Origin of the sequence: Xenorhabdus japonica (genome assembly GCF_900115195.1) — a bacterium.
Lineage (GTDB): Bacteria > Pseudomonadota > Gammaproteobacteria > Enterobacterales > Enterobacteriaceae > Xenorhabdus > Xenorhabdus japonica.
The window spans coordinates 1-57,671 of the sequence record NZ_FOVO01000021.1 but is presented as its reverse complement, the minus strand read 5'-3'; the positions used below and the strand labels follow the sequence as shown (position 1 = coordinate 57,671).

At 42.3% G+C, this 57,671-nt stretch carries 49 protein-coding genes and 2 pseudogenes (1 of these 51 running past the window's edge); 18 read left to right on the top strand and 33 right to left on the bottom strand.

The window, feature by feature from the left end:
- From aceE to BM135_RS09765, 4 genes are all read right to left on the bottom strand, one after another.
- A protein-coding gene (gene aceE, locus BM135_RS09780; RefSeq protein ID WP_092519562.1) for a pyruvate dehydrogenase (acetyl-transferring), homodimeric type crosses the window boundary here: on the bottom strand, positions 1-1,438 show its 5' portion. 1,226 nt of this gene lie to the left of the window's left edge; only the first 1,438 of its 2,664 coding nucleotides appear in the window; its start codon is at positions 1,436-1,438; its stop codon lies beyond the left edge, outside the window.
- A gap of 243 nt (positions 1,439-1,681) precedes the next feature.
- Positions 1,682-2,446, bottom strand: coding sequence for a pyruvate dehydrogenase complex transcriptional repressor PdhR (gene pdhR, locus BM135_RS09775; RefSeq protein WP_092519561.1), 765 nt, complete (start codon positions 2,444-2,446; stop codon positions 1,682-1,684).
- 559 nt (positions 2,447-3,005) lie between these two features.
- Positions 3,006-3,860 carry a beta-lactamase regulator AmpE gene (ampE, locus tag BM135_RS09770; protein WP_092519560.1) on the bottom strand — a complete coding sequence of 285 codons (855 nt, stop codon included), beginning with the start codon at positions 3,858-3,860 and terminating at the stop codon, positions 3,006-3,008.
- Between the two features lie 5 nt (positions 3,861-3,865).
- Positions 3,866-4,237 (bottom strand): peptidoglycan recognition protein family protein, encoded by a 372-nt coding sequence (locus tag BM135_RS09765; RefSeq protein WP_092519559.1) that lies wholly within the window; start codon positions 4,235-4,237, stop codon positions 3,866-3,868.
- A 122-nt stretch (positions 4,238-4,359) separates the two neighbouring features.
- Here BM135_RS09765 and ppdD point away from each other — a divergent pair, with 122 nt between their 5' ends.
- The 6 genes from ppdD to yacG all read left to right on the top strand — a co-directional run bounded on the left by ppdD (position 4,360) and on the right by yacG (position 9,666).
- The gene (gene ppdD, locus BM135_RS09760; RefSeq protein WP_281244127.1) at positions 4,360-4,923 is read left to right on the top strand and encodes a prepilin peptidase-dependent pilin; all 564 of its coding nucleotides are present in this window, start codon (positions 4,360-4,362) and stop codon (positions 4,921-4,923) included.
- Positions 4,924-5,087: 164 nt separating this feature from the next.
- Positions 5,088-6,575, top strand: a complete 1,488-nt coding sequence (gene gspE / locus BM135_RS09755; RefSeq protein WP_092519558.1) for a type II secretion system protein GspE — start codon at positions 5,088-5,090, stop codon at positions 6,573-6,575.
- The gene (gene hofC / locus BM135_RS09750; RefSeq protein ID WP_092519557.1) at positions 6,572-7,771 is read left to right on the top strand and encodes a protein transport protein HofC; all 1,200 of its coding nucleotides are present in this window, start codon (positions 6,572-6,574) and stop codon (positions 7,769-7,771) included. The genes gspE and hofC overlap by 4 nt, the downstream gene beginning before the upstream one ends.
- Positions 7,772-7,920: 149 nt before the next feature.
- On the top strand, positions 7,921-8,544 hold the full coding sequence (gene coaE / locus BM135_RS09745) for a dephospho-CoA kinase (RefSeq protein WP_092519556.1): 624 nt from the start codon (positions 7,921-7,923) through the stop codon (positions 8,542-8,544).
- Positions 8,537-9,295 carry a cell division protein ZapD gene (gene zapD, locus BM135_RS09740; RefSeq protein WP_092519555.1) on the top strand — a complete coding sequence of 253 codons (759 nt, stop codon included), beginning with the start codon at positions 8,537-8,539 and terminating at the stop codon, positions 9,293-9,295. Before coaE ends, zapD begins: the two co-directional genes overlap by 8 nt.
- Positions 9,296-9,462: 167 nt before the next feature.
- Positions 9,463-9,666, top strand: a complete 204-nt coding sequence (gene yacG, locus BM135_RS09735; protein ID WP_092519554.1) for a DNA gyrase inhibitor YacG — start codon at positions 9,463-9,465, stop codon at positions 9,664-9,666.
- A 162-nt stretch (positions 9,667-9,828) separates the two neighbouring features.
- Here yacG and mutT read toward each other — a convergent pair whose 3' ends face one another.
- Positions 9,829-10,233 (bottom strand): 8-oxo-dGTP diphosphatase MutT, encoded by a 405-nt coding sequence (mutT, locus tag BM135_RS09730; RefSeq protein WP_092519553.1) that lies wholly within the window; start codon positions 10,231-10,233, stop codon positions 9,829-9,831.
- A gap of 240 nt (positions 10,234-10,473) precedes the next feature.
- Here mutT and BM135_RS09725 point away from each other — a divergent pair, with 240 nt between their 5' ends.
- Complete coding sequence (locus tag BM135_RS09725; RefSeq protein ID WP_092519552.1) at positions 10,474-12,075, top strand: ATP-binding cassette domain-containing protein; 1,602 nt, start codon at positions 10,474-10,476, stop codon at positions 12,073-12,075.
- A 155-nt stretch (positions 12,076-12,230) separates the two neighbouring features.
- Here the strand turns inward: BM135_RS09725 and secA are convergent, their stop codons facing one another.
- Both secA and secM read right to left on the bottom strand, forming a co-directional pair.
- Positions 12,231-14,939 carry a preprotein translocase subunit SecA gene (gene secA, locus BM135_RS09720; RefSeq protein WP_092519551.1) on the bottom strand — a complete coding sequence of 903 codons (2,709 nt, stop codon included), beginning with the start codon at positions 14,937-14,939 and terminating at the stop codon, positions 12,231-12,233.
- A 94-nt stretch (positions 14,940-15,033) separates the two neighbouring features.
- The gene (secM, locus tag BM135_RS09715) at positions 15,034-15,588 is read right to left on the bottom strand and encodes a secA translation cis-regulator SecM (protein WP_092519550.1); all 555 of its coding nucleotides are present in this window, start codon (positions 15,586-15,588) and stop codon (positions 15,034-15,036) included.
- 38 nt (positions 15,589-15,626) lie between these two features.
- On the opposite strand from secM, the gene BM135_RS09710 reads away from it, so the two are divergent.
- Positions 15,627-16,163, top strand: a complete 537-nt coding sequence (locus tag BM135_RS09710; RefSeq protein WP_092519549.1) for a DUF721 domain-containing protein — start codon at positions 15,627-15,629, stop codon at positions 16,161-16,163.
- Positions 16,164-16,293: 130 nt separating this feature from the next.
- On the opposite strand, the gene lpxC is transcribed toward BM135_RS09710, so the two are convergent.
- The 21 genes and pseudogenes from lpxC to leuO all read right to left on the bottom strand — a co-directional run bounded on the left by lpxC (position 16,294) and on the right by leuO (position 41,387).
- Entirely contained in the window at positions 16,294-17,211 is a 918-nt protein-coding gene (gene lpxC / locus BM135_RS09705) for a UDP-3-O-acyl-N-acetylglucosamine deacetylase (protein WP_092519548.1), read from the bottom strand.
- A gap of 99 nt (positions 17,212-17,310) precedes the next feature.
- Positions 17,311-18,474, bottom strand: a complete 1,164-nt coding sequence (ftsZ, locus tag BM135_RS09700) for a cell division protein FtsZ (RefSeq protein WP_092519547.1) — start codon at positions 18,472-18,474, stop codon at positions 17,311-17,313.
- A gap of 66 nt (positions 18,475-18,540) precedes the next feature.
- A complete protein-coding gene (gene ftsA, locus BM135_RS09695) occupies positions 18,541-19,797 on the bottom strand; it encodes a cell division protein FtsA (RefSeq protein WP_092519546.1) in 1,257 nt (418 codons plus the stop codon).
- 32 nt (positions 19,798-19,829) lie between these two features.
- The gene (gene ftsQ, locus BM135_RS09690; RefSeq protein WP_092519545.1) at positions 19,830-20,645 is read right to left on the bottom strand and encodes a cell division protein FtsQ; all 816 of its coding nucleotides are present in this window, start codon (positions 20,643-20,645) and stop codon (positions 19,830-19,832) included.
- Position 20,646: 1 nt separating this feature from the next.
- Positions 20,647-21,567 carry a D-alanine--D-alanine ligase gene (locus BM135_RS09685; RefSeq protein ID WP_092519544.1) on the bottom strand — a complete coding sequence of 307 codons (921 nt, stop codon included), beginning with the start codon at positions 21,565-21,567 and terminating at the stop codon, positions 20,647-20,649.
- Positions 21,560-23,035, bottom strand: a complete 1,476-nt coding sequence (gene murC / locus BM135_RS09680; protein ID WP_092519543.1) for a UDP-N-acetylmuramate--L-alanine ligase — start codon at positions 23,033-23,035, stop codon at positions 21,560-21,562. The genes BM135_RS09685 and murC overlap by 8 nt, the downstream gene beginning before the upstream one ends.
- Before the next feature lie 36 nt (positions 23,036-23,071).
- Positions 23,072-24,157, bottom strand: a complete 1,086-nt coding sequence (murG, locus tag BM135_RS09675; RefSeq protein WP_092519542.1) for an undecaprenyldiphospho-muramoylpentapeptide beta-N-acetylglucosaminyltransferase — start codon at positions 24,155-24,157, stop codon at positions 23,072-23,074.
- Entirely contained in the window at positions 24,154-25,347 is a 1,194-nt protein-coding gene (gene ftsW / locus BM135_RS09670) for a cell division protein FtsW (protein ID WP_092519541.1), read from the bottom strand. Before ftsW ends, murG begins: the two co-directional genes overlap by 4 nt.
- A complete protein-coding gene (murD, locus tag BM135_RS09665; RefSeq protein WP_092519540.1) occupies positions 25,347-26,657 on the bottom strand; it encodes a UDP-N-acetylmuramoyl-L-alanine--D-glutamate ligase in 1,311 nt (436 codons plus the stop codon). The genes ftsW and murD overlap by 1 nt, the downstream gene beginning before the upstream one ends.
- 2 nt (positions 26,658-26,659) lie before the next feature.
- Entirely contained in the window at positions 26,660-27,745 is a 1,086-nt protein-coding gene (mraY, locus tag BM135_RS09660) for a phospho-N-acetylmuramoyl-pentapeptide-transferase (protein WP_092519539.1), read from the bottom strand.
- Complete coding sequence (gene murF, locus BM135_RS09655; protein ID WP_092519538.1) at positions 27,739-29,121, bottom strand: UDP-N-acetylmuramoyl-tripeptide--D-alanyl-D-alanine ligase; 1,383 nt, start codon at positions 29,119-29,121, stop codon at positions 27,739-27,741. Before murF ends, mraY begins: the two co-directional genes overlap by 7 nt.
- A complete protein-coding gene (gene murE / locus BM135_RS09650; RefSeq protein WP_092519537.1) occupies positions 29,118-30,605 on the bottom strand; it encodes a UDP-N-acetylmuramoyl-L-alanyl-D-glutamate--2,6-diaminopimelate ligase in 1,488 nt (495 codons plus the stop codon). The genes murF and murE overlap by 4 nt, the downstream gene beginning before the upstream one ends.
- A pseudogene (gene ftsI / locus BM135_RS09645) lies at positions 30,592-32,374 on the bottom strand (peptidoglycan glycosyltransferase FtsI). The gene murE and the pseudogene ftsI overlap by 14 nt, the downstream one beginning before the upstream one ends.
- A 27-nt stretch (positions 32,375-32,401) precedes the next feature.
- Positions 32,402-32,722, bottom strand: coding sequence for a cell division protein FtsL (ftsL, locus tag BM135_RS09640; protein WP_175486065.1), 321 nt, complete (start codon positions 32,720-32,722; stop codon positions 32,402-32,404).
- A complete protein-coding gene (gene rsmH / locus BM135_RS09635; protein WP_092519534.1) occupies positions 32,719-33,663 on the bottom strand; it encodes a 16S rRNA (cytosine(1402)-N(4))-methyltransferase RsmH in 945 nt (314 codons plus the stop codon). The genes ftsL and rsmH overlap by 4 nt, the downstream gene beginning before the upstream one ends.
- A gap of 2 nt (positions 33,664-33,665) precedes the next feature.
- On the bottom strand, positions 33,666-34,124 hold the full coding sequence (gene mraZ / locus BM135_RS09630) for a division/cell wall cluster transcriptional repressor MraZ (protein ID WP_092519533.1): 459 nt from the start codon (positions 34,122-34,124) through the stop codon (positions 33,666-33,668).
- Positions 34,125-34,773: 649 nt separating this feature from the next.
- Positions 34,774-35,781 carry a catabolite repressor/activator gene (gene cra / locus BM135_RS09625; RefSeq protein WP_092519532.1) on the bottom strand — a complete coding sequence of 336 codons (1,008 nt, stop codon included), beginning with the start codon at positions 35,779-35,781 and terminating at the stop codon, positions 34,774-34,776.
- A gap of 88 nt (positions 35,782-35,869) precedes the next feature.
- Positions 35,870-36,361 (bottom strand): acetolactate synthase small subunit, encoded by a 492-nt coding sequence (gene ilvN, locus BM135_RS09620; RefSeq protein ID WP_175486062.1) that lies wholly within the window; start codon positions 36,359-36,361, stop codon positions 35,870-35,872.
- Positions 36,362-36,363: 2 nt separating this feature from the next.
- The gene (gene ilvI, locus BM135_RS09615) at positions 36,364-38,091 is read right to left on the bottom strand and encodes an acetolactate synthase 3 large subunit (RefSeq protein ID WP_092519531.1); all 1,728 of its coding nucleotides are present in this window, start codon (positions 38,089-38,091) and stop codon (positions 36,364-36,366) included.
- A gap of 240 nt (positions 38,092-38,331) precedes the next feature.
- Positions 38,332-40,131, bottom strand: a complete 1,800-nt coding sequence (locus BM135_RS09610; protein ID WP_422646115.1) for an AMP-dependent synthetase/ligase — start codon at positions 40,129-40,131, stop codon at positions 38,332-38,334.
- A gap of 308 nt (positions 40,132-40,439) precedes the next feature.
- Complete coding sequence (gene leuO / locus BM135_RS09605) at positions 40,440-41,387, bottom strand: transcriptional regulator LeuO (protein WP_092519529.1); 948 nt, start codon at positions 41,385-41,387, stop codon at positions 40,440-40,442.
- A gap of 1,035 nt (positions 41,388-42,422) precedes the next feature.
- On the opposite strand from leuO, the gene leuA reads away from it, so the two are divergent.
- The 4 genes from leuA to mutH all read left to right on the top strand — a co-directional run bounded on the left by leuA (position 42,423) and on the right by mutH (position 46,753).
- Positions 42,423-44,012 carry a 2-isopropylmalate synthase gene (gene leuA, locus BM135_RS09600; protein ID WP_092519528.1) on the top strand — a complete coding sequence of 530 codons (1,590 nt, stop codon included), beginning with the start codon at positions 42,423-42,425 and terminating at the stop codon, positions 44,010-44,012.
- Positions 44,013-44,014: 2 nt separating this feature from the next.
- The gene (leuB, locus tag BM135_RS09595; protein ID WP_092519527.1) at positions 44,015-45,169 is read left to right on the top strand and encodes a 3-isopropylmalate dehydrogenase; all 1,155 of its coding nucleotides are present in this window, start codon (positions 44,015-44,017) and stop codon (positions 45,167-45,169) included.
- Positions 45,170-45,289: 120 nt separating this feature from the next.
- The gene (locus tag BM135_RS17965; protein ID WP_139204097.1) at positions 45,290-45,415 is read left to right on the top strand and encodes an SgrR family transcriptional regulator; all 126 of its coding nucleotides are present in this window, start codon (positions 45,290-45,292) and stop codon (positions 45,413-45,415) included.
- Between the two features lie 657 nt (positions 45,416-46,072).
- Complete coding sequence (gene mutH, locus BM135_RS09590) at positions 46,073-46,753, top strand: DNA mismatch repair endonuclease MutH (RefSeq protein WP_092519526.1); 681 nt, start codon at positions 46,073-46,075, stop codon at positions 46,751-46,753.
- 96 nt (positions 46,754-46,849) lie between these two features.
- Here mutH and BM135_RS09585 read toward each other — a convergent pair whose 3' ends face one another.
- From BM135_RS09585 to BM135_RS09570, 4 genes are all read right to left on the bottom strand, one after another.
- Entirely contained in the window at positions 46,850-47,248 is a 399-nt protein-coding gene (locus BM135_RS09585; protein WP_092519525.1) for a hypothetical protein, read from the bottom strand.
- 227 nt (positions 47,249-47,475) lie between these two features.
- Positions 47,476-47,982, bottom strand: coding sequence for a peptide deformylase (def, locus tag BM135_RS09580; RefSeq protein ID WP_092519524.1), 507 nt, complete (start codon positions 47,980-47,982; stop codon positions 47,476-47,478).
- Positions 47,983-48,381: 399 nt separating this feature from the next.
- Positions 48,382-49,581 (bottom strand): trans-sulfuration enzyme family protein, encoded by a 1,200-nt coding sequence (locus BM135_RS09575; RefSeq protein WP_092519523.1) that lies wholly within the window; start codon positions 49,579-49,581, stop codon positions 48,382-48,384.
- 20 nt (positions 49,582-49,601) lie between these two features.
- Positions 49,602-50,972, bottom strand: a complete 1,371-nt coding sequence (locus tag BM135_RS09570) for a pyridoxal-phosphate dependent enzyme (protein ID WP_092519522.1) — start codon at positions 50,970-50,972, stop codon at positions 49,602-49,604.
- A 472-nt stretch (positions 50,973-51,444) separates the two neighbouring features.
- Between BM135_RS09570 and BM135_RS09565 the strand changes: the two genes are divergently transcribed.
- Together BM135_RS09565 and BM135_RS09560 are read left to right on the top strand one after the other, a co-directional pair.
- Positions 51,445-52,305, top strand: a complete 861-nt coding sequence (locus BM135_RS09565) for a lipase family protein (RefSeq protein ID WP_092519521.1) — start codon at positions 51,445-51,447, stop codon at positions 52,303-52,305.
- A gap of 110 nt (positions 52,306-52,415) precedes the next feature.
- Positions 52,416-52,898: a membrane-associated Zn-dependent protease 1 gene (locus BM135_RS09560; protein ID WP_092519520.1), complete on the top strand. Its 483-nt coding sequence runs from the start codon at positions 52,416-52,418 to the stop codon at positions 52,896-52,898.
- Between the two features lie 262 nt (positions 52,899-53,160).
- Here BM135_RS09560 and galE read toward each other — a convergent pair whose 3' ends face one another.
- Positions 53,161-54,180, bottom strand: a complete 1,020-nt coding sequence (galE, locus tag BM135_RS09555; protein ID WP_092519519.1) for a UDP-glucose 4-epimerase GalE — start codon at positions 54,178-54,180, stop codon at positions 53,161-53,163.
- A gap of 146 nt (positions 54,181-54,326) precedes the next feature.
- Between galE and BM135_RS09550 the strand changes: the two genes are divergently transcribed.
- The 4 genes and pseudogenes from BM135_RS09550 to BM135_RS09530 form a co-directional block, all read left to right on the top strand.
- Complete coding sequence (locus BM135_RS09550; RefSeq protein WP_245737360.1) at positions 54,327-55,070, top strand: 4'-phosphopantetheinyl transferase family protein; 744 nt, start codon at positions 54,327-54,329, stop codon at positions 55,068-55,070.
- A 664-nt stretch (positions 55,071-55,734) separates the two neighbouring features.
- Complete coding sequence (locus BM135_RS09545) at positions 55,735-56,265, top strand: fimbrial protein (protein ID WP_175486060.1); 531 nt, start codon at positions 55,735-55,737, stop codon at positions 56,263-56,265.
- Positions 56,266-56,361: 96 nt separating this feature from the next.
- Complete coding sequence (locus tag BM135_RS09540; protein ID WP_092519517.1) at positions 56,362-56,928, top strand: fimbrial protein; 567 nt, start codon at positions 56,362-56,364, stop codon at positions 56,926-56,928.
- A 253-nt stretch (positions 56,929-57,181) separates the two neighbouring features.
- Positions 57,182-57,565: pseudogene (locus BM135_RS09530) on the top strand (FimD/PapC N-terminal domain-containing protein); the annotation flags it as partial.
- Positions 57,566-57,671 lie beyond the last annotated feature (106 nt).

Here is a 57,671-nt window from a genome sequence, read left to right as displayed (position 1 = left end):
CCAGAGCTGGGATTTCCAGTTTGTCGTCGAAGTTAACGCGACGGCTTGGCAGGTAACCACCCAGTGCATTACGACGCTCATGCAGGTATTTGGATTCTTCAGAGTCTTTATCGAAAGTCACGTATGGCAGGCTTTCGATCTGCTCATCAGATACAGGTACATTGAAACGATCACGGAATTGACGAACGCCTTCCATGTTCATTTTCTTGACCTGGTGAGCAATGTTTTTACCTTCAGCGGTATCACCCATACCGTAACCTTTGATGGTCTGAGCCAAGATTACAGTTGGTTTACCCGTAGTTTCCTGCGCTTTTTTCAGTGCAGCGTAAACTTTCTTCGGATCATGACCACCACGGTTCAGAGCCCAAATTTCGTCATCAGTCATGTCTTTGACCAATGCCGCAGTTTCTGGGTAACGACCGAAGAAGTGTTCACGAACATAAGCGCCATCTTTGGACTTAAATGTCTGATAGTCACCGTCCAGCGTTTCGTTCATCAGATGAACCAGTTTACCGCTGGTGTCTTTACGCAACAGTTCATCCCAACGCTCACCCCACAGGACTTTCAGTACCTGCCAGCCAGCGCCGTCGAAGATACCTTCCAGTTCGTTAACGATTTTGCCGTTACCGATTACTGGGCCGTCCAGACGCTGCAAGTTACAGTTTATGATGAATACCAAGTTATCCAGTTTTTCACGGGTTGCGATAGTGATCGCACCTTTAGATTCTGGTTCATCCATTTCACCGTCGCCCAAGAAAGCGTAAACAGTTTGTTTAGAGGTATCTTTCAGACCACGATTTTCCAGATATTTTAGGAACTTCGCCTGATAAATAGCGGAGATTGGTCCCAGTCCCATTGAAACAGTTGGGAACTGCCAGAAATCAGGCATCAGTTTTGGATGCGGGTAAGAAGACAAACCGTTACCACCGATTTCCTGACGGAAATTATTCATCTGTTCTTCAGTCAGACGACCTTCAAGGAATGCACGTGCATAAACGCCCGGAGAAATGTGGCCCTGGAAGTATACCAAGTCACCGCCATCATTCTCGCTGCGAGCACGGAAGAAGTGGTTAAAACAAACGTCATAAACAGTAGCGGAAGACTGGAATGAAGCCATATGACCACCCAGTTCCAGATCTTTTTTGGATGCACGCAGAACGGTCATCACTGCATTCCAGCGAATAGCAGAGCGGATACGGCGCTCCAAATTCAGGTTGCCGGGGTAAGCAGGCTCATCCTCAACAGGAATAGTGTTGATGTAATCACGGCTTGCAATACCTGCAGCAACGTTAACGCCACCTTTACGAGCTTCACTCAAAACCTGATCAATCAGGAACTGAGCACGCTCAACACCTTCTTCACGGATGACCGATTCGATCGCCTGTAACCAATCGCGAGTTTCGATCGGATCCACGTCATTTTTCAAAATATCTGACATGGTGTATTCCTTATCTGTTATCTATTTCTAATGATTGTTGGAGCCTATCTTCTGGTCATACCCTTTGACTAAACTGCCTGTTATGACCGGAAGATAGGCCCTGCTATATGTTGCCGCTAAAACTCTTGGATAAAGAGTTGAGGAACTGTACAAACGCAGCAGTCAGGATCTGTACAGCCAAGTTTAGAACCCACCCCATTTGGGAATTTGATTTGTCTATAACGCGCCCCAAAGGACAGGCTCTTATTCCTGATGTTGCTGGAGCCGCCTCAATGAACGCTCACGACGAGTATATTCACGAGTCAGATCCAATAAAACTTCTTCAATAAAGGCCAAATGGCGATGGGAAGCCTCTCGGGCTTTTTCCGGTTCCCTCGCCATAATAGAGCGAAAAATCTCAGCTCTATGGTCACTAACAGCTGCCAACATTTCTTTACGGGTATAGATGACTTCAAAATTGCGCCTGATATTTTGTTCTAACATAGGGATCATACAGCGCAACAAATGTAGCAATACCACATTATGGGCAGCTTCCGTGACAACAAGCTGATATTGCAGGACAGCATCAGATTCCGCATTCACATCGCCACTTTGTTGTGCTTCTTGAATAGCAAGATGACTTTGCTCAATGCGTTTGAAATCCTCATCAGTTCCCCTCAGGGCTGCATAATAAGCAGCAATTCCCTCTAAAGCATGGCGTGCTTCAAGGAGATCGAACTGGGATTCTTGATTCTCTGCAATAAGTTGGGCAAGCGGGTCGCTGAAACTTTGCCACAGATTGTTCTGCACGAAAGTTCCTCCCCCTTGACGACGGAAAAGAAAGCCTTTGGCTTCCAGTTTTTGAATGGCTTCACGCAATGAAGGACGTGATACTTCAAACTGCTTTGCCAGCTCACGTTCAGGTAGCAGCTTTTCTCCCGGACGTAGCGAGCCTTCGAGAATCAGCTGTTCAAGACGCTGCTCAATCACATCCGATAACTTTGGTTGGCGAATTTTGCTATAGGCCATATCTGCTGTAAGCCATTCAATAAGTAAATGTTGCTTCGGGCTATGCCCAACTCAACTAAGCCTTAGTGACTAAACATTAGTAACTAAACCCTAGCTAACGGGGCAAAGTAAATTGGTAATACCAATTTAGAATACAGGGTCTTAAAGTAACAAAGTATTCACTAGCTGTCTATAAAGACCTTGAGCTAAATCATAAAAAGCTGCAAATTTTAACAAATTATTTTAAATTTTATTAGAAAATTATAACTAAAAGGGATTTTAAGAAGGGAAAAATTGATTGAACTTAACATTTATGAAATGCATAAATAGGCAAAATTTATCGCAATACCCCAGAAATATGAATAAACAATCAATTAAATAGAATTTAAATTAAAAAAAGCAAGCAAAACTTCCCGAATGAAGTCTATAAATCATCCAACCTCATCCTTGTCGTTATGGCAGGTATCTTTCGTCAAATTGGCCTATAATCCGGTAGATCATGATGATAAGGCAACGCATCCCTAATTTAAAAGGTAGGAGACAGGTGATTGCTAACACCAGTCCCCCTCCTCTTCTATTGTTAAACCAGTGCTCCGTAGATCGTTAACAATGCAACAATAATCACAATAGTAAAAGTCGCCTTTTTTGCCAACGTTACAGCAGCAACAGGCGTTTCTACAGGATTAAGGTGAGGCTCTTTACTTAATGCAAATTGCGCCAATTGACTGATCACTTTGTATTGCGATGACCGAAAATCAGTAAGTGACGCAATCCAGGCTGGTAAAGCTTTCTCTCCATGTCCCAGCAAAGCATAGGCAACACCAGCCAAACGTGTAGGGAGCCAATCCAACCAATGCAATATGCCATCAACTCCCGATTGTGCTCTCTGTACTGTCGTTACATGTTGTGCCAACCAGCTTTGGTAAGCTCTGAGGCAACCATATCCCATCAAAATGGCAGGCCCAAATTTACCCAATACAGCCAACCAAAAAATAGGAGCGAGATAATAACGGAAATTTATCCAAATCAATGAATTCTGTATCTCACGCAACCGTTCTTCTTTTGTGGTATCAGGCAATGCTCCCTGAATCATCGTCAAGCGAGCAAGATATTTATTCTGTTGCTCAGGATCATCTTGGCGCACAGCCTGAAGATAGCCACGGTAGTCATGACGTAACCCACCTGCACCAATACATAGCAGACTGATTATGATACCCAATACAATCGCAGGAATACCAAAAGCCACAGAGCTGGAAATAGCAATAAACATCCAAGTTAATAGGGCAACCAGAAAGGTCATCCCCAAACTACTCCACAGTGAATGTGATCTTAGCCTGGCAAAAAATGGAGCTAAATAACTTTCCAGCTGCCAACGATCTCCCATCTTAAAAACACGTTCCCATGCCAGTATTAACAATAGAATAAAGAGAGTCATTTAACTCACTCCTTCAATAATTGACGATAGTGTTCCCAATAAAAATAAGGCCCGGGATCGGTTTTCCTACCCGGAGCAATATCGCTGTGTCCTGTAATTTTGTCATGAATATCAGGATATTGCACAATTTCTCCATCACGCCGGATTAAGCAATGAGCAGAAACACGCAAGTGATTGATCTCACCAAAAAAAAGATCGTCTTTCGGGTTCAGTGTTCCCATAAATAATTGATCAATATAGGAACCTCCAAACTTGCCGGGAGGTAAACTGATGTTATGAATGATCAGTAATGATGGTGTCTCTCCCTCTGGGCGCAAATCACAATGTGGTGAAATAACCTTTCGCACTCCATCAATCCACCCTTCATACAGTTTCATTCTTTTACTTCCTGCCGTTTAAAGTGTAATAGGTGAGCATGTTAGCACCTTCTATCCGCTAATAATCCTGGCGTTTTTTTATTTACGAGCAGACTCGAAAAATTTTTGCGGAAAAATGTAATATGAAATTATTTTTCCGAGCCAACTTCATAAATTTTACTAACGATATTTTATTTTTCTTCTTTTTCTTCATGCTTATTGGCACCGACATCTATCTGCTATTGAACATGACAAGCGGCCCAAATATGCACAAAGGAAGAAAAATGAAACAACAAGGATTTACATTAATTGAAGTGATGGTTGTTATGGCTATTGTGTCTATTCTTGGCGCAATTGCGATTCCCAGTTATCAGGGATATATCCAAAAAGCAGCGTTAACCGATATGCTACAAGCTATTGTACCCTATAAATCCGGTGTAGAACTTTGTCGTTTTGAATCTGAGAATTACAAAGATTGCCACTCTGGTCATCCTTCCATTCCATCAGGCCACAATAGCCGTTATATCAGCACTCTCTCAATAAAAGAGGGGGAAATAAGCATATTGGGCCAACAAAATCTTAGTGGACTTCATGCCACTTTAAAACCTATTCGAGATACTAAGAGTGGCCTTACTCAGTGGGAAACGATTTGTGAATCTAAAGATGAATCGTTAAAACTAAAATGTCAGGAAACCTTAAAATTTTAAACATCTCCCTTCATTCCTGACAGACTTTAAATACAAGATAAAAGAAGAAAATCAATCAAAAAATGCAGCTAGAAAAGTATCAAAAAACAATTAGAAAGAGAAAATGTATTATCTTTCAAAAAAGAAAATAATCAAATCAACGCAATATTAAAGGAATAGAGATAATGATAAGTAAGGAGTATCTTTTAATGGAAAAAGAAATAAAGGAACTGTGTCAACGACATCATGCGATTATTATAAAAAAAGATTCCCATACGATCACAATCGCCTGTAGTCAATCACCTAATGAGGATTTCATAGCTGCACTGAGATTTATTTCAGGTTTAATCGTTAATATAGATATTTGGCCTCAAGCAAAAATAGAATCCATGCTGACACAAGAAAGCTCATTAATATCTGTAGAAAATTACTGTTCAGAAAATAATGAAGAGGAACCGTACCGTATAGATCGTCTTGATAACAGCTATACGCGTCATCATGATGCAATAAAAGCAACCGATCTCCATGATGAAGAAATAGATACACCTGTTATTCAACTAATTAATCAGACAATATTAACTTCAATACAAAAAAGAGCTTCAGATATTCATTTTGAACCTTCTCAGCGTGGCTATCAAATACGTATTAGAGTTGATGGTGCATTGCATACCATGCAAACACCACCTCCTCAAATGAATACAGGTATTCCTGCCCGCTTAAAGATCATGGCAAAGCTCAACATCGCTGAAAAACGTCAGCCGCAAGATGGGCAATTTGATTGGAGTGACAACAAAAACAGTTATGCGATACGTATATCAACACTACCTACTCTGCATGGAGAAAAAATCGTCCTGCGTATTTTAAACACCATACACCAATTATCGTTGGAACAATTGGGCCTGCCTGAATCACAATTCCAACTTTTAAAACAGAAGCTTCATTTGCCACAAGGAATGATTTTAGTAACAGGCCCAACTGGCAGCGGAAAAACCGTCACACTGTACAGCTGCCTGCAATATTTAAATCAGGCTAAAAAGAATATCTGTAGTGTCGAGGATCCTGTTGAAATCCCTTTAAATGGCATTAATCAAACGCCTGTTAATAACAAGATAGGTCTCGATTTCGCCAAAGTCCTCAGGGCGTTACTACGGCAAGATCCCGATATCATTATGGTTGGCGAGATCCGTGACAATGAAACTGCCGAAATATCAATTAAAGCAGCGCAAACTGGTCACTTGGTTTTATCAACACTGCATACCAATTCAACTATTGATACGTTATCTCGCCTGCAAAATCTGGGAATTTCTGGCTATACCACAGCTTCATGTGTGAAATTGATTATTGCACAGCGATTGGTTCGTAAACTCTGTCCCCATTGCCGACAACAAGACAGCATTCCCACAGCGCTACCTAATTTTACTACTAAAAAATGGAACGCAGTTGGTTGTGATCACTGCTTTTCTGGTTATTATGGCAGAACTGCTATCTATGAATTTCTCGAAATAAAGCCCGAACTCCAGCAAGCCTTGTCAGAGCGTTCCAACGCCAATTTCTCACATTTACTTGCCTCACAGCAAGATTCAACTCTTTTTTTAGCAGGGCTTGCATTGGTGGAAAAAGGAATAACCACCCTTGAAGAGATTTATCAGATTACAGGCCATGAAACAGTATGAAAATAGAATATATTTATCAATGGCAAGCCATTAATAAGAAAGGAAATGCTATAAAAGGGGAGAGCATTGGTCGCAGCAAAAAGAGTATATTCCAATATCTCAGCCGTCTCGATCTTCAACCCTATGCCATTAAATGCAAAAAAATTATTTATTACAGCGAAAAGGAAATTGCATATCGTCTGCACTTTATTCATCAGTTAAGCACATTACTGACATCAGGTATTCCTCTTCTCAGGGGGTTGACCATCCTATTGCAAGAGTGTAAACATGCTCTCTGGCGATGTGTACTAACAGATATGATTCAGAAAATTCGTCAAGGGGAATCATTCTCAACAACACTTAAGCATTATCCGAAACTATTTCCCCCCCTATTCTGTCAAATGATAGCAGTAGGAGAGCAAACTGGTCAGCTTGAAAACTGCTGCCAATTAATCATTAATCGGTTGGAGCAGCAGAATAAGTTGAAGAAGAAAGTTCAAAAAGCTTATCACTATCCCTTAATTGTCGCTTTTGTAAGCTTTTTAGTTATTACTCTAATGTTGATTTTTGTTCTACCAGAATTTCGGCAGGTTTATTCTTCGTTAAACGCCAGTTTACCTTTGTTAACACAATGGGTTCTATCAGGCTCTGATTTATTGATCCATCATGGTGTATTGTTAATGATAATAATATTTACATTGTTAATTGGTTACCTATGGTTACGACATCGCTTTCCAATTTTTAAAGCAAAAGAAAAGATGTTTTTTATGAGGCTCCCTATTTTTAGGCAGCTCACCATTTACCAACAGACTAATCAAATATTTCATATCCTGTTCATGACACAAAAAGCCGGATTGACACTAATGACAGGGCTTGAATGTGCGCTAAGTGCAACCCAACACCCTATTTTTATCGCCGGAGTAAAAAGCCTGTACAGGCAAATTCAACAAGGTATTCCAATGAGTGATGCATTAAAACAAACGCCACATTTCCCTTCTCTATGTCAACAATTTGTCACAATAGGTGAAGAATCAGGAGAGTTAGAATTATTTTTATTCAATCTTGCAGAATGGTATCAAGAAAAATCAATCAATCTTGCTGATAGTTTGGTTCAATTATTGGAGCCTTTATTGATGCTGATAATGGCATTGATCGTCGGTTTATTATTGCTGGCTATGTATTTACCTATTTTTCAATTAGGTACAATATTAACGTAACAACATAATTAACGTAATAATATACTTACATATTTCGTTACCTTTTCTCAAGGCCGCAATATCAGGAATTGTATGTGTTTGTTGATGGCTCATCAACTCCCCTTGAGTTACAATTTAATTATGCTATCAGATATATTTAAAGGGATAGAATGACTTATATTGTTGCGCTTACAGGTGGAATTGGTAGCGGTAAAACGACTATCTCTAATGTGTTTTCATCCCTTGGTGTCCCGATTATTGATGCAGATATTATCGCCAGAGAAGTGGTCGCTCCTTGCACTACCGCATTACAAGTAATCACAGAGCATTTTGGGGCTGACATATTATTGCCCGATGGCAGCCTTAACCGCGCAATGCTGCGCCAAAAAATTTTTGCTGCCCCGGAAGAGAAAAAGTGGCTAAATGCACTTTTGCATCCACTAATCCAAGTAGAAACACAGCGGCAATTAAACCAAGTAACGACTCCCTATGCCATTTGGGTAGTTCCTCTGCTAATTGAAAATAATTTAATGCATTTGGCAGATCGTATTTTAGTTGTTGATATCCCAGCTGAAATACAAATTAACCGAACCATGGCTCGTGATAGAGTGAGCCGTGAGCAAGTAGAAAATATTCTGGCTGCACAAGCCAGCCGTCAGGGCAGACTGGAAAAGGCAGATGATGTCATTGTTAACCACAACAGCGAACAGGATATTACCTCTCGTGTGGTCGAATTACATCAACAGTATTTAAAACACGCAGAATCAGTCAGACAGGAAAACCATAATGAGTGACGCAACCTCTACTATTATTTTTGAACATCCACTCAATGAAAAAATGCGTTCATGGTTGAGGATTGAGTCTTCACTGCAACAGTTGGAAAAACAACGTCATCTGGATTCTCAAGCGAGTAGCCTCTCGTTTTTCCGTACAATTGCCGAATTAATTGAGATTCTAGAACGCGGTGAAGTCCGTTCTGAACTATTGAAAGAGCTAGATCGCCAGCAAGCAAAATTAAAACAATGGCTCGGAGCTCCGAATGCCGACACAGCTATGATCCATAGTTTGTCAGAGCAACTTAAAGAACGCAGTATTGCCTTAAACCAAGCTCCTCGGCTTAGCCAACATATTAAAGAAGATCGTATTATCAGCATGGTACGTCAACGGCTCAATATCCCCGGAGGGTGTTGTAGCTTCGACTTGCCAACATTGCATCTATGGCTGCATTTACCACAATCTGTCAGAGATGAATCCGTAAAAATCTGGCTAGATAGCCTTCGGCCATTACAACAAGCCTTGGAAAGCATTCTGGGTCTTATACGCCACTCTGCCATTTTCACTCCTAAAGCCAGCCATAATGGGTTTTATCAAGGGAACGCAGATGAAGCCGATTTGCTGAGATTAAAATTGGATGTTATGCCAAATTCATTGGTTTACCCACAAGTCTCCGGCTACAAGACGCGCTTCGCTATCCGTTTCTTACCCATGGATAATGAGCATGGTGTTATACCTACTCATTTGTCATTTGAATTGGCCTGCTGCTAACATGTGTCCAATAAATTTCAAATTGCAGCATGCCAGTAAGGGAATGAACCCTTAACAGTATGGCGAATTCTGTATTTGAATACGTCACTGGTTCAGTGAGCTCAGCCAACAAAGCGCGGCGTGAAAAATGGAGGGGATGGCCTTCAAATTAAGCAGGAGAAAGTAATATGTCTGAAATATTAACTGTCGAATGTCCAACGTGTGGCGACACAGTAATATGGGGAGAAATTAGCCCTTATCGCCCATTTTGCAGTAAACGTTGCCAATTAATCGATTTGGGTGAATGGGCCAGCGAGGACAAAAGGATACCAAGTCAAAACGACAGTTCAGAAAATGATAACTGGAGCGAAGAGCCTGAGCAGTACAAGTAACATCATGAATATCACATAACGTATGTCATAGCGGCGCCTATTTTATTCAGCGCCGCTGTCTATTTAACGAGTTAATTGAAAATCAACAAATGCCAAGAAGCACTCAAATAAGCATGTTCTCAAAATAGCTATCTTAAAATGTCCTGATTTATTAAAAACTCTTTAATGAGAGCTGTTTTTGGTTAGAAAACTCACAATGCTGCGATTGGCTGGAGGAAATTCATCAGCAATCAATTCTGATTGTAAAACCCAACGGGAAGGTTGCCCTTCTTTACCAAATGGCTCATCTTTCCATTCATCAACCAAAAAAAAGTCAAGGGTAATACTTCTGTCAGGAAAATCATATGTGATGGTATCGATTGATTCACAGTGAGTTACCGTGATCCCAACTTCTTCCTTTAATTCTCTAATCAATGCTTGTTCAGATGTTTCTCCCTGCTCAAGTTTTCCTCCAGGGAACTCCCAAAAGCCACCCATATGCGAATCAGCACTACGCTGAGTGATAAAAATTTCATCATTGCTATTTTTAATGATGCCTGCTGCAATATGCAGATATTTTTTTTCCATAATCATTTTCTTGCTGTTTATTATTAAACCTATGTGACTATCTCTTGCAGACTATATTTAAGTTAGTTTAAATCGCAAACTTGTATTTCATTCAAAGTGTAATCGTTTTTACCGCTTTTTATTACCAATTACCCCTCTATATTAAAAACATATCATGTAAAAACAGGCTGCAAACAGTGTAAGAAATTAACCTATAAATAGATTGAAACAACTATTTTAAAGATTAAGGAAACACGATTTATGCAAAATGATGTTCAATCATTGATCGAAGCAAGGCAAATTGCCTATCAATTTTCTGGTGAAGCAACGCCCCTGTTTTCTGGTATTGATATGTTTTTGAATGCAGAACAACATGCGTTAGTTGGACGCAATGGTATTGGTAAATCTTGGCTGGCATCAATATTGGCACAACAGGTTCTCCCCACAGAAGGCAGTGTAAAGCATTTTTGTGATGTGGGTTATTTATCACAAGATTTAACATATTTTGCCGGTAGCGCTGCGGATATGTTGGGGATGACCAGAATCATGGAGGCCAATGAACGTGTTCTGGCAGGGAGCGGTGACGAAACAGATTTTGATGTTATGGAAGGTAACTGGGATTGGCAATTTCAGGCTGAATCTCTGCTTGCGGAAGGTGAACTCAATCCAAACATATTAAATCAGCCTTTTGATTCCCTCAGTGGTGGTGAGCAAACACGAATCAGGCTATTAACACTAAAACGGCAAGGTGCTGGTTTTATGATTCTGGATGAGCCAAGTAACCACCTTGATCGGCAAGGTCGCCTTTGGCTGGCTCGATGGCTGAGTACTTTCAGCGGTGGTATTTTGCTGGTAACCCATGATACCCAACTTTTACAATATGTATCGATTATTTATGAAATTGGTGGATTGGGATTATCTCGTAGTATTGATGGATGGGAAACTTGGCTGGAAAGTAAGGAACAATTAAGGCTCGGTATTCAACGCGAAGTGGATCAGACTCAAAAAAATCTGAAACAAGTTTTGCTTGATAAGCAAAAAGACCGTGAAAAAACCAGTAAAAGGCAAAGTCAAGGTAAGCAAAAACGAGAAAATACCAATCAAGCCAAAATCCTCCTTGATCGTCAACTTGGACGCTCAGAAGCCACGCTGTCACGGCAAGCAATACAACACAGAGAACGAATTCAAAGGAGTTCATCACTCGCTACAGATGCCAGAGAGAAACTGGAAATTATCGATCCATTATCAATTTTAGTTGCAACCCCACAAACGGCTACTGCTCCCCTACTTCACTTACAAGATGTCATCTTACCTTTTGGTTCAGATTCCCCAATCAGCTTGACTCTCAATAATAGTGATCGTCTCGCTATCATCGGTAAAAATGGCAGTGGAAAATCCACCTTACTAAAAGTAATGACGGGTTATTTCACGCCCAAGCAAGGTACTTGCCATATAACACCTTCACATCGCCTGATGGATCAACATTTTGCTTTCCTTGATAAAAACCAATCTGCACTGCATAACTTTCAATTGCAATCACCAGGCTGGACTGAAGATCGTTATCGTACTCGATTGGCACAGTTGCGTATTCGAGGCGATGAAGCCTTAAAGCCTATCGGCTATCTGAGTGGAGGAGAACAACTGAAGGTCGCCTTGGCTTGCCTGTTTTGTGGGCCATATGCGCCTGCCCTACTGTTATTGGATGAACCAGACAATCATCTGGATATTGAGTCATGTGAACTGCTTCAAAAAGCACTCCATGATTATACGGGTGCTATGGTGTTAATTTCCCACGACGATCAATTTATCAAAAATGTAGGCAATATGCAGGAATTAGTATTGAATAGCAGAGAATTGCCATAATCTAAGCCTTTATATGACAAAAACCTCAGATCTATTCCTTAAGCAAGTTTCATTGAAGAGTGTTCTTGCAGAATTAAGAGCTAAGGGTTTTTGTTAAATCAAATCGTGCTAACGGCAACTAAATTAGCCAATTCCATTAGCACGATTAACTTTACTTATAAACTACCGTGGCAATGCTTAAACTTTTTGCCAGAACCACATGGGCAAGGATCATTACGTCCGACTTTGCGCTCTCCCGTTGCCATTTGAGCCTCAGCTTCTGACATCAACGCACCTTGCTCAACTTCATGGCTCAAATGTTGTTGTCTTGCCAAACGCTCAGCTTCTTCACGACGCTGCTGTTCAAGCGCTTCAACTTCTTCTGGCATTCTAACTTGGACTTTGCTCAAGGTACTGATCACTTCATATTTCAGTGATTCCAGCATGTTGGAAAACATAGAGAAGGATTCCCGTTTGTATTCCTGTTTTGGATCTTTCTGTGCATAACCGCGCAAGTGAATTCCCTGACGCAGATAATCCATCGCAGCCAAATGCTCTTTCCATAATGTATCCAAAGTTTGCAACATGATGCCTTTTTCAAAGTTACGCATCATTTCTGTACTGACGATTTCTTCTTTCTGCTTATAAACTTCGATCGCTTTCTCAAGAATCCGTTCACGCAACGTTTCTTCGTGCAATTCAGGCTCTTTGTCCAACCACTCTTTAATCGGCAGATCCAAATCGAAATCATTGACTAAACGTTCCTGCAAACCGTCAACATCCCACATTTCTTCCAGTGATTGCGGTGGAATGTAAGCATCAATTATTATTTTGAAGACATCTTCACGGATGCTGGTGATGGTTTCGCTGACATCGCTCACATCAAGCAAATCGTTACGCTGAGCATAAATTGCACGGCGCTGATCATTCGCGACATCATCATATTCCAGCAATTGTTTACGGATATCAAAGTTACGGCTCTCAACTTTACGCTGAGCATTAGCAATAGCTTTAGTCACCCATGGGTGTTCAATCGCTTCACCCAGCTGCATGCCAAGTTTACGCATCATGCCCGTCACACGATCAGAAGCAAAAATACGCATCAAGGAGTCTTCCATTGAGAGATAGAAGCGCGAAGAACCCGCATCACCCTGACGCCCTGCACGACCACGTAACTGGTTATCAATACGGCGTGATTCATGACGCTCTGTACCGATAATATGTAATCCACCCGCTGCCAATACTGCATCATGGTGCTCTTGCCATTCTGCCTTAATTTTCTCGATTTGTGCTTCGGTTGGATCTTCTAATTTAGCAATTTCCGCCTGCCAACTTCCTCCTAACACGATATCAGTACCACGTCCTGCCATGTTGGTTGCAATAGTTACCGTACTAGCCTGACCAGCTTGTGCAACAATGTCAGCTTCCATTGCGTGGAATTTTGCGTTCAATACGTTATGTGCAATGCCAGCTTCAGTTAATGCCTTAGAAATGAGTTCCGATTTTTCAATCGAAATGGTTCCCACCAAAACAGGCTGACCACTGTTTGTCCGATCGTTGATATCTTCAATGATTGCATCAATTTTTTCTGCTTCTGTCATGTAGACCAGATCTGACAAATCCTTACGGATCATCGGGCGATTGGTTGGAACAACAATGGTATCCAGTTTATAAATGGAACTGAATTCAAAGGCTTCCGTATCGGCTGTTCCTGTCATCCCAGCCAGTTTTTCGTATATACGGAAATAGTTCTGGAATGTGATTGAAGCCAGAGTCTGGTTTTCATTCTGAATTTCGACACTTTCTTTAGCTTCCACAGCCTGGTGCAAGCCATCAGACCAACGACGTCCTTGCATGGTACGCCCTGTATGTTCATCAACGATGATAACCTCACCGTCTTTAACGATATAATCAACATCACGGGTAAACAGGGCATGAGCGCGCAAAGCGGCTGTCACATGGTGCATCAGCATGATATTGGTCGGTGAATACAAGGATTCGCCTTCATCCATCAATTTAGCATCTACCAATAACTCTTCAATCAACACCAAGCCACGTTCTGTCAGGTTGACTTGGCGTGTTTTTTCATCAATAGAGAAATGGCCTTCTCCCTGGAATGTATCTGAATCCTCTTTTTCCTGACGAATCAGTTTTGGGATCAGTTTGTCCACTTTGATATAAAGCTCAGAACTGTCTTCCGCAGGCCCTGAAATAATCAATGGGGTACGGGCTTCATCGATCAGAATGGAGTCCACCTCATCCACCAGTGCATAGTGCAATTTGCGTTGAACACGCTCTTCTGGACTAAATGCCATATTGTCACGCAGATAGTCGAAACCAAACTCATTGTTGGTACCGTAAGTGATATCCGCGGCATAGGCTTCACGTTTTGCCGCTGCTGGCATACCCGGTAAGTTAATGCCAACACTCAGGCCAAGAAACTCAAACAATGGACGGTTATTTTCAGCATCACGTTGTGCCAAGTAATCGTTCACGGTAACAACGTGAACACCTTTACCACTTAAGGCGTTAAGATAAGCAGGTAATGTTGCTGTCAGCGTCTTACCTTCACCAGTGCGCATCTCCGCTATGCAACGCTCATTCAATACCATCCCACCCAGTAGCTGCACATCAAAGTGACGCATGCCAAACACACGCTTACTGGCTTCACGCACAGTAGCAAAGGCTTCTGGCATGATTTTTTCCAGAGGCTCACCTTCTTTTAAGCGAGCACGGAACTGACTGGTTTTCGCTTTAAGTTCTTCATCAGAAAGTTTTTCAAAATCCGATTCCATATGGTTGATGACATCAACTACTTTGTGCAAACGGCGCAAGGTACGGTCATTACGACTACCAAAAATTTTTGTCAGTAATTTACTCAGCATAATTAGTACATCTCAGATAGGGCTATTGTTATAGCTAATCAATTATTTATTAAAAACTGTTTTATTAAAATTAGGATGAAATAAAACAGCCGCATTAAAGCAAAAATAGATGATTGGGTGTTGGTCCTGCCCTAATTCCCTGAACTTTTGCTACCCAAAGTGCTGGAGTATGGGTATCAGGAAGAACAAAATTCACCATCGCAACATCTGAGATAACTCCTTCAAATGGCGTTGGTGCTTGTGTCAGCATGGAATGCAATGTATCCAGCATAATTTGTTGCATGGATGGAGAAGAAACCCGAGTACTTTCTTTTGCTACTTCGCATCTGACTCGCTCTGTAACAGAAAAAGCAAAAGAAAGTTGACGGATCACATTACGAACGGCATGTTGCTGCCAATAATTTAAATAATTAAAAGGTTGACGCTGGACACTTTTTAATTGAAGCAAGTGTAATTTAAATAAGTGTTCAAAAGAGGAGAGTGCTTGATTACGGCTTCCTTGGGTAGAAGAAGTATTTGTATGAGTTAGGCTTTCTGCCACTCCAGCAAAAACAATAGGGACACCAATTCCTGTAGCAACCATGCCCAGTAAAAGGTGAGACCAAAAATAACGCCTACCAAATTGTCGCCAAAGATTTAAAATACTCATTAACCCTTCATTTAATAAATACTGGAACTGCTTCTATTATGCGAGATAGCCGCCCACAATCACTGGATACGCTGTTTGAAGATGCGGCAACTGTCGGAAAAAGCCCACTTCAAGTTATTCAACAACATGCCATCGCATTATTGAAACTCAACCGTACAGTTCTCAGTTTGCTTCCTGCACAACTGCACCCGTGGTGCAGGGTCGCCAATTATCGCAAACAAATTCTGGTACTGGAAGCGGGAAATGCCAGTTGGATGACCCGGCTTCGTTATGAAATTCCCTGCTTGCTGTCTACATTGAGAAGCGAAATTCTACCATCTTTATCCTCAATCGACATCAGGATTAATCCATCATTAATGGTTAAGTCTGATAATAATGAACAAGGATTTTCAAAATCGTCAACAAAAGCATTCAGTAATGATAATCAGGAATTACCAAAGCGCCAATTAACCCATGAAAGTGCAAAAACATTAATGATGTTGGCTGAAAACAGTCCTGAAAAATTGAAAAGGAAATTGGAACGGTTGGCTGCGCTGGCCGGAGAGGGTACCAGTACAGCCAGAAAGAAGCGCTAGCGCTGAATACAGAACATCAGCGAAAGGTAACAGACAATACACCCCGCGGGTGCATCATAAGAATGCGCTCAACACGCTTTATCAAAATACATGCTATCAATACACGCGTTAGCCATTATGCCAGCACCTGTTATGCCAACACTAATGATGGAGCGCGGAAAGCCAATGGCATTTCAGCTTCATCTTCAAATGTGACAAATTCCCAAGCACTTTCCTGCGCTAAAACAGCTTGTAGCAATTTGTTATTCAGTGCATGGCCTGATTTGAATGCTGTAAAGGCACCAATGATATTATAGCCACACATGAACATATCACCGATGGCGTCCAACATCTTATGGCGGACGAATTCATCATCAAAACGCAAGCCATCTTCATTGAGTACGTGGTAGTCATCAACCACAATTGCACAATCAAAGCTACCGCCAAGACATAACCCTTGAGACTGCAAGTACTCAATATCGCGCATAAATCCAAAAGTACGCGCCCGACTAATCTGGCGAACAAATGAATCCGCAGAGAAATCCAGACTATAACGCTGTGAACTGGCATCAATCGCTGGATGATTAAAATCGATGGTGAAATCCAGACTAAAGCCATGATATGGTGCCAATTCAGCCCATTTATCACCGTCTTCTACACGAACGTTTTCTTTCATCCGCACGAATTTCTTCGCTACGTTCAGCTCTTCAATGCCCGCATCCAATAACAGGAAAACAAACGGGCTGGCGCTACCATCCATAATCGGGACCTCAGGGGCATCGACTTCAATAACAATATTGTCGATTCCTAAACCGGCCAGCGCTGCATTCAAATGCTCAACTGTTGAAATACGTACATTATGTTCATTCACCAGACAAGTGCAGAGCATAGTATCACGCACAGATTTGGCATCTGCCGGAAAATCAACCGGAGGATTCAAGTCAGTACGACGATAGATGACCCCGGTATTAGCCGGTGCTGGACGCATTATCAGCGTGACTTTCTTTCCGGTGTGCAAACCGACGCCGGTCGCTTGAACAATACGTTTTAATGTCCTTTGTTTGATCATCGTTTATATCTCGCAATGTTACTTATCCCACCAATCATTATAACGCATGACTGGCAGGATAGTTTAGCACAAAAAGCGGAGAAACCAATTTCTTAGCGATTAATCAGCCTGCTTACGCAAAAATGCAGGAATGTCCAGATAATCAGGCTCTTTGCTCGTATGTGCATTTTGGTCATTTACAACTTTTGCCGCTGTTTTATTCTCATCAGATAATGAAGAGATTCCACCAGACATCTGCTGGTAACGATGCTCCATCGTATTGGCCTGAGGAGCCTTGTTATTGGTCACCAGAGTGATTTCTGGACGTTTGTCCATTCCAATACCTGTTGCCACAACAGTAACACGCAGCTCATCATTCATGTCTGGATCCAGTGACGTGCCGATAACCACAGTTGCATTATCAGAAGCAAATGCACGGATTGTGTTACCAACCGTTTCAAATTCATCCAAACGCAGGTCAAAGCCCGCTGTAATGTTAACCAGAACGCCGCGTGCACCAGAAAGATCAATATCTTCCAGTAATGGACTGGAGATAGCCATTTCTGCTGCTTCTTCCGCACGATCTTCGCCCTGCGCGATACCTGAGCCCATCATGGCGTAACCCATTTCTGACATCACAGTACGAACGTCAGCGAAGTCAACGTTCATCAGGCCTGGGCGAGTAATCAGCTCTGCAATACCCTGAACTGCTCCTTTCAGGACATCATTGGCTGCACCGAATGCATCCAGCAGGGAAATGCCTCGTCCCAGAACTTTCAATAACTTGTCATTCGGAATAGTGATCAATGAATCCACATGCTTGGACAGTTCAGTGATCCCTTGTTCCGCGAAGGCCATGCGTTTTTTGCCTTCGAAATTAAATGGCTTAGTGACGACTGCAACGGTCAAAATGCCAAGTTCTTTAGCAATTTCAGCTACAACAGGTGCTGCCCCTGTTCCCGTGCCACCACCCATACCAGCGGCAATAAATACCATGTCTGCACCTTCCAGTGCGGTACGCAGTGATTCACGGTCTTCTTCCGCAGCAGTACGACCAACCTCAGGGTTTGCACCAGCACCTAATCCTTTCGTAATACCGTTGCCAATCTGGATAGTCTGACCAACCGCCGTCTTACGCAACGCCTGAGCATCTGTGTTAACCGCAAAGAAGTCTACGCCTTCAATGCGCTCACGCACCATGTGCTCCACAGCATTACCGCCGCCGCCGCCGACGCCGATGACTTTAATCACCGCGTCATTGGTTAATTCCAGTGGTTCAAACATAATTTCTCTCCGTTTTGTGCCTTTATATCGAGGCCCGCGACATTGTCGTTGCCTCTGTATAAAAAATCAAAATTCTTTTTTCAGCCAGTTGCTGACTTTCTTTAACCAGCCGCTCACTGACGTTCTTTTATCAGCATCAGAATCACCGCCAAGGTGAGATTCTTTGCCATAATGCAGAAGCCCGACTGCTGTTGAGTAGCAAGGCTCCTGCACATAATCTGTAAGTCCAGTAATGTTCAAGGGACGACCAATGCGAACTTGGGTATGGAATACCCGTTGAGCACACTCGGCCAGACCATCAATCTGGGCTCCCCCCCCTGTAAGAACTATCCCTGCCGCCAGGTGGTGCTTTACTCCCTGCTGCCGCAATTGTTCCTGCAATCGCAAAATTTCGTCGTTCACTAAATTCAGCAGTTCGGTATAACGGGGCTCGATCACTTCAGCCAATGTTTGACGTTGCAAGCTACGAGGAGGACGCCCTCCCACACTTGGGACTTCTACACTCTCATCCTTGCTAACTATCGAACCCAATGCGCAGCCATGACGAACCTTGATGGTTTCAGCATCACTTGGGGGAGTACCAAACGCATAGGCGATATCACTGGTCACCACATTGCCTGCATAAGGAATAACCTTGGTATGACGCAATGCGCCGCCAGTATATACAGCGATATCCATCGTCCCGCCACCGATATCAACGACACATACCCCCAATTCACGTTCATCTTCCGTCAACACAGCATAACTTGCTGCCAGCCCTGCAAAAATAAGTTGATCAACTTTCAACCCACAACGTTCAACAGCTTTTACAATATTTTTCGCCATATCATTGTGACAGGTAATCAAGTGAACTTTCGCTTGCATACGCACACCAGAAAGCCCAACCGGATTTTTGATTCCTTCCTGATAGTCAATCGCGTATTCCTGTGGGATCACATGCAAAATACGGTGTTCATCACGAACACGAACCGACTTAGCTGTATGGACAACACTGTCCACATCATCCTGTGTCACTTCTTCTTCAGAAACCGGCACCATGCCAATTTCATTCTGGCAACTGATATGCTTGCCAGAAAGTGCCAGATAGACTGAAGAAATCTGGCAATCCGCCATGAGTTCAGCCTGATCAATGGCACGCTGTACGCATTTGACGACCGACTCAAGATCGTTGACACCGCCTTTGTCCATGCCGCGGGATGGGCAATTTCCTACTCCGATAATATTAACCATACCATCGGGCAGAATTTCACCAACCAAGGCAGATACCTTTGCTGTACCAATTTCAAGGCCAACTACCAATTTTCTGTCCGTTGATTTGATCATCGTTATTCTGCCTGTTTCTGTATTATTACCAGTCACTGTTTGTTTTTTTGCCCGTTCATTGAAACTGGCGTATCAGTTAATAAAGGAGCCCAACCTACCGCAGCACCACTGTTATAGCGTAAGTCAATATAACTTAAGCGTTTTTCAGAGTTATTCAGCAATACAGGATAAAGTTCAATAAAACGGCTCATTCTCTCCATTTTATGTTTAGTCCCTAGCTCTAAGCGGATATTATTATCCAATATTAACTGCCAGGAATTACGCGCTGTCATAATCACTGTTTTCAGTTTTATCTGGTGTTCTTTAAGAAACCTTGCCATTGTATGATATCCATCCAACACCTCTTTTTGTTTGCCTTCTGGCCCATACAACATCGGATATTGCCTATTTGCATTGCGTTCCAAAGGCAAACTGAATACCCGACCTTCAGCATCCAACAGTTTGGTATCGTTCCAGCGCGCATAAGGCACATATTCTACCAGATGTATTTTAAGTTCATTAGGCCATTGTTTACGCACAGTGACCTGCCGAATCCATGGCAGATGTTTAATATTTTCCTGAATGACGTTAACATCTTGAGTCATAAATGTTCCGGGAGATCCCAGAGACAAAATAGCCTGCCTTACATCATCATTCGTGGTGTAATGGCGTTCACCAGTCAATACCAGCTTCGAGAGTGGTAATCGGCTAGAGTCTTTCATCCAGTCCAGTGTCATCCAACCTCCCCATATGATGGTACCAATCACCATCAAGAAGAAGGTAATTCCTACCAGATAATAGCCGTTACTCGGACGATATCCCTGAGCTTCGTTCTCCCGTTCCCGGTTATTCCGGGCTGCCTGAGACATTTTAATCAACCAACTCCAAAATTCTCGCTACGAGTTGAGAGAAATTGAGTCCCGCCTGACGCGCAGCAATTGGTACAAGACTATGGCTCGTCATGCCAGGGGAGGTGTTAACCTCCAACAAATAGAAGTTCCCATTACCGTCATCCATGATATCAACTCGCCCCCAACCACGACATCCCAACGCTTTATACGCCTTTGATGCGATATCTGACAACTCTTGCTCTTTTTCCACACTCAAGCCACTTGGACAAAAATATTGCGTTTGGTTGGAAATATATTTTGCATCGTAATCATAAAATACTTCCGGAGCCTGAATACGGATGGAAGGAAGTGCTTCATCTCCCAAAAATCCCACAGTGTATTCAGGGCCAAACAGCCATTTTTCAATCAGCACATCAGTATCGTATTTAAATGCCAGCGCCAATGCGCCACGCAATTCGGAATAATCATTCACCTTGGTCATCCCCACACTGGAACCTTCCAGATTCGGTTTAACCATTAATGGTAGACCTAGTTCTTGAACATACTCTTTGAGTTGAAAATCATTAACTTGTTCAAATTTTTGAGAATTAATTACGACATAAGGGAAAACAGGTAGTTTTGCTCCCTGCCATAGCTGTTTTGTACGCAATTTGTCCATTGACAATGCTGATGCCATCACTCCGCTGCCGGTATAAGGAAGTTGCAAAAATTCCAATAAACCTTGCAATGTACCATCCTCACCACCACGACCATGCAGTGCGATAAAGACTTTATTGAATCCTTCCTCTTTGAGTTTAGTCACATCAAAGTCTTTTGTATCAACTGAATAAGCATTAATACCCGCTTCCTTCAGCCCTGCTACAACAGCATGCCCTGATTGCAATGAAACTTCGCGTTCAGCAGAAGTTCCACCTAACAGAACAGCGACTTTATCAACCATGATGCTCTCCCTCATTAAAAGATGGCTGCAATTTTGTTTCAGCCAAATTGCGCGCTATTTTACCGATATTACCAGCACCTTGTACCAAGACTAAGTCATTGTTTTCTATAACCTGTGACAAGATAGCTGAAATTTGTCCAGATTCTGATACAAAAATCGGCTCCAACTTGCCACGACTGCGGATAGTACGGCATAAAGAACGGCTATCCGCTCCTGGGATTGGTATTTCACCTGCGGCATACACATCCAGCATCAATAGAACATCTACCTGACTCAAAACATTGGCAAAATCATCATATAAATCACGGGTTCGCGTATAACGATGTGGCTGGAATACCATCACAATACGTTTATCCACCCAACCCGCTCGTGCAGCTTTAATCGTTGCGTCAACTTCTGTCGGATGATGACCATAATCATCGACCAACATCACGCTACCTTCTTTGCCATTGATATGCTTGAGAGAAAATTCCCCCAGAAAATCAAAGCGGCGACCGGTTCCCTGAAACTCGGCCAGAGATGCAAGAATAGCGGTATCATCAATACTCTCTTCTGTCGCCACTGCGACGGCAGCGGTTGCATTCAGCGCATTGTGGCGTCCCGGGGCATTTAACACTACATGCAGATCTGGCAAATCATATCGGCTGATGGTGAAAAACCCCTGAGCACCTTTCTGCTCATAATGGGTAATACGAACATCCGCTTCTTCACTGAAACCGTAGGTCGTGATATAACGCCCAATCTGGGGAATCAATTCCTTCACGACAGGATCGTCAACACACATAACAGCACGGCCATAAAATGGCAGGTTATGCAAGAAGTTAACGAATGTTTGTTTCAGGTTTTCGAAATCCCCTTGATAGGTATCCATGTGGTCAGCTTCAATATTAGTGACAACCGCCACCATAGGCTGCAAATGCAAGAATGAAGCATCACTTTCATCTGCTTCCGCAATCAGATAGCGGCTGCTGCCTAAACGAGCATGTGTTCCTGCTGCTTTCACCAACCCGCCATTAACAAACGTAGGATCAAGTCCCGCCTGTGCATAAATGCCAGCAATCATTGCTGTCGTCGTGGTTTTCCCATGCGTTCCTGCAATAGCAATACCGTGGCGATAACGCATAAGCTCTGCCAGCATTTCCGCACGACGGATTACCGGAATTCGAGTTTCACGAGCAGCCACAATTTCCGGGTTGTCTGCTGATATAGCCGTGGATGCCACCACTACGCTGGCATCCCGCACATTTTCCGGACGGTGATTAAAATAAATAGTTGCACCCAGTGCAATCAGTTGTTGTGTGACAGGATTGGGTGCCAGATCAGAACCACTTATCTGATAACCTTCATTAGCCAACACCTCGGCGATACCACCCATGCCAGCACCACCGATGCCAACAAAGTGGATATGCCTGACTTTTCTCATTTCAGGCACTGACGTTCTTAATTTCGCCAACTGTTGTGTATTCACGTTTTAATCTTCACTCATTATGTTTACGTCACCGTTCTACTTGGAACGGCCTGAATAATTCTTTACAGCATCGCTCAACGCTGCTGCTACACGCTCGGTTGCATCAATGATAGCGACTGAGTGTGCTTTTTCTGCCATTTCCAGCAATTGTGGGCGTTGCCACTGAGTCAGTAGCTCTACGACAGCATTAACCGTGAATTCGGGCTGTTCAAGTATCTTTGCTGCTCCCGCTTTTTCTAAAGGCAAAGCATTCCAATATTGCTGACGATCTTTATGCTGGAAAGGAACAAAAATCGCAGGTAAGCCTGCGGCGGAAACCTCACTGACCGTAAGTGCGCCAGAACGGCATACGACAATATCGGCCCATGCATAAGCCTGTGCCATATCATCAATAAATTCACTCACTTTGAATTCAGATTTGACTGAACTCTCATATTTTTTCTGCGTTTCTTCCTGAGCACCCTTTCCGGCCTGATGCCATAAACTGATTTTATCGCCCAAACGAGCGGCCACTTCTGGCATAGTTTGGTTCAAAATCCTTGCTCCTTGGCTACCGCCAACGACAAGCACCCGCACAGGCCCCTCACGCCCAGTCAAACGCTGCGCTGGTACTGGCAATGCGAGTACATCTTTCCTCACGGGGTTACCAACAACCGGCGCTTTAGGGAACGCTCCCGGGAATGCCTGTAAAACCGTTTTGGCAATTTTGGCCAACCAACGATTAGTTAATCCCGCAATGCCATTCTGCTCATGCAGTACAACCGGAATGCCGCATAACCACGCCGCTATTCCACCAGGCCCAGAGACATATCCTCCCATTCCCAGCACGACATCTGGCTGATACCGGCGCATAATGACTTTTGCCTGTCGAATCGCCTTAAAAATTCGGATAGGGGCAGCAAACAATGCTTTTATTCCCTTACCCCGCAAGCCTGAAATCTGAATAAATTCGATATCAATGCCATGTTTCGGAACTAAATCGGCTTCCATGCGATCCGCAGTTCCCAACCAGCGAATATCCCAACCTTGCTCTTTTAAATGGTGAGCAACTGCCAACCCCGGGAACACATGACCTCCCGTACCACCTGCCATCACCATTAAACGCTGGTTTTTGCCACTCATTTAGGGCTCCTTACGAACGCCTGCGCTTTTGCCAGACGTACTTCATAATCAATGCGCAATAACAAAACAATGGCCGTTGACATCACTATCAAACTGGAGCCACCGTAACTGATTAAAGGTAATGTCAATCCCTTCGTCGGCAGCAGACCTGCCGCCACGCCAACGTTGATGAAGGTCTGAAAACTGAACCATATGCCGATTGCGCAAGCCAGAAAACCAGAGAACCGTTGATTAAGCTGCAATGCCCTGCGACCGATCATCATTGCGCGAAAAGCGACGAAAAATATCATTGCCAACACTAAAACAACACCGAAATAGCCCAATTCTTCGGCTATAACGGAGACAATAAAGTCAGTATGGGATTCTGGCAGATATTCAAGTTTCAGGATTGAATTTCCCAGCCCTTGCCCAAAGAAAGTTCCACGGCCAAATGCCATTAACGATTGGACTAACTGATAACTACTGCCAAAAGGATCTTCCCACGGATTCAAGAAAGAAGTTACTCTGCGCATACGATAAGGCTCAGAAATAATCAATACGCACACAGCAAATATTCCGCAGCCAATAATGGCAAGGAATTGCCACAATTTAGCCCCCGCCAGAAACAACAGTGCCAATGTTGTCACAAATAACACAATCACTGTCCCCAAATCAGGCTGTGCTAATAACAAAATTGCCAATGCAATCATGACGCCCATCGGCTTGCAAAATCCCCAGAAATTGTTTCTTACTTCCTCAACTTTCCTAACCAAATAGCTGGAGAGATAACAAAAGAGTGATAGTTTCGACAGTTCTGCTGGTTGAATACGTAATGGGCCTATCGCTACCCAGCGTGAAGCACCATTGATTGAATTTCCCACAAACAACACCATAAGCAGCATCATGATCGTGCCTAATAACATGACGTTGCTATAACGCAGCCAGAAGTCCATAGGAATGCGCAGCGTAATAAGGGATAGGAAAAAACACAGTGACAAGTAAATTCCATCCCGTCGTGCAAAGATAAGGGGATCTTCGGCAAGACGCTGACCAGCGGGCATTGATGCCGACGTTACCATGATAAAACCAATCATGGCCAACCCTAATACCATCCAGACCAGGGTACGATCATACATAACGGTATTTGTGGTATCTGCCTCCACATTTTCCGTCAACCAAGTTTTAAATTTCCCAAGGCCTGGAATGGTCATCAGCCTAACTCCTCTGCCAAGCGAGCAAATTCATGACCACGATGTTCAAAACTGTTGAACTGATCGAAGCTCGCGCAAGCTGGTGACAGTAATACCATGTCGCCAGAAACCAACTTGCATGCAATTTCTTTCATCGCCTGTTCCATTGTTTCTGTCAGTGTTGAAATTTCAGGACGCAATTGTGCCAACTGCCTTCCATCACGACCAAAACAGTAAAGACGAATGTGATTCCCCGATAAATAGGGTTTCAGTGGGGTAAAATCCGCTGCTTTTCCATCTCCCCCTACTAAAAGATAGAGTGTGCCTGCCAATTTCAATCCGCTGAGTGCCGCTTGGGTGCTGCCAACATTGGTTGCCTTCGAGTCATTCACCCAACGAACACCATTTCTCATATGAATCACCTGAAAACGGTGCTCCAGCCCGGCACAAGTACGTAGAGCCTGAAGACTGGCTGAGCGGGGGATACCTACAGCATCCGCCAATGCTAACGCAGCCAATCCATTAGTGTAGTTATGTTGCCCAGCCAACTGCATTTCACGCATTGCTAACACCAGGTGTTGATTGACCAGCAGTTGTTGATGTTCACTATCAAGCTGATAATCACCGCTATCCACACCAAAACTGATACAACGGCTATCTTTGCCTGTTTCTGGCAGTGTCAGAGCATCTTGTTCATTGACTACACAAATTTTTGCCTGATTATAAATGCGCAACTTCGCCGCACGATACTGTGACAATCCTTGCGGATAACGAACCATATGGTCTTCCGTAACATTCAGTACGGTCGCTGCCGCTGCTTTCAAGCTATAGGTCGTTTCAAGTTGGAAACTGGACAGCTCCAGTACATAGAGCTGGCAAGGCTGTTTCAGCAATTCCAGAGCAGGGACACCAATGTTGCCACCTACACCAACCAGCCAGCCTGCTTCTTTTGCCATTTCTCCAACCAGAGTGGTCACGGTGCTTTTACCATTTGAACCCGTAATGGCAACAATCGGCGCAGTCGCTTCACAGCAAAACAGCTCAATATCTCCGACAATTTCAACACCAGCATCTGCGGCCGCCTGCAATTCGGGCGTTGCCAAAGCAATACCCGGACTGGCAACGATTAAATCAGCATCCATCAGCCACTGTTTATTCAAACTGCCTGTGTAACACTCAACTTCATCAGGCAACTTATCGCTGCCCGGTGGTGCTATACGGGTATCCATCACACGCGGAGTCACACCACGTGTAATAAAAAAGTCAATGCAGGACAGACCTGTCAGGCCTAACCCAACAATAACAACTTTTTTACCCTCATATTCAGCCATGATTAACGTACCTTCAGCGTTGCCAAACCAATCAACACCAGTATCAGGGAGATAATCCAAAAGCGCACAATAACGCGTGGTTCTGGCCAACCTTTCAATTCATAGTGATGGTGAATCGGTGCCATGCGGAAAATACGCTGTCCACGCAGTTTGAATGAGCCAACCTGCAAAATGACAGATAGTGTTTCCACCACGAAAACTCCACCCATGATCACCAGCAAGAATTCTTGGCGCAGCAATACTGCAATAGTTCCCAATGCTCCACCCAGAGCCAATGAACCAACATCCCCCATAAATACTTGCGCTGGGTAAGTGTTGAACCACAAGAAACCCAGTCCTGCACCAACTATCGCAGTACAGACAATCACCAGATCCGATGCATTAGCCAGATAAGGAATATTCAAGTAAGCAGAATAATTAGTGTTACCCGTTGCCCAAGCTACCAGGCCTAAACCCGCCGCGACCAATACTGTTGGCATGATAGCAAGGCCATCCAGTCCATCAGTCAAGTTCACTGCATTACTGGTTCCTACAATCACGAAATAAGTCAGCAAAATATAAAGCAAGCCCAGCTGCGGCATGACATCTTTGAAGAACGGCACCACTAATTGTGTTGCAGGTGTGTCTTTGCCGATGCTGTACATAGCAAACGCTACGCCCAGAGCAATAACGGATTGCCAGAAATATTTCCATCGAGCAATTAGCCCCTTGGTATCTTTGCGAACCACTTTGCGATAGTCATCCACAAATCCCACAACACCATAACCCACTAAAACAACCAAGACACACCAGACATAGGGATTATTCAGATTCGCCCATAGCAACACAGAAATCGTGATGGAAAATAAAATCAGTAATCCTCCCATCGTTGGTGTCCCACGCTTGCTAAAATGAGATTCTGGGCCGTTATCACGTACAACTTGACCTATTTGCAATTTTTGCAGATAAGAAATTAAAGTTGGTCCCATCCATAGTGATATGAGTAATGCAGTAAGCAAACCGACGATGGCTCTGAACGTAAGATAAGAGAAGACGCGAAAACCTGAGTAATAATGATTGGTCAAATATTCGGCTAGCCAAACTAACATTGGAAGTTCTCCTTCAATACGTTCACTACCTCTTCCATTGCGGCACTACGTGAACCTTTAATTAATATGGAAATCATTTCGTGTTGTTCCAGTGCAGGAAGCAGCGCTGCAACTAATTCAGCCTTGTTTATGAAATGCTGCCCTCGACCACTCGCACCACTAATGTGGGCACTGAGAGTTCCGACGCTGAGTACCTTATCTATATTTGTGGATGCTACTATTTCGCCCACCTCTCGATGGCACTCAATCGCCTGCTCTCCTAACTCTCCCATATCACCAACAACCATGACTCGATAACCGGGCATCTGCGATAACACATTCGCCGCAGCAATCATGGAGCCGGGATTCGCGTTATAAGTGTCGTCCAATATCACTTTTCCTTCAGTCAGAAGGATAGGGAATAAACGTCCGGCAACCGCTTTCAGTTCCGATAATCCAGTACGGATATCATCCAGCGATGCGCCAACAGAAATTGCGAGCGCACTGGCGGCCAACGCATTGGCAATATTATGTTTCCCCGGCAATGATAATGTCAGTTCAATACTCCCGAACGGGCTATGGAGACAAAAATGCGTTGCCAATGGTTGTTCTAAAATATTCATTGCGTAAAAATCAGCCCCTGTCGTTGATGAGACAGAAAAACGCCATACCGTTTGCTGATCGCTAATACTGTGCTGCCAATTGTTCCAATCATTGCTATCCAGATTGATAATGGCGGTTCCAGTCGGAGCAAGGCCTTCAAAAATTTCGCCTTTTGCCTTTGCAACTCCAGCCAAAGAGCCAAATCCTTCCAGATGGGCAGAAAAGAGGTTATTGACTAATGCACTTTCAGGACGAGTCATTTCAGCGGTATAGGCAATTTCACCAATATGGTTGGCTCCCAGCTCAATAACCGCAAACTGGTGTTCATCAGTCAGCCTGAACAGGGTTAATGGCACGCCAATGTCATTATTGAAATTACCTGTAGTATAAAGGGTGTTTCCACACTGACGCAGAATTGCCGCGGTCATCTCTTTTACAGATGTTTTGCCCGATGAGCCGGTCAAGGCCACAACCTTTGCTTTACTTTGCTGACGAACCCAACCCGCCAGTTTTCCCATTGCCAGACGTGTGTCTTCGACTACAACCTGAGGACAGTCAATATCAAGGCGATGGCTGACTAATAAAGCGCAGGCTCCTTGCTGTGCTACATCCTTAGCGAAATCATGAGCGTCAAATTTTTCCCCTTTTAAGGCAATGAATAAACTGCCATGCATGATCTGACGGCTATCAGTTTCCACGGTATTAATTTGCAGGGCTTCAGCTTGCTGATCAGTAACGCGATATAATTCTCCATTCATCAACTGAGCCAATTTCTGTAGTGTCAGGGAAATCATGCAATTACCCCCAGCAAACGCGCAACAGTCAGGCGATCTGAATAATCCAGACGACGATTGCCGATCAGTTGGTAATCTTCATGACCTTTACCTGCCACAAGAACAACATCTTCTCCAGTGGCCTGCATAATGGCACTGGTGACAGCTTCAACGCGCCCATGAATTGCCATTGCCTGTCCCGGATCGATGAATCCTTTCAGAATATCAGCCACAATTGCCTGAGGTTCTTCACTTCGAGGATTATCATCGGTGACAATCACACGATCAGCACCTTGTTCTGCAACGCCCCCCATTAATGGACGCTTGCCTTTATCACGATCACCACCACAACCAAATACGCACCAAAGTTGCCCTTTGCAGTGCAGACGTGCCGCAGACAATGCTTTTTCCAAAGCGTCTGGAGTATGGGCATAATCAACGACAACCGTTGGACGACCAGCAGCAGAAAAGACTTCCATTCGCCCACAAACGGGTTCCAGACAAGAAGCCGTCGATAACAGTTTCTCCAGGGGATATTTCAGGGACAACAAAGTAGCAAGCACCAGCAGTAAGTTACTGACATTGAACGCACCCATCAGAGGACTATTGAGTGTTCCATTCCCCCAACTGGAAGTAAATGCAATGGAGGCACCTTTATCATGATAATGAACTTCACTGGCCGATAACCAACTCCCCTGCCAATTTTCCGGCACGTTATTTTCCACCGAGACAGCCACTGCATCCGGCAAACGGGACAACCACTTCTGCCCAACTGCATCATCAGAATTGATGATTTTTTGCTTTACATTATGGCTGCTGAACAATTGCCATTTAGCATCTTCGTAATTTTCCATATCACCATGATAATCAAGGTGATCTCGGCTTAAATTAGTAAAAACAGCGGCTTGAAATGGCAATGCAGCCACTCTTCCCTGAATCAGACCATGCGAAGAAACTTCCATCGCAGCAAAAGTGGCGTTTTGATTAAAAATTTGCTGTAAATCAAGCTGAATATCAACCGCAGAGCCTGTCGTATTTTCGCTGGGTACTATCATGCCCAACAAACCATTTCCCACCGTTCCCATCACGGCGCTGGTTTCTCCGAGCCCTTGAGTCCATTGTGCCAACAATTGTGTTGTTGTCGTTTTTCCGTTGGTTCCAGTCACTCCGACCAATTTCAGCTTATTGCCAGGATGTTGGTAAAATTCACCTGCCAATTTTGATAATTTATTATTTAAATCATCCAGATAGATAACAGATACACCGTGCATTTTTTGCATCGTGCCGCTATCCGCTTTTCCCTTCGCTTCTGCAATCACCGCAGAGACACCTTGAGCGATGGCTTGAGGAATATATTGTCGACCATCTGTCTGATGCCCTTGAACGGCAACAAACAGATCTCCGGCAGCCGCCTTACGGCTATCCAATGTCATTTCGCGCAGCGGAAGCTCTGGTGCATCAACACCCCATGGAGCCAATAAATCGCGTAAATTACGATCTTCCACTTTTATCCTCTTTATTTATTAATCACAAATTCGTTTTTATCACCTACAGGCAATGCATCTGGCTCAACATTCATTTTATGCAAAACACCACTCATGATCGCGCCGAAGACAGGTGCTGCAACCGCACCGCCGTAATATTTACCTGCTTGTGGATCATTGATGATTACAACCAGTGCAAACCGTGGATTACTCGCAGGTGCAACTCCTGCGGTATAAGAAATATGTTTATCATTGAGATACTTGCCATCCGACCCGACTTTTCTTGCCGTACCAGTTTTAACGGCAATGCGATAACCTTTTATCGCTGCCCGTACACCACCGCCTCCCGGTAATGCCACACTTTCCATCATGTGCACCACTGTCCGCATAATATCTTCAGGGAACACCCGGGTGCCCTGTACAGGAGGATCAACTTTGGTAATTGACAGTGGGCGATAAATTCCCAAGCTTCCTATCGTTGCATAGACCCGCGCTAACTGTAATGGTGTTAGCGTCAGCCCGTAGCCGAAAGAAAAGGTGGCCCTATCAAGATCTGACCACCGTTGTTTATTTGTTGGAAATGAGCCACTACTTTCTCCGACTAGCCCCAAATTGGTCGGTTTTCCCATCCCAAAGCGTGAATAAACATCTACCACCTCTGAGGCAGGCATCGCTAACGCCAGTTTAGAAACACCAACGTTACTCGACTTTTGTAAAATTCCGGTGATAGTTAACTCAGGACGTGGAGCAACGTCTTTGATTTCATGCCCCCGCGAACCATATGTTAATCGGTATGGCCTGGTATCCAACACTGTATTTTCTTTGACAATGCCATTATTCAGCGCACTCATTACCACCAGCGGTTTCACCGTGGAACCAGGCTCAAAAGTATCGGTGATGGCGCGGTTACGCATCGAATCCTTCGACGCCCCGACAAAATTATTTGGGTTATAAGATGGGCTATTTGCCATTGCCAGAACTTCACCTGTATTGACATCAACCAATACGGCTGTACCAGATTCTGCTTTGTTCAACTCAACGGCTTTCGTCAGTTCTTGATACACCAAACTCTGAAGGCGTCTATCTATGCTAAGTGTCAAATCGTGGCCAGCCTTGCTATCTGTAGATGAAATATCCTCAATAACACGCCCCATTCTGTCTTTACGAACAGTTCGGCTTCCCGGCATACCTGTCAGCCAGCTATTAAAGCTCTTTTCAATCCCTTCAATTCCTACACTATCAATGTTAGTCACCCCAATAACATGTGCTGTCATTGACCCTGCCGGATAATAACGGCGGTTTTCTTGACGCAAATAGATACCGGGCAGCTTCAATTCTTCGATATAGTCGCCGATAGAGGTCGTTACTTGGCGGGCCAGGTAAACAAAGCGCCCTTTAGGAAATCCATTAATTTTACTTTTTAATTGTTCAAGAGGGATATGAAGCTCACTAGCCAGAGCCTGCCAGCGGATATCATTTGTAACACCGCCTTTTTCAAGTACTTGTTGGGGATCTGCCCAAATAGCATTAACAGGAATACTAACAGCCAGTGGACTTCCATTGCGATCATTGATCATGCCACGGGCAGTCGGGACAAATTCGACGCGCAGGGAACGCGAATCACCTTCCTTTACCAAACGCGTAGGATTAAAGATCTGCAAATAGGCAGCACGAATCAAAAGCCCGATTAAAGCAAACCCAATGCCTCCACACAGCAAGGCAAAACGCCAGCTTACAAAATTTGCTTTATCTTCTCGCTTTTTCGACTTTAAAGAGCGTACAGCTTTCATCGCCTACCTTTTGGTTGTCAACTGGAGTCATTCAGTTATCACTACATTTTCTTTGGTTGGATCCACGTGTTGCATCTGCAATTGTTTAATCGCATTCTGTTCAACCCGACGGTGCTCACCCAGAACGTTCTCTTCTAGGAGCAAATTACGCCATTCATTATCCAGAGCATAAAACTGGATCACTTGACGCTCTTTTTCCGCAGTCAATAAGCGGGTTTTATGTACGACCGTCACAACACTGATAGCTGAAACAACAACTGCTACCAGCAAAATCAGTGGCAGCTTGGCATTACGAATTAAATCCCCGCCAATAACTCCGACTAACCCGTGACGTTCACTAGCCATTATTCCCCCGTCTTCTCAGCAAACCGCAAAACAGAGCTTCGCGCTCTTGGGTTTGTGGCTACTTCACCCTCTGAGGGCTTCATTTTGCCAATGGATTTCAGACTTCTTCCTCCCAGCGTTTTTAACTGCGTTTCCGTGAGAGGCAAACCGACTGGAACCTGTGGCCCTTGGCTGTGTTGTCGGATAAAACGTTTCACTATGCGATCTTCCAACGAATGGAAACTGATGACAGATAATCGCCCCTGTGGTGCCAGAACGCTCAATGCACCATCTAATGCACGTTCGATCTCTTCCAGTTCACTGTTAATATAAATTCTGATAGCCTGAAAGCTGCGTGTTGCCGGATGCTTATACTTTTCCTTAATTGGGCTTGCTTGAGCAATTAACTCTGCCAGCTCCCGGGTACGCGTAATGGGTTGTTCCTGATTGCGTGCCACAATGGCTCTTGCAATGCGCTTGGCAAAACGTTCTTCACCAAACGTTTTCAACACCCATGCGATGTCATCGGCTTCGGCTTTCATCAACCACTCTGCGGCAGACAGCCCACAAGTGGGATCCATACGCATATCCAATGGCCCATCACGCATAAATGAAAAACCACGCTCAGGATCATCCAATTGTGGCGAGGAAACCCCTAAATCCAGCAATACACCATTAATTTTTCCAACCAAACCCGCATTTTCTATATAAGTTGCCAATTCAGAAAATGGCTCATGTGCGATAGAAAAACGCTTGTCAGCAATGGCCTTTGACGCTTCAATGGCTTGTGGGTCACGATCGATCGCAATTAAACGTCCATTAGGCCCTAATTTCGACAAAATCAGGCGAGAGTGCCCCCCTCGTCCAAATGTTCCATCTATATAAATTCCATCTTCTTGGATATTCAGTCCATTGACAGCTTCATCCAGTAGTACACTGGTATGCTCAAAATGACTATTTGCCATGTTTATAGTGATAAGTCCTGTAGCCTTGCTGATAGAGGTTCTTGTGTGGATTGTTCAGCCGCAATATCATTCTGTACCTGTTGATACCAAACTTGCTCATCCCACAATTCAAATTTATTAAATTGCCCAACCAACATGACTTCTTTTGTTAGCCCTGCGTGCTGACGCAACGTATTAGCTAATAAAAGACGCCCTGTATTGTCCATCTGACATTCACTGGCGTGTCCCAATAACAAACGCTGAACACGACGCTCAGCTGGGTTCATGCTGGATAAGCGAGATAATTTTTCTTCGATGATTTCCCATTCGGGTAATGTATAAAGCAACAAACACGGCTGATGGAGATCAATAGTACAAACCATTTGACCCATTGATTCCTCATTCAGCATTTCTCTATATCGGGCTGGTACAGTGAGCCGCCCTTTATTATCGAGATTAACCAGTGTTGCTCCACGAAACATGCTCAGGTTACCCCTTTGATGGCCCAAATCTCCACATTATCCCACAAATCACCACAATTAAGAGTTTACGGATGGTATGAAAACCTTGTCAAGCCAGAGCCGGTGCGCTTTAGCCAGATTTACAGAAAGATTGAGAACAGAAAAAGAAGGATTCTTGGTTTTTAGCTATAATAATAATAGATAACACCATGATAATTTTGAATAATTTAATAACACCACCGAGAGCCTTATTAGAAATAGTGTTTAGTGCAAAAAATTACCACTTAAATTAATTTATGTAACTCATATCTCATCGCCACTCAATTATTAACCACTCAAAATCTATCAATAATAACAATACATTTGGTTACAATAGTATAAAAAAATAATAACATATTAAAATTCAGTATTTATCTAAAAATGTAAAATGGTTATATATCAAACGAATAAGAGAATAATCTTCCAACAATAAGTCATATTCATAAATAATAATATTTCAAAGTGAAATTATTTATCTTATTAATTTAAATAATACGTTATCAATTTTAAAGGTCATAAAAGGATGTTTAGGAGAGTTTTAGTCAGAATAGTCTTAAAATTACCCCAAAAAGCGTATTTTGATAATTTTCAGCAAGTAAATAGTACCCTCATCTTTAATGAGGGTACTCAATTAGGCCTTCCGACTTAGCTTACCACGACGACATAAATGACGACGCATTCTGGTTATTCCGGGGGTTGGACGTTGTTTTTCACCCAAACTGGCTAATACCAGCTCAAGAACGCGCTCAGCAACATCACGATGGCGTTGTGCCACAGACAATACCGGACATTCAAGGAAATCAAGCAACTCATGATCGCCAAATGTGGCGATAACCAATTGACTAGGTAAGCGACCATTGCGCTTAAGAAGCGTATCCATGACTCCCTGAAGCAACGCAAATGAAGTGGTATACAATGCCTGAGGAACAGGGTTCGTTTCCAACCATGATGCAAATACTTCAGCTGCGGCTTCACGCTCATAGCTATTGGCATAAAGATAGTTTACTTCCCGTGGATCATACTCCCATGCGTTGCGGAAACCTTGTTCACGCAAGAAACTGACCGATAATTCAGGCAATGCTCCCAAATAGAGGACTGACTCAGCAGGAAACTGCCGCAACTCCTGTGCCAGCATCTTCGCATCTTCGAGATCATCCCCAACCACACTGATAAAGTGCTCACTGTCCAAAGCACGGTCAAGAGCAATGATTGGTAATGAGCGATTTGTCCAACGCTGGTAGAAAGGATGCTCAGGCGGCAAGGCCGTGGAAACAATGATCGCATCGACCTGACGTTGCAAAAGATGTTCAACACAACGCATTTCATTGTCAGGCTGATCTTCAGAACATGCGATCAATAACTGATAGCCACGTTGCCGTGCCTGACGTTCAAGATAATTGGCAATGCGCGTGTAGCTCGTATTTTCCAAATCGGGTATGACTAAACCAATTGAACGGGTTCGCCCCGCCCGAAGACCAGCAGCAACAGCATTGGGGTGATAATTATGTTCCTTTACCACTGCCATCACTTTTTCTACTGTTTTATCGCTGACCCGATACTGTTTGGCTTTACCATTGATGACATAACTGGCCGTAGTACGTGAAACACCTGCTAAGCGGGCGATCTCATCCAGTTTCACATTAACCCCTCAGTAAGATTATGAAAAAGCCCTACTTTACAGTAGGGCTCCATGAATATCTGTATTTTAACCCGCAGATTACGATTTTTCATCGCATAATTTTCTCTCCGCGAGAAACACCAACAAGGCCTGATCGCACGACTTCCACAATCTCCGCTACCTCTCTGACTGAATCAAGAAAAGCATCCAGTTTTTCGCTCGTCCCCACTAATTGAACGGTATAGAGTGTTGATGTCACATCAACGATCTGTCCGCGAAAAATATCTGTGCTGCGTTTAATTTCCTCCCGGCCATACCCACTGGCCTGTAATTTAACCAACATGATCTCACGCTCAACATGAGGCCCTGCCGTTAACTCGTTGACCCGCAGCACATCTACCAACTTATGCAATTGCTTTTCAATTTGCTCTAATACTTTGGCATCACCTTTGGTCTGAATAGTCATGCGTGACAATGTTGGATCTTCAGTAGGAGCAACTGTCAAGCTTTCGATGTTATAACCCCGCTGAGAAAACAAACCAACCACGCGGGATAACGCTCCCGATTCGTTTTCAAGTAATACAGACAAAATCCGGCGCATGATCAGGTCCTCTCTGTTTTGCTTAACCACATTTCATCCATTGCTCCTCCACGGATCTGCATTGGATAAACATGCTCTGTTTCATCAACGGTAACATCCACGAAAACCAGACGTTGATTTTCAGTGACTTCATGCAAGGCTTGAGTCAGTTTTGCCTCCAACTCATCGTAAGTCTGGATGGCGATGCCAATATGACCATAAGATTCCGCCAATTTGACGAAATCAGGCAGGGATTCCATATAGGATTGAGAATGACGACCCGCATATATCATGTCCTGCCATTGTTTCACCATGCCCAAGAAACGGTTGTTTAAATTCAGTACCAGAACAGGTAAGCCATATTGCAAGGCAGTAGACAACTCTTGAATATTCATCTGGATACTGCCATCTCCTGTCACGCATACCACTGTAGCATCAGGTTTTGCCAGCTTCACGCCAAGCGCAGCAGGCAAACCAAAACCCATAGTTCCTAATCCACCGGAATTAATCCAATGTCTTGGTTTATCAAATGGATAATGCAGAGCGGCAAACATCTGATGCTGACCAACATCTGACGCAAGATATGCTTCTCCCTTAGTTAGACGATAAAGGGTTTTAATTACGGCTTGTGGCTTGATCTTCACTGTAGTCTGATCGTAATCCAGACAATTGCGGCTGCGCCACTGCTCAATGGAAAGCCACCAATCTTTCAGAGCATCAGGATCTTGGGTATCTTCCGTGAAATCCAATAATTCCAGCATCTGACCAAGCACCTGTTTAGCATCTCCGACAATAGGGATATCTGCCGCCACCGTTTTCGAAATCGAGGTTGGATCGATATCAATATGCAGTACAGTCGCTTCCGGACAATATTTTTCCAGATTATTGGTTGTTCGATCGTCAAAACGCACACCCACAGCAAAAATCACATCGGAATTGTGCATTGCTTTGTTAGCTTCGAAAGTACCGTGCATCCCCAGCATTCCCAAACTTTGGCGATGAGTTGCAGGGAATACCCCCAATCCCATCAACGAACTAACGACCGGAATGTGAAAATGCTCAGCCAGCTTTGCCAATTCTAGTGTACATGCTGAATTTATGGCACCACCCCCGACATACAGCACAGGCTTTTTCGCCTCCATCAGGGTATTCAATGCCCGCTTAATTTGCCTCTTGTGTCCCTGAACAGTAGGGTTGTAAGAACGCATGTTGATTTTTTCAGGATACACATACGGGAATTTCAATGCAGGATTGACAGTATCTTTGGGAAAATCGATAACAACAGGCCCTAGCCGTCCACTTGCGGCCAAGTAAAAAGCTTTTTTAATTGTATTTGGGATGTCTTCTGCTTTTTTCACCAGAAAACTATGCTTCACGATAGGACGGGAAATTCCCACCATATCGCACTCCTGAAAAGCATCATTACCTATCAGGGAACTGGCAACCTGACCAGATAACACCACCATGGGAATTGAATCCATGTATGCGGTTGCTATTCCCGTAATGGCATTCGTTGCCCCTGGCCCGGATGTCACCAAAACAACCCCGACTTTTCCCGTACAACGTGCATATCCATCCGCCATATGAACAGCCCCTTGCTCATGGCGAACCAAAATATGCTCGATACCTCCAACCGTATGCAGGGCATCATAGATATCCAATACAGCCCCACCCGGATAACCGAACACGTGTTCAACGCCCTGATCGATTAGTGATCTGACAACCATTTCGGCTCCTGACAGCATCTCCATCGAGTTTGCCTCCAAGCTATGTTTGCAAGTTAATCATCAAAACTTCATAAGGTAATGAAAAAATTACCTTATTTATTTCATTTCTTATTTATATAAGTGAATTAAGTTTAATGCTATTTCGATAACGCCAAATTTAATAACACCGAGTTAACTAAAATAACGTTAGATATAAACGTTAGCAAACATCAATTCACATACTGCAAACATTTGTTTGATGGATAGCCGTAATTTTGCCTATCTTCAATCCCGATACATGGATTCAATCTCGCTCTGATAACGCTGAGCGATAATCTTGCGACGCAATTTTAATGTAGGCGTTAATTCTCCCTTTTCCATCGAGAAAGCTTCCGGCAAAAGAATAAATCGTTTGACCTGATGGAATTTAACAATATTTTTCTGCATTTCCTTCAGGCGCCGTTCAAACAGCTCTACAACCTGATGGTTACGCAACAACTCAAGACGATCATGATAATGAAGATTGATTGATTTCGCATACTCTTCCAGCGCTTCATAGCTGGGAATGATCAATGCAGAGACGAATTGGCGGGCATCGGCAATGACTGCAATATGTTCAATGAAACGATCCTGTCCTAACATCCCTTCAATCATTTGTGGTGCTATGTATTTGCCTGTTGACGTTTTCATCAAATCTTTCAGGCGTTCGGTAATAAACAAATTACCGTCATCGTCCAGTCCACCTGCATCACCAGTCCGCAACCAGCCATCCTCAGTAAAGGTATGGACAGTTTCCTCTGGGCGGTTGAAGTAACCTTTCATTACAATAGAGCCACGCACTTGGATCTCCCCTTCCGTGCTAATACGGACATCAACACCGGGTAATGGCGTACCAATTGAACCCAACAGATAATTTTTTTCTTCCCAGCAGGATATCGTGGCACAGGTTTCTGTCATGCCGTATCCATATTTGATATTCAGGCCGATGGACAGGAAAAAACGGGTAATGTTATCGTCAAGACGTGCTCCCGCCACTGGCAAGAAACGTACCCGCCCCCCCAAAAGATTACGGAGCTTGTTCAACACCAATTTGTCAGCCAATTGATAACTACAGCGCGTGAATGGACAACCTTTTTTATTCTTCTGCTGATGCATCCAACGGCTTTCTCCCCGCTTCAATGCCCAATTAAAAATCATCCTGCGCCAAAAAGGAGCACGGGAAACTTTGTCCAGGATTGCGCTATGAACTTTTTCATAAAATCGGGGAACAGAACACATGACTGTCGGGCGAACATCAGACATTGCTTCACGCACAAAATTTGTGTCAGTCAGATAAACATTCAGGGCAGCGGTGTGCATGACATAATAGCTCCACGCCCGCTCGAAAATATGGGATAGAGGAAGGAAACAGAGCGATACATCCTGATTGGTCAATGTTAATCTCTGGTCATGTAGATAAAGCTGTGAAGCGATATTACGGTAATCCAACATCACTCCCTTCGGCTCTCCCGTTGTACCAGAGGTGTAGATCAACGTGAAGAGATCATTTAAATCCCGGTCAGCAATGCGGCCATCAAGTTCAACCTGATATTGTGGATTATCATTATCAATGAAAGCGGATAAATACAATGCCTGCGGACATCCTTGCAAATCCACAGATTCATCCATAACAATAAGATGAGCAAGTTTGGGACACAGTTCAATCAGCGCCATCGCAATGTCATATTGCTCCTGCCCACCAACAAATAACACCTGTGCTCCTACATCATTGAGAATAAATGCAGCCTGATCACAAGTGCTAGTCGCATATAGCGGCACTGTCACAGCTCGAAGTTGAAGAATAGCTAAATCAGCCAATGACCATGCCATACAATTCTGTGCAAAAATACCAACTTTCCCCTGCACTTCTATTCCCAATGACAGTAATGCTCTTGCCACGGATTTCGTTGTGTATTCAACCTGCCGCCAATTCATTTCAAGCTGTTCTGATGGCGACCATTGCCGAAATGCAATTTTTCCTGGATATTCAGTGGCTTGCTGCTGTAATCGGTTAACCAAGTGATAGGAATGCAGAGAATCTGTTATCACAATATATTCCTGTATAAGTCTTTTATTCAGCGTCTTCAGTAAGTGTATTGCCTACTTTTTAGCTTACAGATGTTAGCTATTTTCGTGCAGTCTACCTATTACTAGTAAAAGGGGGAAGTGTATTTTTGTTATCTTCCTCCTTTGAATGGGAAAATATTTGCAGGATTTATCGAGAATCAAAAGCCCTATGAATCAAGAGCCCTATCCCGGTGTGCAGCTATCCGATAGACAACTATCTGATACTCTGTTAAAGGGATAGGCTCTCATTTCATATGTTCTGCTTTAATGTGATTTATTAATATGATTTATTCTTTTTCACCAAGATGGCTTAACAATGATTTCATCCACTGGTGGCCTTTATCCCGATCGGTTGAACTATGCCATATTAAATAGCAAGGACGAGAAATCCGACCATTAGGCAAAGATACTGAACAAATATTTAACTGTTCAGAATAGTGTTCAACCATCCATTTTGGCACAATGGCAACTAAATAAGTCTGAGAGACAATATTAAGAACACTATTTAAATCCGTTCCCTGATAAGAAACAGAACGCAATAATTCATTGCTTTCATAGTAAGGTTTACTGAATGAATCTGCATTATCCAACGCAACAATAGCATGTCTTTCTTCCTGCAATTGCTGCTGGGTTATTCGCTTATCAATTCTAGGATGATGTTTAGAAACAGCCAGAACTAATTCATCATTAAACAGAGGGTAATTATGAAAGTCAGGGCGTTCTAATTGGGTATAACTGATAACGAATTCTATTTCCTGGTATTTTAATTGCTTCTCAATATCATTACTGATTTGTGTTTTAATGACAACTTCGATATTAGAAGCATGTTTTTTTATTTGCCCAACAATCTGAGCAGCTAAACGAATATCAAGCGGGCTACAAATAGAGAGATTAAATACCCTTGTGCTATTATCGGGATCAAATCCCACTCCGGGCAATTCATTATGGACAATTTGAAGAGCCTGTCTAAGAGGCCCAAAAAGCTGTTTTGCCCTTGCCGTTGGCTGAATACCACGACCATAGCGAACAAATAATTCGTCATCAAACATCGTCTTCAAACGCGCTACCGCATTACTGACAGCCGGTTGTGACATTCCCAATGCCTGAGCTGCACGTGTAATATTCTGCATCTGCATTACAGCATCAAAAACAGTAAGCAAATTAAGATCTACACTACGCAACTGAACATCGCATGGCTCTTTTTTTCCTGTAGTTACTGAGTTGTATTCAGTCATTATTTTACTCCACTAAACTTATAGCAGTGATCTCACTAAATAATGGAATATTGGCTGTTTTTAAATGCAACATTTAGACATCATAAACAGCCTTACCCATTAATAAGATCAATTACCCCAATTTGTTGGAAAATAAATTGAGAATCTTCCTTGTACAAAAATCAAATATGCATAACCAATGCATTCTTATCTATGCAACTGTAATATTTTATAAGCATGAATATTAATGCGTTATATATGAATAGGAATAACTCAACTTACACTAACGACTTACATCACAAACGATCAGCCAATAATGACAAAGTGAAGAGTAGAAACAACTCATAATAAAATGACTGCATTCCAACTACTTATAAAAAATCTCTATTAATATTCTCTATCAAGAAAATGATCGGGTGTATTTAATAGAAATTGGTTCTTCCAATATATCGAGACACAATTTATTAATATTCTATATGGTTATGATTACTTAACCTAAAAAACACTGTGGTTAACATCCATCGTTCCTTGTTCCTTAGAACTAGTCAGTATGTATCCGTATTGAAACAGTCTAATAAAACATCACATATAATTAACTGTATAAAATAACAGATATCACATTTATTATCCATCAGAGCCGGATTTTACTCCATATATAGATATGAAAAATAGATAAAAACATCGCTAAAAATGTAAAAAATAGTCACCAAGTCTAATGGGCGTTCAATAAGCAACCAATAATGAGCATGATTCACTCTGAATTTATATTTATACTGCTTGACATTGTTTTTTAGATAAAGTATCTATAAATACATTGAAACTTAAAACTCAGTTAACAAATTTATAAAGGTTAGCTCACATGACTCACTCTATTCTTCTACTAAGCCTACTACTTATCGCCTTTAATGTGCGCGGTATGCTGGTGGATGAAAAACAGAGTTAAGTTGACCTTCATCAGAAATGAAAACCCGCGCACCGCGCGGGTTTTTTTTTACCTGCTCGGCGCTCAAAAATAAAACATAATCATTTAACTAGTCTATCTAACAGGAGCACAACATGAGCCAGCAAGTCATTATCTTCGATACCACATTGCGTGATGGAGAACAGGCATTACAAGCCAGCCTGAGTGTGAAAGAGAAGCTGCAAATTGCTTATGCACTGGAAAGGCTGGGAGTTGATATCATTGAAGCAGGTTTTCCAGTTTCTTCTCCGGGGGATTTTGAATCAGTCCAAACTATCGCCCGTGAAATCAAAAACAGTCGTATTTGTGCTTTATCCCGCTGCGTTGACAATGATATTGATGTCGCTGCTGAAGCCCTGAAAGTTGCTGAAGCCTTCCGCCTGCATATGGTACTGGCTACCTCAAATCTGCACGTCGAGCATAAATTAAAAAGAACCTTTGATGATGTTGTTGAAATGGCGGTTCGCTCCATCAAGCGGGCACGCAACTACACCGATGATGTCGAATTTTCCTGTGAAGATGCTGGTCGTACAGATATCGATAATCTGTGCAAAATTGTTGAGCAAGCCATCAAAGCTGGCGCAACTACAGTCAACATTCCAGACACTGTCGGCTACACCACACCTTATCAATTTGGCGGCATTATACGCACATTGTTTGATCGCGTACCCAATATTGATAAAGCCATTATTTCAGTCCACTGCCACGACGATTTAGGCATGTCCGTCGCTAACTCCATCACCGCAGTTCAGGCAGGTGCTCGCCAGATAGAAGGCACTATAAATGGATTGGGAGAACGTGCAGGCAATTGCTCGCTGGAAGAAGTGATCATGACGATCAAAACACGCCAGCAAATGCTAGGAGTGCATACCAATATCAACCATAAAGAAATTTACCGTACCAGTCAGTTGGTGAGTCAAATTTGCAATACTCCGATTCCCGCGCACAAAGCCATTGTAGGCAGCAACGCGTTTGCCCACTCATCTGGTATTCATCAGGATGGAATCCTGAAAAATCGTGAAACTTACGAGATCATGACACCAGAATCTATCGGCCTGAAAGATACTCAGTTGAATCTGACTTCGCGCTCTGGACGTGCCGCCGTGAAACATCGTATGACAGAAATGGGCTATCAGGAGAACAGCTACGATCTGGATGCGTTATATCAGGCATTCTTGAAATTAGCAGATAAAAAAGGACAAGTGTTTGATTACGATCTGGAAGCCTTGGTTTTCATCAATCAACAACAGCAAGATCATGAATATTACCGTCTGGACTATTTCAGTATCCAGTCAGGCACTAACTTAGTCCCCACTGCGACCATTCGTCTGGCTTGCGGAGATGAACTCAAGTCTGAAGCCTCGACAGGCAATGGTACAGTTGATGCTATCTATAAGGCTATTCACCGCATCACTGGCTATCCATTGGAATTAATTTCTTATCAATTATCCGGTAAAGGACATGGCAAAGATGCCCTCGGTCAGGTTGATATTATCGTGGAGTGTTTTGGCCGCCGTTTCCACGGGATGGGTTTGGAAACTGACATCATTGAATCTTCTGCCAAGGCAATGATCCACGTCCTGAATAGCATCTGGCAGGCAGAACAAGTAGAAAAAGAAAAGCAACGCATTTCCCAAAGCAGTATCCAAGGCGACAACCAACACAACACAAAGGAAACTGTATAATTATGCCTTCGAGCCAATCTATTTCAAATCAATCTATTTCAAATTACGTAACGCCAAGCAAGCAAAAAGCCAATCACTATCATATTGCTGTTTTGCCCGGTGATGGCATTGGCCCTGAAGTTATGAAGCAAGCCTACAAGGTGTTGGATGCCATCCGTCATCGTTTCAATATCCGCATCACAACCAGCGAATATGATATAGGAGGGATAGCTATTGATCGTCACGATACGCCCTTGCCGCAAGAAACGATTATTGGCTGCGAAAAAGCTGACGCAATCCTATTTGGCTCTGTAGGTGGCCCAAAATGGGAACACCTTCCTCCTGCAAAACAACCAGAACGAGGGGCATTATTGCCATTGCGTAAGCATTTCAAGTTATTCAGTAATTTACGTCCGGCACGCTTATATACAGGCTTAGAATCTTTTTGTCCCCTTCGTCATGATATTGCCGCCAAAGGCTTTGATATTCTATGCGTCCGTGAACTGACTGGCGGGATCTATTTTGGACAACCCAAAGGGCGTGAAGGTGAAGGGAAATATGAACGTGCTTACGATACTGAGATTTATCACCGTTTCGAAATAGAACGGATCGCCCATATTGCATTTCAATCTGCACATAAACGTCGCCATAAAGTCACTTCGATTGATAAAGCGAATGTGTTGCAAAGCTCCGTGTTATGGCGTGACGTTGTCAATGACATCGCCAAAAATTATCCGGATGTTGAAATCGAGCACATGTATATCGATAACGCCACCATGCAGCTGATCAAAAATCCGGCGCAATTTGACGTTATATTATGTTCCAATATTTTTGGCGATATTTTATCCGATGAATGCGCCATGATCACCGGTTCAATGGGAATGCTACCTTCTGCCAGCCTGAATGAAAAAGGCTTCGGCTTATATGAGCCTGCTGGCGGTTCAGCTCCTGACATTGCAGGCAAAAACATCGCCAATCCAATTGCCCAAATATTATCCACAGCATTGTTGCTGCGTTATAGCCTTGGGCACCTTGATGCCGCAGATGCTATTGAACAAGCGGTTAACCGAGCTTTGGAGCAAGGTTATCGCACCGCTGATCTCGCAGGTAATGGTAAAGCCGCCAGCACCGATGAAATAGGCGATATCGTTGCACGTTATATCACCGAAGAAATTTAAGAGGCTGGAAATAATAGCGAACCAGCCTGAATTTCTTAACTAACACAGACAATTTCTTCCCCGTTACCGTTACATTGCATTACCAAACCAACAACAGCCAACGAAAAAAGCCAGTAAGTTATCTTACTGGCTGGCAAAAAGACTAAAACCATCTTGCAGTTATTAGCAGACATTTTGCATTGTTCACGTCGTCACGCCCGTTCTTTTTGCATGGCTAAACAACATGCAACAAGCCGACTGGTATAAGCCGCTGGAATTCTCGCTGTTACCCTCTACGAAATGCCATTATTAAAAAAATTTACACCTCCAGAAGAATAATTCACAGAAAAAGCTAAAGTTATAAACATTTATTGTCTGGCTTAAAGCATTTTATTCACCTTTTCTGTGGATATGTATGTGAAAAAGCGAGGGGTAAGACGGGTATACTTTTATTACATACTTTTACACTCACTATAAGCGTAAATAAATAACCATTACTTTTCATTGCCTTAATAGATTTTATTCTTCTTTTAACAATGCATCTCATACATGAAAATTTACGTTCCTTCTTACTTTGGGCAAATATCAACCAGCGGTGAATTTATCCACAGGATATGCCTTTTAGTTAAACAAAAAACGTCTATTTTTGTAGAAAACCTCATTCATTAGGGCTGTAAATCAAACCAGTGATCTCACTTTTCATCACTTATCCCATAGTTCTGTGGATAACATGGTGTAAGATCCTGTTTATTATCACTTGGAGTAGGTGAACAATCATAACAAGTTTATTTTTAATACAAAGAACACAAATAAAAAAATCTTCTATATCATGCTATTATAAAAATAATCATACTAATGATAAATTAATAATGATTTCCAATAACTCACGCGGACGTTTTTTGACCAAAAAAAAGACTCTATAACATGCACTTTACACCTCCTGCACCACCTGAAAACGAACAACAATTATTCGATCGCGCCTATTCTCTGGCAGGCTTACCTATGGGGGAACTTGCCGCGCTAGCCAAGCTCCCTATTCCCCCCAATTTAAAACGTGACAAAGGTTGGGTCGGCATGTTGCTTGAATATTATTTAGGTGCAAATGCAGGCAGTAAACCCGAACAAGACTTTGAACATATCGGCATTGAGCTGAAAACAATCCCTGTGGATAGCAAAGGATTCCCATTAGAAACAACCTTTGTCTGTGTTGCTCCTTTAACAGGTAACAGCGGCATTACATGGGAAAACTGTCACGTCAGACGTAAATTATCCCGCGTCCTGTGGATTCCCGTTGAGGGAGAAAGAAATATCCCACTTCCCGAACGCCGCGTAGGCTCTCCGTTACTTTGGAGTCCGAATGCTATTGAGGAAGAGTTGTTGCGGCGCGATTGGGAAGAACTCATGGATCTTATTGTACTAGGAAAAATCGAGAGCATCACGGCCCGTCATGGTGAAGTGCTACAATTGCGTCCCAAAGCCGCCAATAGCCGAGTACTGACAGAAGCCATAGGAGAATATGGTCAGCCAATCATGACGTTGCCCAGAGGTTTTTATTTGAAGAAAAACTTTACAGCACCGCTATTGGCCCGCCATTTCTTTTTATAGCTTTTAGCACAATTTATAGCTTTTAGCGCAACAAAAATCTGAAATGGATATACCCCATTCTTTGATGCAAAAGTTTAATGCAGGAACCCTGACGTTCTATTTTGCTTTCAATTTAAAATCAAACTTAGTGTTGCCCGCCCTATTGATATCTAAATCTAATTGAGAATCAGGGGATATTTTCACTGTAGTAATATCAACACAACCAGATGACGGATCGTAGCCAAGGTAGATAGTACCAACCAGCGGGTAGCTGCTATTAATCCGGTTTCTGATATAAATAGCACATGCAAGCACGTTGCTACTGGCAGTAGAAGAAATATTAACATATTCCGTTTTACTGCCAACTTTCACAGAGAGAACTTGAGCATCTCTAATCCCCTCTGCATCCAATATCATTAAGTAAGTACCTGCCTTGGCATCAGTTGTATCTATCAGGTTCAGATCAATGGAAAAATTAGGTTGTTGATAATACGCAATATCACTTTTTCCAATCACATATAGTTCCTCTGCTTATATCATTACCATCAAATCTCTTAAATTCCATCAGATATATCCTTTACCTTGCAAACTCCTTTGTTAACTGCCTTGTGAACCATGATTTTAAGCTTTTTTATAAATATTTATCATTAATAAATTAAATAATGGCAATATATAAAACCACAATATTGCAAAATAATATAGTATCAAAAAGTAATAGTTTACTTTATTATTATCTTGATACGTTAATTTCTCCTATTACTTAGATACTTTTTCACTTTTTTCAATGCCATTTTCCTTTTTAGTGGAGATAGATAATCAATAAAAATAATGCCATGCAAATGATCAATTTCATGCTGCATAACAATTGACAGGAAATCCTCACTTTCTACCGTAATGGACTTACCGTACCGATCAAAAGCCTCTACCTTCACTTTCTCAAACCGTTCAACATCTGCGTAATATCCAGGAATCGATAGACAGCCCTCCTGATTGACCACTCGACGCTCTTTTTCAACAATCTTAGGATTGACCAAAACCATTGGCTGATCACGATTTGGGGAAAGATCAATGATCAAAACCGCTTCTTTCCGACCGACCTGTGGAGCAGCCAAACCAATACCATTGTCAGTGCTGTACATTGTCTCCAGCATGTCATCAATCAGCGTTTGAACTTTATCAAAATCAGTGACATCAACACATTTTTGTCTTAGTCTTTCATCCGGAATTGTGAGTATATCTAGAATTGCCATAACACATCATCCTTTGTTAACTATACTCTTCGTCTTTCAAGTTGCCTCTTTGTTGGCTGCGATGCACCTTGAAATCCATTGGGTATATACCTCGACTTGAAATTTATTGAGTATATACATTCTTGATAAAATATATCTCATTCTTAATGATATATCAGCAATTATTGAGACAACTTAATTTAAAAAACAAAATATATCAATTAAATTTATTATTCATTTACTCAAAACCAAGTAGCCTATATCTTTAATATATTTATTTCCGGATAGAAAAATAAAAACCTCAATAAAAGTAACCAATAAAAACAAAATCAATATGAATTAATAAAATTATAAAAAATGCCAAACGATATTCTTCATTTGGCATTTTTTATTACTTTATTCTTATTACTTTATTTTTTGTCACAAATCTACATTTTCAAATGCCTGAGACAAATCAGCGATTAGATCATCTGCATTTTCAATACCAACGGAAATGCGGATCAACTGTGGTGTAATCCCAGCAGCAAGACGCTTTTCCAGTGGAATGGAAGCATGGGTCATGGTAAATGGCTGACCAATCAAGCTCTCCACCCCCCCTAAACTTTCCGCCAGTGTAAACAATTGCAATTCTTTAATGACTCGATGCGTATAATCTTCATCTCCTTTCAGTACGATGGAGATCATGCCACCAAAACCTCTCATCTGACGTTTTGCCAGATCATGCTGAGGATGAGAAATAAGGCCGGGATAATACACTTTCTCAATTTGTGGCTGCTGTTCGAGCCAATGTGCGATCTTCTCTGCGTTGTCAATATGGCGCTCCATGCGTAGTGCCAATGTCCGAATACCACGCAGGACGAGGAAACTGCTGAACGGGTCAAGAATGCCACCTATGGAATTTTGCAGGAAGGCCACTTGTTCCGCCAACTCTGCATTATTTCCCACCACAGCAAGGCCAGCAACAACATCAGAATGACCATTCAGATATTTAGTTGCAGAATGCACAACAATGTCAAAACCCAAATCAAGTGGGCGCTGGATATAAGGAGAAGCAAAAGTGTTATCTGCAACACTGATGATATTGTGCCGCTTGGCAATCTGCGCAATCGCCGCTAAATCAGCCAATTTCAACAATGGATTAGTAGGAGTCTCCACCCAAATCATTTTAGTGTCGGGTTGAATTGCTGCTTCTAACGCCGCAGTGTCCCCTGCCTCGACATAAGTGACTCTCAAACCAGCAGTCCGACAGCGCACTTTCTCCAGCAATCGGTAAGTACCACCATAAAGATCATCTACCGCAATAATATGACTGTCTTTATCAAGTAACTCCAGAATGGTAGAACTGGCAGCCAGACCAGAACCAAAAGCATAACCACGAGTACCGTTTTCCAATTCAGCAATCGCACGCTCCAACACATCACGCGTCGGGTTACCACTGCGGGAATACTCATATCCAGTATGCTGACCCGGTGCAGGTTGAGCGTAAGTCGACGTTGCATAAATTGCCGGCATGACTGCACCAGTATAATCAGGTACGTATCCTGCGTGGACACTTTGTGTATCAAATTTAATCTTATTAAACTTAGTATTATCAAAACCAGTATTATCAAAATTAGTCATTAATTTATTCCTGAAAGAGATCAATTGAGTTGTTGACGCCATGCATTCAGCACATCGGTGCGAGTAACAAGGCCCAGGAAATGATTGTCATCATCAACAATCAGAGCCACATGACCAGCATCAAAGGTGGCAGTTAACTGCTCCAATGGCGCTCTTTTATTAAGTGTATCAATCTGACTGGTCATCGCTTCAGTAACAGGTAAAGAAAAATTGCGGGAGTTGGCCTTGATAGTATGCATAAGATCCCACTCATCAATGATACCTACGACTTGGTCGTTCTCGATCACAGGTAACTGTGAAATGTCATACAGACGCATGCGACCATAAGCTATCTGCAAGGTATCTTGTGGGGAAACTGAAACCGTTGCGCCATCCCGATAGAGATAAGTAATGTAATCGCTCAAATCATCTTCTTGCGACTGTGCACGCAACCCTTGTTCCAATAGCCAGTAATCATTAAACATCTTCGACAAGTATTTGTTGCCGCTGTCACAAGCTAACGTAACTACACGTTTCGGCGTTTTTTGAGCACGGCAATAGCGTAGCGCCGCCGCCAGCAATGTTCCCGAAGAAGAGCCAGCCAAGATGCCTTCTGTCAGCAGCAAATTGCGGGCGCTGGTAAATGCTTCGGCATCAGTAATGCGATAAGCATGGTGAACCTGAGAGAAATCACCAAGAGGCGGGACAAAATCTTCTCCAATGCCTTCCACAAACCAGCTGCCAGCTTCGTCATAGTGACCATGCTCAACATAATCGGCAAGAATAGAACCTTTAGGATCTGCGAGGACAAATTCCGTATGAGGGGAAACATTTTTAAAATACTGGCTCAGACCACCAAGCGTGCCGCCAGAGCCAACACCAATCACCACCGCATCAACATCCTGTTCCATCTGCTGCCAAATCTCCGGACCCGTGCTAGCAATATGGGCGGCTGAATTCGCAAGGTTATTGAATTGATCAATATAATAAGCACCGTTGATTTCTTTCGACAGACGTAGAGCATGGTCCTGATAATATTCAGGATGCCCTTTTCCAACATCAGAGCGTGTCAGGCGTACATCTGTCCCCAGCGCCCGCAGATGATAAATTTTCTCCCTGCTCATCTTATCAGGCACAACTAAAATCAATTTATAGCCTTTCATGGCGGCAACCAATGCGAGCCCTATGCCCGTATTGCCTGCCGTAGCTTCAATGATAGTGCCCCCTGGTTTCAACAATCCCTGTTTTTCCGCCTCCTCAATCATTGAAAGTGCAACCCGATCTTTAATTGAACCACCCGGATTTTGATTTTCTAACTTAATAAACAGCTGGCATGGGCCTGTATCCAGATGCGTAAGCTCCAGTAGCGGTGTATTCCCTATAAGTTCAAGAACCGAACGTGGTGCTGCCATATTTGCCTCTTGATAACTGTTAAAATTTGCAAATAAGACCTTCAATTGTAAATAAGACCTTCAATTGCAAATAAAACCTTCAGATTGGGAAAGAATAACGCTGTATAGCAGCCAATTTGAAAGAACAAATAAAAACTATATATAACAAAAGGGAATTAGCTAATTCGATGTTGATAAATAAAATATGGCTCCAAGTCATTACTTCTCATCATTTAATAACAAATAAATTCTAATGGCATAGATTATATTGAATTCAGTTTTCTACAATAATAATGTCATTAATATCTAAACATAGGATCATTCAACCTGTATATCCTTCGTATTTCAAGTTGCCTCTTTGTTGGCTGCGAAGTATCTTGAAATCCATTGGGCATATATTCCATCTTAAGCCAGAAAATCCAGCAAAATGACATACAATTAAGTTAAATAAAACAATCATCCCGCCAACAAAGAACAAACAAAAGGGGTAACTATGTATACATACAAAGAAGCCGCCAATTTTGCAGCGTTCGTGTTATATGCAGCGAAAATGAACGAACAGTATTACAATAACCCAACGCCTCCAGTCGATCCGCGAATTGAAGAGGATGGATGGAAAGTTATCGCATATATCTCTGCAAATGATCTGTCTTTCTCAGTAACCCCCCGAAAAATCGTATGGCCCGATCATGTCTGTTATGGGTATGTGGCAGAAAAAAGCAACTCCCCAGGGGAATATGTTGTTGCTATACGCGGAACAGATCCCTCAATTTTTCTAGAAGATCTCCACGATGGCCTTATTGATTTCACCTCACCATGGACCCGTTTCCCCAAAGTAGAAGTAAGCCAGGGATTTTTTAGTGTCTATGATTCAATGAAGCTGATTACTATTGAGCCTGAATCATACCATGATTATAGCAACCTCAAATTGGCTGAAGCGATTACCCGACTTATAGGGGTAAATTGTCAATTCACGATAGTCGGTCACAGCCTTGGATCAGCCATTGCGTCCTATCTCATGTATGAAATTGGCTCAATAGCGCCCAATCACTCAGCCTGTTTATTTGCCTGCCCAAGACCAGGAAATAGGGAATTCTCCAAATACATTACTCAAAACTTTAGCAATTTTGCTGTATTCAATTATATAGATGACATCATACCTCATCTACCTCCTGACATTTTGGGGTATTCCTCATTGGACTATACCAACGAATTTAAACCTCAAACCAAGTTAGATATTTCAGATGGGCCACTATGTAGCCACTATTTAATTAACTACATTGCTAGATTAGATTTGGATGTGTTCAAAAGAGTGACAAAATATGGTGATATTGATTCTTGTATCAATCTATAAGAATTGCTGGATTAATAGCCATTGCTCAAGTTAAGTAAGATAACTTGATTTTTTTTCCAACCACTGCAATACCTATTTCATTTAGGAACTCAGTAAACAGGAGCATGAAAATGAAATGGTGTAGTTACACATTCAGTACAATATTAATAAGTACAATATTAATAGCAAGCAGCCTGTTTTCCCCGGCATTATGGGCAAAAGGGGAAGCACACTTGTTATTCCATATGGGGCTGGGAGCCAACGGTAAATTCTTTGTGGGCGGCACACTGCAAAATAAAGGTGACCAACCTGTAGCAGGAGGCTATCTGGCTGTTTTACCCCTTAATGATAAGTGTGAACCAGGCACACTGACAGTACAGTCATTTGACGCATTAGCGCCAGGGGAAAAGAAAGAATTTCGTGTCCCCGTAAATTCTCCGCTAAGCGGTTATCGTTTGATTGGTTTTGGTGCCTATGATGATATGGGCTTTCCTCTTCCCACCATAGATGAAACAGCAAAAATCATTAAAGAGCGCGAATCCAGTGAACGAAAAGCATGTCAGTCAGCACGGCAACCTGCATCTGCAAATAAGACTGCAATCCCAAAATCATAATATCAGGTAACGGATCGGATAAACGGTATCGGAGAAAAGTATTAGGTATAGTTGGTTAATCTCAGGATGGTTTACCGAAATAAACCATCCTTTTTGTAACCTATTATTTTCTGCCATTAAAAATTATCGGATAAATTTTTTATCTGTATTTATCCGTAATAATGCAAAACCATCCCAACCTTTTTCCCCTACAGTTTTTGGCATCCGCCCCGCAGAGTTGCTTGTATTCAAGCTGACGTTAACATGTTTTTCACCTTGCGGCTTAACTGCCTTGATAGCCATTGGGATTTTGAGACTGCCAACGCCAAGCATCTGCGGTCATTTCCACAACAGTACGGCTTGCCTTCCAACCCAGCTCTCGCTCAGCTTTCTCTGGACTTGACCAACATTCCGCAATGTCTCCCGGACGACGTGGACAAATCTCATAAGGAACAGGCTTACCACAGGCATGACTGAACGCTTCCACCATTTCCAGTACGCTGGTGCCTTTTCCGGTGCCCAAATTGTAGATATGCAACCCCGACTTCTTGCCAACAGCATTCAATGCCGCAATGTGTCCGTCGGCCAAATCCATAACATGGATATAATCACGCACTCCGGTGCCATCAGATGTCGGATAATCGTTGCCATACACAGACAACTTTTCCCGACGACCTACCGCTACTTGAGCAATATAAGGCATCAAATTATTAGGAATTCCCTGTGGATCTTCCCCCATCGTGCCGGAAGGATGAGCACCTACTGGATTGAAATAACGCAGTAGCACCACAGACAAATCATTTTCGGCATGATGAAGATCAGACAGGCAGCGTTCGACCATATACTTACTGGTTCCATAAGGGTTAGTCGTATTGCCTACCGTGGATTGCTCGGTAATCGGCACAACATCAGGATCACCATATACTGTGGCGGATGAGCTAAAGATAATGCTTTTGACGCGCGCTTTATGCATACTGCGCACCAGCACCAGCGTTCCATTGACATTGTTGTCATAATATTCGATAGGTTTAGCGACAGATTCCCCAACCGCTTTCAATCCGGCAAAGTGAATTACAGATTGGATTTGATGACGAGCAAAAATGGCATCAAGGAATGACTCATCACGAATATCCCCTTCATAAAACAGAGGCTGTACACCAGTCAATGCCTCAATACGCGCCAGGACTTCACGATTGGCATTGCACAGATTATCAATGATGATCGGCCTCATCCCTGCTGCAAGCATTTGTACACAAGTATGGCTACCGATATAGCCCATTCCACCTGTCACTAATATTTCCACGTTGACCTCTTTTTTTAACTGATAACACGCAAGAGTATAAAAAGAGTCAATGCATTAGTGAACTAAAACTAAAATATGGCAAAATCAGGCAATAACTATTTTCTAATGATTCACTATTTAATAATCACAGCTAATAATAAAATCCGATGATGAAAAAAATCACTTTTACCTCTGCCCAAACTACTACCATAAATGATAGCTTTTTCAATGAAATACAAACAGGCGTACTGTTTGAACATCCTGATATTCAAGTCATGCAAACTTATTTTGATCAAGCTTACTATCGGGATACATTATTTGATGAATGTGGTATTGCCTATCCACCCAAGTTACATAACGCAGTCAATAAACGGCGAGCGGAATATCTGGCTGCCCGTTACTGCACTCAACAAGTTTTAAACAATTTGGGTTATTCTGGTTTTCAAGTAACCAATGCCCAAGATCGTTCTCCAATCTGGCCCGACAATATTTGTGGCTCCATCTCTCATTCCACCAGCTGTGCCATTGCGTTTGCAGCTTCTTGTGATAAGTACCAAATAATCGGCATTGATATCGAACAGGAGATCAAATCAGAGACTATCGAAAATGTTTTACCCAGCATCATCAATACCAATGAAGCGGCATTACTGAAAGAATGCCCATTGCTATTTGGGCAGGCGTTCACTCTTGCGTTCTCCATCAAAGAGAGTTTGTTTAAAGCACTTTACCCTCATGTAAAACGTTTTTTTGATTTCCATGCGGCTGAAATTACATCAATTGATTGTAGTGATCACTCTGTGAATATCAAACTATTGCAAACATTATCTGATGAGTATCAAGCGGGTTCACAATTTCATGGAAATTTTGTTCTCATGCCTCGACAACAAATACTGACATATTTGATTGGTTAGATAGTTATTCTCTAATAGGGAAAACCTGTAAGAAGAACCAATAATTTGAATAACCTGAATGCATCTGAATACTTAATTAAATGAACTAAACATTCAGATGCATTCAAGCTATAAAGGTATACTCACTTAAATAATATAATGAAGTTAACAATTAAACCAAACTAAAAACACATAAAACACGCAATAAATTAACATAGTTATATATTTTAAATCTTGAAAATATATCAATTAACACTTTGATTTAGAATAAAAAAACAGAAAAACAGGAAAACAAACTACAAATCCACCAGGTATTTTAGTTAACCGATTTCAATCAACTTAACTTGTAACTTTAAAAAAAATCATCCAATCTTCTATACAGAAAACAGATAATAACATGATCCAATACGGTGAGATCTCATATGTAAAATAAAACTCATTCTTAAATTTATATTTTTAAATAACACATAGTCAAAATGACAAATCGTTTTCGACTCATGGATTTTCATTATTAATCTTCAACAGAAACCATAGAAACCTCTGTGATATAGGTAATATATTAATATAGAAAAAATATAGTGAATTATCATTAAAACAATTGCCCTCTACTACAATTGTCCTCTACCACCATGAAATAAGACATAATATAGTCGGTTCAACGATGAAAACAGTTAAGGAAACAAATATGAAAAAAAACAAAATCTTCATAATCATGACTACAATAGCCAGTATGGGAGTATTCAATGTAGGAAATGCAAATACAACTGCAATCGAATCAGGTACAGTAAACTTTCAAGGTGTTGTGACAAATTCTCCCTGTAATATTGCACATGATTCTATTGATCAAACAGTTAAATTTGGTCATATCGGAAAAGCCTATCTGGATTCAGGTAATGAATATGCCCAAGAGTTCAAAATTAAATTGGAGCAATGTGCTTTTAATCAAAGCAAAAATTTTACTATTCAATTTAGGGGGCTTAGTGATACGAGTAGATCTGAATTGAAAATGATTGGAACCGCTAAAAACGTAGCCGTTAAACTGACAACAGATGAAGGTAAGGCGATATCAATAGGAACTAATATTGATTCTATGGAACTCAAAAAAGGAACAAATATTTTAGGCTTCATTGCTTATGCTAAAAAAGAGGAAGGTGCCACTGAAGTTTCTGAAGGTGATTTCCAAGGTAAGGCACTCTTTGATATTACCTATAACTAATGCCTTAGCATATTATATTACATGACGAGAAATAATGTATTCCGTCATTTTCTAAGTCATAATTTTTTGTTTTGACAAAATACCAAGGATTCAATAATGATAAATGAGAATCCCAATTATATATTACAAAGCCTTATCATCTTATTGGGGTTATGGTTACCAGCGTCAGGAAATGCGGGAAAACTTCCTATAGAACCTAATCCCAATGAAACTTGGGTGCATGTCAGTGGAAGTGTTGTTTCAACAAGCTGCACTATTGTATTAGAAGATGCCTGGCAATCCTTGAATATGGGCGTAATATCGGCAAAAAATTTGAATCAGGATAGCGTAGGTAATCAAAAAAATGTCGTCATTAAATTAACTCATTGCTCTTTGGCAAAACAATCAAATGCAGGCTACCAGCTTCCAGTAAAAATATCATTTGAAGGCCAAAGAGATACAGAACCACATTGGTTTTATTTATCGGGTAATGCGCAAGGAGCAGTTTTAACTATACATGATTCAAAGGGTTATTTAGTACGTGAAGGCGAAATATTACCGACAACACCTATTTATGGTAATGGACAGCAATTGAAATACAAGCTTAGTTTAATTTCGAATGGAAAACCATTATTACCGGGCCATTATTATGCAGCACTGCGTTTTAAGATAAATTACGAGTAACACTCTATTTTTAAATGACTCTTTCTATACTCAATTAATTTCAAGATCATCGCAGCCAACAAGGAGGAAACTTGAAAGATAAAGAGTATATATCCTACTGGAATTTAGTACGGAATTCTGCGCATATGAATAAAACCAAAAGGAAACAGATAAAATATTTATTTGCATTATTGATGCTAATTACTTTATACATTAAAAAATCAAATGCAGTAGAATTCAATTCCGATATGCTGGATCTCCAAGATAAAAAAACATTGATTTATCCCGTTTCTCACAAGCAGACTATGTAATGCCAGGTAATTATCAGTTATCACTGATAATCAATGATCAAAATATTATCCATGAAACAATTATTCCATTCTATTCACGAAAGATGGGAGATAAAACTGTTTCAGAAATCTGTATTTCGCCAAAATTACGCGACAAAATCGGCTTAACAGAAAAAGCTCTCAACAGTACAGGCCTGTGGCATCAAGGACAGTGTGTCGATTTTTCTCCTTTAAAGGGAGTAAAACTATCTGCAAGTATGTCTGAATCGCAACTCAATATGAGCATTCCTCAGTTATATCTGGAGTATTCCGATCCTTTCTGGTCGCCCCCTTCCCTCTGGGATAATGGCATACCAGGGCTACTCCTTGATTATAATCTCTTGGATTCACATATTAAGCGCAACACCGTAATGAACGAAGTAAATGAGTGGGTATTCCTTTAAATAACTCATTCGGTGTTTTGTAATCTCGTGT

Coding starts and splice junctions, on each gene's coding strand:
- secM (WP_092519550.1), bottom strand. CDS start 15,588: ATGAGTATTTTAAATCTTTGGCGACAATTTGGTAGGCGTTATTTTTGG.
- BM135_RS09570 (WP_092519522.1), bottom strand. CDS start 50,972: ATGGCAGCACCACGTTCGGTTCTTGAACTTATAGGGAATACACCGCTA.
- mutH (WP_092519526.1), top strand. CDS start 46,073: ATGCACTTTACACCTCCTGCACCACCTGAAAACGAACAACAATTATTC.
- BM135_RS09545 (WP_175486060.1), top strand. CDS start 55,735: ATGAAAAAAAACAAAATCTTCATAATCATGACTACAATAGCCAGTATG.
- rsmH (WP_092519534.1), bottom strand. CDS start 33,663: ATGGCAAATAGTCATTTTGAGCATACCAGTGTACTACTGGATGAAGCT.
- ppdD (WP_281244127.1), top strand. CDS start 4,360: ATGAAATTATTTTTCCGAGCCAACTTCATAAATTTTACTAACGATATT.
- mraZ (WP_092519533.1), bottom strand. CDS start 34,124: ATGTTTCGTGGAGCAACACTGGTTAATCTCGATAATAAAGGGCGGCTC.
- ilvN (WP_175486062.1), bottom strand. CDS start 36,361: ATGCGCCGGATTTTGTCTGTATTACTTGAAAACGAATCGGGAGCGTTA.
- mutT (WP_092519553.1), bottom strand. CDS start 10,233: ATGGAAAAAAAATATCTGCATATTGCAGCAGGCATCATTAAAAATAGC.
- lpxC (WP_092519548.1), bottom strand. CDS start 17,211: ATGATCAAACAAAGGACATTAAAACGTATTGTTCAAGCGACCGGCGTC.
- mraY (WP_092519539.1), bottom strand. CDS start 27,745: ATGTTAGTTTGGCTAGCCGAATATTTGACCAATCATTATTACTCAGGT.
- ftsZ (WP_092519547.1), bottom strand. CDS start 18,474: ATGTTTGAACCACTGGAATTAACCAATGACGCGGTGATTAAAGTCATC.
- hofC (WP_092519557.1), top strand. CDS start 6,572: ATGAAAATAGAATATATTTATCAATGGCAAGCCATTAATAAGAAAGGA.
- pdhR (WP_092519561.1), bottom strand. CDS start 2,446: ATGGCCTATAGCAAAATTCGCCAACCAAAGTTATCGGATGTGATTGAG.
- ilvI (WP_092519531.1), bottom strand. CDS start 38,091: ATGGAGATGCTGTCAGGAGCCGAAATGGTTGTCAGATCACTAATCGAT.
- murG (WP_092519542.1), bottom strand. CDS start 24,157: ATGAGTGGCAAAAACCAGCGTTTAATGGTGATGGCAGGTGGTACGGGA.
- leuO (WP_092519529.1), bottom strand. CDS start 41,387: ATGACTGAATACAACTCAGTAACTACAGGAAAAAAAGAGCCATGCGAT.
- ampE (WP_092519560.1), bottom strand. CDS start 3,860: ATGACTCTCTTTATTCTATTGTTAATACTGGCATGGGAACGTGTTTTT.
- BM135_RS09540 (WP_092519517.1), top strand. CDS start 56,362: ATGATAAATGAGAATCCCAATTATATATTACAAAGCCTTATCATCTTA.
- BM135_RS09685 (WP_092519544.1), bottom strand. CDS start 21,567: ATGGTTGATAAAGTCGCTGTTCTGTTAGGTGGAACTTCTGCTGAACGC.
- BM135_RS09560 (WP_092519520.1), top strand. CDS start 52,416: ATGAAATGGTGTAGTTACACATTCAGTACAATATTAATAAGTACAATA.
- BM135_RS09575 (WP_092519523.1), bottom strand. CDS start 49,581: ATGACTAATTTTGATAATACTGGTTTTGATAATACTAAGTTTAATAAG.
- leuB (WP_092519527.1), top strand. CDS start 44,015: ATGCCTTCGAGCCAATCTATTTCAAATCAATCTATTTCAAATTACGTA.
- murD (WP_092519540.1), bottom strand. CDS start 26,657: ATGGCTGAATATGAGGGTAAAAAAGTTGTTATTGTTGGGTTAGGCCTG.
- zapD (WP_092519555.1), top strand. CDS start 8,537: ATGAGTGACGCAACCTCTACTATTATTTTTGAACATCCACTCAATGAA.
- ftsW (WP_092519541.1), bottom strand. CDS start 25,347: ATGACCATTCCAGGCCTTGGGAAATTTAAAACTTGGTTGACGGAAAAT.
- def (WP_092519524.1), bottom strand. CDS start 47,982: ATGGCAATTCTAGATATACTCACAATTCCGGATGAAAGACTAAGACAA.
- ftsA (WP_092519546.1), bottom strand. CDS start 19,797: ATGATCAAATCAACGGACAGAAAATTGGTAGTTGGCCTTGAAATTGGT.
- BM135_RS09765 (WP_092519559.1), bottom strand. CDS start 4,237: ATGAAACTGTATGAAGGGTGGATTGATGGAGTGCGAAAGGTTATTTCA.
- BM135_RS09550 (WP_245737360.1), top strand. CDS start 54,327: ATGATGAAAAAAATCACTTTTACCTCTGCCCAAACTACTACCATAAAT.
- BM135_RS09565 (WP_092519521.1), top strand. CDS start 51,445: ATGTATACATACAAAGAAGCCGCCAATTTTGCAGCGTTCGTGTTATAT.
- coaE (WP_092519556.1), top strand. CDS start 7,921: ATGACTTATATTGTTGCGCTTACAGGTGGAATTGGTAGCGGTAAAACG.
- murF (WP_092519538.1), bottom strand. CDS start 29,121: ATGATTTCCCTGACACTACAGAAATTGGCTCAGTTGATGAATGGAGAA.
- gspE (WP_092519558.1), top strand. CDS start 5,088: ATGATAAGTAAGGAGTATCTTTTAATGGAAAAAGAAATAAAGGAACTG.
- yacG (WP_092519554.1), top strand. CDS start 9,463: ATGTCTGAAATATTAACTGTCGAATGTCCAACGTGTGGCGACACAGTA.
- BM135_RS09710 (WP_092519549.1), top strand. CDS start 15,627: ATGCGAGATAGCCGCCCACAATCACTGGATACGCTGTTTGAAGATGCG.
- secA (WP_092519551.1), bottom strand. CDS start 14,939: ATGCTGAGTAAATTACTGACAAAAATTTTTGGTAGTCGTAATGACCGT.
- ftsQ (WP_092519545.1), bottom strand. CDS start 20,645: ATGTCTCAGGCAGCCCGGAATAACCGGGAACGGGAGAACGAAGCTCAG.
- leuA (WP_092519528.1), top strand. CDS start 42,423: ATGAGCCAGCAAGTCATTATCTTCGATACCACATTGCGTGATGGAGAA.
- BM135_RS09725 (WP_092519552.1), top strand. CDS start 10,474: ATGCAAAATGATGTTCAATCATTGATCGAAGCAAGGCAAATTGCCTAT.